This is a genomic window from Pseudomonas sp. FW507-12TSA (genome assembly GCF_058781435.1).
Map to the genome: position 1 here is coordinate 112,756 of NZ_JBYSWT010000017.1, position 45,300 is coordinate 158,055.

47 protein-coding genes (1 of these 47 only partly in view) are annotated in these 45,300 nt (G+C 64.9%); 28 read left to right on the plus strand and 19 right to left on the minus strand.

All coding sequences use genetic code 11. The features are described from left to right. A protein-coding gene (locus AC3WK8_RS17660; protein WP_103325361.1) for a type IV pilus twitching motility protein PilT crosses the window boundary here: on the minus strand, window positions 1-921 show its 5' portion. The gene continues 114 nt to the left of window position 1, outside the view; 921 of the gene's 1,035 nt are visible here — the first part of the coding sequence; its start codon is at window positions 919-921; its stop codon lies off the left edge, out of view. A 203-nt stretch (window positions 922-1,124) separates the two neighbouring features. On the opposite strand from AC3WK8_RS17660, the gene AC3WK8_RS17665 reads away from it, so the two are divergent. The 11 genes from AC3WK8_RS17665 (at window position 1,125) to AC3WK8_RS17715 (ending at window position 8,615) form a co-directional block, all read left to right on the plus strand. Continuing rightward, window positions 1,125-1,823 (plus strand): YggS family pyridoxal phosphate-dependent enzyme, encoded by a 699-nt coding sequence (locus tag AC3WK8_RS17665; RefSeq protein WP_103325360.1) that lies wholly within the window; start codon window positions 1,125-1,127, stop codon window positions 1,821-1,823. A gap of 32 nt (window positions 1,824-1,855) precedes the next feature. Beyond that, a complete protein-coding gene (proC, locus tag AC3WK8_RS17670) occupies window positions 1,856-2,674 on the plus strand; it encodes a pyrroline-5-carboxylate reductase (RefSeq protein ID WP_085594459.1) in 819 nt (272 codons plus the stop codon). A 23-nt stretch (window positions 2,675-2,697) separates the two neighbouring features. Further along, the gene (locus AC3WK8_RS17675; protein ID WP_022641623.1) at window positions 2,698-3,285 is read left to right on the plus strand and encodes a YggT family protein; all 588 of its coding nucleotides are present in this window, start codon (window positions 2,698-2,700) and stop codon (window positions 3,283-3,285) included. Further along, window positions 3,285-3,578, plus strand: coding sequence for a DUF167 domain-containing protein (locus AC3WK8_RS17680; RefSeq protein WP_022641624.1), 294 nt, complete (start codon window positions 3,285-3,287; stop codon window positions 3,576-3,578). Before AC3WK8_RS17675 ends, AC3WK8_RS17680 begins: the two co-directional genes overlap by 1 nt. Before the next feature lie 105 nt (window positions 3,579-3,683). Next, window positions 3,684-4,823, plus strand: a complete 1,140-nt coding sequence (gene metX / locus AC3WK8_RS17685; protein WP_085594456.1) for a homoserine O-succinyltransferase MetX — start codon at window positions 3,684-3,686, stop codon at window positions 4,821-4,823. A 7-nt stretch (window positions 4,824-4,830) separates the two neighbouring features. Continuing rightward, entirely contained in the window at window positions 4,831-5,451 is a 621-nt protein-coding gene (gene metW, locus AC3WK8_RS17690) for a methionine biosynthesis protein MetW (protein ID WP_022641625.1), read from the plus strand. A 26-nt stretch (window positions 5,452-5,477) separates the two neighbouring features. Next, window positions 5,478-5,912 carry a DUF4426 domain-containing protein gene (locus AC3WK8_RS17695; RefSeq protein ID WP_031320665.1) on the plus strand — a complete coding sequence of 145 codons (435 nt, stop codon included), beginning with the start codon at window positions 5,478-5,480 and terminating at the stop codon, window positions 5,910-5,912. Next, window positions 5,909-6,505 (plus strand): RdgB/HAM1 family non-canonical purine NTP pyrophosphatase, encoded by a 597-nt coding sequence (rdgB, locus tag AC3WK8_RS17700; RefSeq protein WP_085594454.1) that lies wholly within the window; start codon window positions 5,909-5,911, stop codon window positions 6,503-6,505. The genes AC3WK8_RS17695 and rdgB overlap by 4 nt, the downstream gene beginning before the upstream one ends. After that, window positions 6,502-7,704: a radical SAM family heme chaperone HemW gene (gene hemW / locus AC3WK8_RS17705; RefSeq protein ID WP_103325358.1), complete on the plus strand. Its 1,203-nt coding sequence runs from the start codon at window positions 6,502-6,504 to the stop codon at window positions 7,702-7,704. The genes rdgB and hemW overlap by 4 nt, the downstream gene beginning before the upstream one ends. A gap of 9 nt (window positions 7,705-7,713) precedes the next feature. Then, window positions 7,714-8,037, plus strand: a complete 324-nt coding sequence (locus AC3WK8_RS17710; protein ID WP_022641629.1) for a DUF3392 domain-containing protein — start codon at window positions 7,714-7,716, stop codon at window positions 8,035-8,037. Window positions 8,038-8,066: 29 nt separating this feature from the next. Then, window positions 8,067-8,615: an RNA 2'-phosphotransferase gene (locus tag AC3WK8_RS17715; protein ID WP_103325357.1), complete on the plus strand. Its 549-nt coding sequence runs from the start codon at window positions 8,067-8,069 to the stop codon at window positions 8,613-8,615. A 54-nt stretch (window positions 8,616-8,669) separates the two neighbouring features. Here the strand turns inward: AC3WK8_RS17715 and trmB are convergent, their stop codons facing one another. The 4 genes from trmB to AC3WK8_RS17735 form a co-directional block, all read right to left on the minus strand. Continuing rightward, on the minus strand, window positions 8,670-9,395 hold the full coding sequence (gene trmB / locus AC3WK8_RS17720) for a tRNA (guanosine(46)-N7)-methyltransferase TrmB (protein WP_022641631.1): 726 nt from the start codon (window positions 9,393-9,395) through the stop codon (window positions 8,670-8,672). 9 nt (window positions 9,396-9,404) lie between these two features. Further along, on the minus strand, window positions 9,405-10,199 hold the full coding sequence (locus tag AC3WK8_RS17725) for a thiazole synthase (RefSeq protein ID WP_022641632.1): 795 nt from the start codon (window positions 10,197-10,199) through the stop codon (window positions 9,405-9,407). 168 nt (window positions 10,200-10,367) lie between these two features. After that, window positions 10,368-10,568: a sulfur carrier protein ThiS gene (gene thiS / locus AC3WK8_RS17730; protein WP_083456935.1), complete on the minus strand. Its 201-nt coding sequence runs from the start codon at window positions 10,566-10,568 to the stop codon at window positions 10,368-10,370. A gap of 72 nt (window positions 10,569-10,640) precedes the next feature. After that, the gene (locus AC3WK8_RS17735; RefSeq protein ID WP_022641634.1) at window positions 10,641-11,021 is read right to left on the minus strand and encodes a DUF423 domain-containing protein; all 381 of its coding nucleotides are present in this window, start codon (window positions 11,019-11,021) and stop codon (window positions 10,641-10,643) included. A 74-nt stretch (window positions 11,022-11,095) separates the two neighbouring features. Here AC3WK8_RS17735 and mtgA point away from each other — a divergent pair, with 74 nt between their 5' ends. Next, window positions 11,096-11,818 (plus strand): monofunctional biosynthetic peptidoglycan transglycosylase, encoded by a 723-nt coding sequence (mtgA, locus tag AC3WK8_RS17740; RefSeq protein ID WP_085594448.1) that lies wholly within the window; start codon window positions 11,096-11,098, stop codon window positions 11,816-11,818. 67 nt (window positions 11,819-11,885) lie between these two features. Here the strand turns inward: mtgA and rpoH are convergent, their stop codons facing one another. The 4 genes from rpoH to ftsY all read right to left on the minus strand — a co-directional run bounded on the left by rpoH (window position 11,886) and on the right by ftsY (window position 16,088). Further along, on the minus strand, window positions 11,886-12,740 hold the full coding sequence (gene rpoH, locus AC3WK8_RS17745; RefSeq protein WP_031320666.1) for an RNA polymerase sigma factor RpoH: 855 nt from the start codon (window positions 12,738-12,740) through the stop codon (window positions 11,886-11,888). 113 nt (window positions 12,741-12,853) lie between these two features. Next, entirely contained in the window at window positions 12,854-13,876 is a 1,023-nt protein-coding gene (gene ftsX / locus AC3WK8_RS17750; protein ID WP_103325356.1) for a permease-like cell division protein FtsX, read from the minus strand. Beyond that, on the minus strand, window positions 13,873-14,544 hold the full coding sequence (ftsE, locus tag AC3WK8_RS17755; protein ID WP_022641638.1) for a cell division ATP-binding protein FtsE: 672 nt from the start codon (window positions 14,542-14,544) through the stop codon (window positions 13,873-13,875). The genes ftsX and ftsE overlap by 4 nt, the downstream gene beginning before the upstream one ends. After that, on the minus strand, window positions 14,541-16,088 hold the full coding sequence (ftsY, locus tag AC3WK8_RS17760) for a signal recognition particle-docking protein FtsY (RefSeq protein ID WP_103325355.1): 1,548 nt from the start codon (window positions 16,086-16,088) through the stop codon (window positions 14,541-14,543). Before ftsY ends, ftsE begins: the two co-directional genes overlap by 4 nt. A 427-nt stretch (window positions 16,089-16,515) precedes the next feature. On the opposite strand from ftsY, the gene AC3WK8_RS17765 reads away from it, so the two are divergent. The 5 genes from AC3WK8_RS17765 to AC3WK8_RS17785 all read left to right on the plus strand — a co-directional run bounded on the left by AC3WK8_RS17765 (window position 16,516) and on the right by AC3WK8_RS17785 (window position 21,879). After that, complete coding sequence (locus AC3WK8_RS17765; protein ID WP_085594441.1) at window positions 16,516-17,871, plus strand: M16 family metallopeptidase; 1,356 nt, start codon at window positions 16,516-16,518, stop codon at window positions 17,869-17,871. Continuing rightward, window positions 17,864-19,354 (plus strand): M16 family metallopeptidase, encoded by a 1,491-nt coding sequence (locus AC3WK8_RS17770; RefSeq protein WP_103325354.1) that lies wholly within the window; start codon window positions 17,864-17,866, stop codon window positions 19,352-19,354. Before AC3WK8_RS17765 ends, AC3WK8_RS17770 begins: the two co-directional genes overlap by 8 nt. After that, window positions 19,354-19,974 carry a 16S rRNA (guanine(966)-N(2))-methyltransferase RsmD gene (gene rsmD, locus AC3WK8_RS17775; protein WP_085594437.1) on the plus strand — a complete coding sequence of 207 codons (621 nt, stop codon included), beginning with the start codon at window positions 19,354-19,356 and terminating at the stop codon, window positions 19,972-19,974. The genes AC3WK8_RS17770 and rsmD overlap by 1 nt, the downstream gene beginning before the upstream one ends. 77 nt (window positions 19,975-20,051) lie before the next feature. Continuing rightward, window positions 20,052-21,053, plus strand: a complete 1,002-nt coding sequence (locus AC3WK8_RS17780; RefSeq protein WP_053133925.1) for a hydrolase — start codon at window positions 20,052-20,054, stop codon at window positions 21,051-21,053. Beyond that, complete coding sequence (locus AC3WK8_RS17785; RefSeq protein WP_103325353.1) at window positions 21,046-21,879, plus strand: AraC family transcriptional regulator; 834 nt, start codon at window positions 21,046-21,048, stop codon at window positions 21,877-21,879. Before AC3WK8_RS17780 ends, AC3WK8_RS17785 begins: the two co-directional genes overlap by 8 nt. Window positions 21,880-21,961: 82 nt before the next feature. On the opposite strand, the gene AC3WK8_RS17790 is transcribed toward AC3WK8_RS17785, so the two are convergent. Together AC3WK8_RS17790 and AC3WK8_RS17795 are read right to left on the minus strand one after the other, a co-directional pair. Then, entirely contained in the window at window positions 21,962-22,816 is an 855-nt protein-coding gene (locus AC3WK8_RS17790; protein WP_053133920.1) for a sulfurtransferase, read from the minus strand. A gap of 36 nt (window positions 22,817-22,852) precedes the next feature. Beyond that, entirely contained in the window at window positions 22,853-23,524 is a 672-nt protein-coding gene (locus AC3WK8_RS17795) for a TetR/AcrR family transcriptional regulator (protein WP_022641646.1), read from the minus strand. Between the two features lie 145 nt (window positions 23,525-23,669). On the opposite strand from AC3WK8_RS17795, the gene AC3WK8_RS17800 reads away from it, so the two are divergent. The 5 genes from AC3WK8_RS17800 (at window position 23,670) to AC3WK8_RS17820 (ending at window position 28,395) form a co-directional block, all read left to right on the plus strand. Continuing rightward, entirely contained in the window at window positions 23,670-25,100 is a 1,431-nt protein-coding gene (locus tag AC3WK8_RS17800; protein ID WP_103325352.1) for a coniferyl aldehyde dehydrogenase, read from the plus strand. A gap of 80 nt (window positions 25,101-25,180) precedes the next feature. Beyond that, window positions 25,181-25,726, plus strand: a complete 546-nt coding sequence (locus AC3WK8_RS17805; protein ID WP_053133918.1) for a hypothetical protein — start codon at window positions 25,181-25,183, stop codon at window positions 25,724-25,726. Between the two features lie 90 nt (window positions 25,727-25,816). Next, window positions 25,817-27,412, plus strand: a complete 1,596-nt coding sequence (locus tag AC3WK8_RS17810) for a GMC family oxidoreductase (RefSeq protein ID WP_103325351.1) — start codon at window positions 25,817-25,819, stop codon at window positions 27,410-27,412. Between the two features lie 115 nt (window positions 27,413-27,527). After that, window positions 27,528-28,007 (plus strand): pantetheine-phosphate adenylyltransferase, encoded by a 480-nt coding sequence (coaD, locus tag AC3WK8_RS17815; protein ID WP_022641651.1) that lies wholly within the window; start codon window positions 27,528-27,530, stop codon window positions 28,005-28,007. A 136-nt stretch (window positions 28,008-28,143) separates the two neighbouring features. Further along, window positions 28,144-28,395, plus strand: a complete 252-nt coding sequence (locus AC3WK8_RS17820) for a YfhL family 4Fe-4S dicluster ferredoxin (protein WP_016963552.1) — start codon at window positions 28,144-28,146, stop codon at window positions 28,393-28,395. Window positions 28,396-28,476: 81 nt separating this feature from the next. On the opposite strand, the gene mutM is transcribed toward AC3WK8_RS17820, so the two are convergent. Both mutM and AC3WK8_RS17830 read right to left on the minus strand, forming a co-directional pair. Next, window positions 28,477-29,289: a bifunctional DNA-formamidopyrimidine glycosylase/DNA-(apurinic or apyrimidinic site) lyase gene (mutM, locus tag AC3WK8_RS17825; protein ID WP_085594431.1), complete on the minus strand. Its 813-nt coding sequence runs from the start codon at window positions 29,287-29,289 to the stop codon at window positions 28,477-28,479. Next, window positions 29,289-30,101 carry an HDOD domain-containing protein gene (locus AC3WK8_RS17830; protein WP_177409180.1) on the minus strand — a complete coding sequence of 271 codons (813 nt, stop codon included), beginning with the start codon at window positions 30,099-30,101 and terminating at the stop codon, window positions 29,289-29,291. The genes mutM and AC3WK8_RS17830 overlap by 1 nt, the downstream gene beginning before the upstream one ends. 214 nt (window positions 30,102-30,315) lie before the next feature. On the opposite strand from AC3WK8_RS17830, the gene AC3WK8_RS17835 reads away from it, so the two are divergent. Further along, entirely contained in the window at window positions 30,316-31,512 is a 1,197-nt protein-coding gene (locus AC3WK8_RS17835) for a class I SAM-dependent rRNA methyltransferase (RefSeq protein WP_022641654.1), read from the plus strand. A gap of 114 nt (window positions 31,513-31,626) precedes the next feature. Continuing rightward, window positions 31,627-32,820 (plus strand): MFS transporter, encoded by a 1,194-nt coding sequence (locus tag AC3WK8_RS17840; RefSeq protein WP_103325350.1) that lies wholly within the window; start codon window positions 31,627-31,629, stop codon window positions 32,818-32,820. Here AC3WK8_RS17840 and AC3WK8_RS17845 read toward each other — a convergent pair. Then, window positions 32,789-33,367 (minus strand): hypothetical protein, encoded by a 579-nt coding sequence (locus AC3WK8_RS17845; RefSeq protein WP_085594427.1) that lies wholly within the window; start codon window positions 33,365-33,367, stop codon window positions 32,789-32,791. The two genes, AC3WK8_RS17840 and AC3WK8_RS17845, sit on opposite strands and share 32 nt — an antisense overlap. Window positions 33,368-33,667: 300 nt before the next feature. Here AC3WK8_RS17845 and ilvD point away from each other — a divergent pair, with 300 nt between their 5' ends. Then, window positions 33,668-35,509 (plus strand): dihydroxy-acid dehydratase, encoded by a 1,842-nt coding sequence (gene ilvD / locus AC3WK8_RS17850; protein WP_085594423.1) that lies wholly within the window; start codon window positions 33,668-33,670, stop codon window positions 35,507-35,509. 67 nt (window positions 35,510-35,576) lie between these two features. Here ilvD and AC3WK8_RS17855 read toward each other — a convergent pair whose 3' ends face one another. From AC3WK8_RS17855 to AC3WK8_RS17870, 4 genes are all read right to left on the minus strand, one after another. Further along, window positions 35,577-36,800 (minus strand): SGNH/GDSL hydrolase family protein, encoded by a 1,224-nt coding sequence (locus tag AC3WK8_RS17855; RefSeq protein WP_085594421.1) that lies wholly within the window; start codon window positions 36,798-36,800, stop codon window positions 35,577-35,579. A gap of 1 nt (window position 36,801) precedes the next feature. After that, on the minus strand, window positions 36,802-37,935 hold the full coding sequence (locus AC3WK8_RS17860; RefSeq protein WP_085594419.1) for an SGNH/GDSL hydrolase family protein: 1,134 nt from the start codon (window positions 37,933-37,935) through the stop codon (window positions 36,802-36,804). Next, the gene (locus AC3WK8_RS17865; RefSeq protein WP_256592291.1) at window positions 37,922-39,322 is read right to left on the minus strand and encodes an MBOAT family O-acyltransferase; all 1,401 of its coding nucleotides are present in this window, start codon (window positions 39,320-39,322) and stop codon (window positions 37,922-37,924) included. Before AC3WK8_RS17865 ends, AC3WK8_RS17860 begins: the two co-directional genes overlap by 14 nt. Window positions 39,323-39,532: 210 nt before the next feature. Further along, entirely contained in the window at window positions 39,533-40,588 is a 1,056-nt protein-coding gene (locus AC3WK8_RS17870) for an HAD family hydrolase (protein WP_103325348.1), read from the minus strand. Between the two features lie 240 nt (window positions 40,589-40,828). Between AC3WK8_RS17870 and AC3WK8_RS17875 the strand changes: the two genes are divergently transcribed. Beyond that, window positions 40,829-42,220, plus strand: coding sequence for an L-cystine transporter (locus AC3WK8_RS17875; protein ID WP_022641662.1), 1,392 nt, complete (start codon window positions 40,829-40,831; stop codon window positions 42,218-42,220). 122 nt (window positions 42,221-42,342) lie between these two features. On the opposite strand, the gene AC3WK8_RS17880 is transcribed toward AC3WK8_RS17875, so the two are convergent. After that, window positions 42,343-42,855, minus strand: a complete 513-nt coding sequence (locus AC3WK8_RS17880; RefSeq protein WP_103325404.1) for a dihydrofolate reductase — start codon at window positions 42,853-42,855, stop codon at window positions 42,343-42,345. 120 nt (window positions 42,856-42,975) lie between these two features. Between AC3WK8_RS17880 and AC3WK8_RS17885 the strand changes: the two genes are divergently transcribed. After that, the gene (locus AC3WK8_RS17885; protein WP_103325347.1) at window positions 42,976-44,355 is read left to right on the plus strand and encodes a DUF2868 domain-containing protein; all 1,380 of its coding nucleotides are present in this window, start codon (window positions 42,976-42,978) and stop codon (window positions 44,353-44,355) included. Continuing rightward, a partial coding sequence (locus AC3WK8_RS17890) for a GTPase/DUF3482 domain-containing protein (protein WP_103325346.1) occupies window positions 44,348-45,300 on the plus strand: 953 nt, incomplete at its 3' end. The genes AC3WK8_RS17885 and AC3WK8_RS17890, both read left to right, overlap by 8 nt.

Genomic DNA, 45,300 nt, shown 5'->3' on the forward strand with positions numbered 1-45,300 from the left:
AGTCTGGATCGCCGAATACATCTGCGCCACCTTGTCCTCGCGGATCAGGTTACGGATCGCCGCGGTGCCCAGCATGATCTCGTGGGCCGCCACCCTTCCACCCCCGATGCGCTTGAGCAGTACCTGGGCGATCACCGCCTGCAATGACTCGGCCAGCATCGAGCGCACCAGGGCCTTCTCCTCTCCCGGAAACACATCCACCAAGCGATCGATGGTCTTGGCCGCCGACGAGGTGTGCAGGGTGGCGAGCACCAGGTGCCCGGTTTCCGCAGCGGTGAGCGCCAGGCGGATGGTCTCCAGGTCCCGCAGCTCGCCCAGCAGGATCACATCCGGGTCCTCGCGCAGGGCCCCGCGCAAGGCCGTGGCGAAGCTCTGGGTGTCGCGTGCCACTTCACGCTGGTGCACCAGGCAGCCTTGCGGCGGGTGGATGAATTCGATGGGGTCCTCGATGGTCAGGATGTGCTGGTGGCGGGTCCGGTTCAGGTGGTCGACCATCGCCGCCAGGGTGGTGGACTTGCCGCTGCCGGTGGGACCGGTCACCAGCACCAGCCCCCGGGGCAACTCGCTGACCTGCCGGAATACCGGCCCCAGCCCGAGCTCTTCCAGGCTCTGCACCCGCGAAGGAATCAACCGCAGCACCGCTCCCGCACCACGGGCATGCTGGAACGCATTGACGCGAAACCTGGCCACCCCGGGCAGTTCATGGGCGAAATCCAGGTCCTGCTGGCTGGCGAAGGCCTTGCGCTGCGACTGGCTCATCAGCTCATGGATCAACGCCAGCACCTGGGACGCATCCAGTACCGGCCCATCCAGAGGGCAGATATCGCCATCGATGCGTAGCAACGGCGCCAGCCCAGCAGACAGATGCAGGTCGGAAGCCCCGCGCGAGACGCTCGACAGCAGCAATTCGGTGATGTCCATAGTGCCCCCCAATTCCAGTAGAATGCCGCGAGCTTCAGACCCGTGCGCAGCCAGCAGCCCGGCTGCCTGGTGCCGGACAATGCCCGGCACGGCCCAGGAGCGTGGCTCGGGCCGATCGGCAAGCAGGGACTGGTGGATTCACGCGGCAGGTGGCGGCCCGGTTCGCAGGCGCCCGGCCGCAGATACTTTTGAGACGGAATCGAATGTCCACGATAGCAGACAACATCGCCCAGGTAGCCGAGCGCATCCGCAGCGCCTGCCAGGCCGCACAGCGGGCCCCGGACAGCGTCCAGTTGCTGGCCGTGAGCAAGACCAAGCCCGCCGCCGCGTTGCGCGAGGCCCATGCCGCCGGCTTGCGCGATTTCGGCGAGAACTACCTGCAAGAAGCCCTGGGTAAGCAACAGGAACTGGCCGACCTGCCCTTGAGTTGGCACTTCATCGGCCCCATTCAGTCGAACAAGACTCGCGCCATCGCCGAACACTTTGACTGGGTGCATTCCGTGGACCGCCTGAAAATCGCTCAACGCCTCTCCGAGCAACGCCCGGCCGAACTGCCGCCACTGAACATCTGCCTCCAGGTCAATGTCAGTGGCGAAGCCAGCAAGTCCGGCTGCACGCCCGCCGAGTTGCCGGAGCTGGCCCGCGCCATCGCTGCCTTGCCACGCCTGCGCCTGCGCGGGCTGATGGCGATTCCCGAACCCACCGAGGATCCTGCGGCCCAACACGCTGCGTTTGCTGCGGTACAGAACCTGAACAAGCACCTGCGGGACAGTCTCGAACTGCCCGTGGACACTCTATCCATGGGCATGAGCCACGATCTCGAAGCGGCCATTGCCCAAGGCGCCACCTGGGTGCGGATCGGTACCGCGCTGTTTGGCGCCCGCGACTACAGCCAGTCCTGAGGGACTGGCCCTGACCCTGATAAGGACCTGTCATGAATACGACTCGTATCGCTTTTATCGGTGCCGGCAACATGGCGGCCAGTCTCATCGGCGGCCTGCGGGCCAAGGGCCTGGACGCCTCGCAGATCCGCGCCAGTGACCCTGGCGCCGAAACCCGGGCCAAGGTGGCCGCCGAACACGGCATCCAGGTTTTTGCCGACAACGCCGAAGCCATTGCCGGGGTCGATGTGATCGTCCTGGCGGTCAAGCCCCAGGCGATGAAGGCGGTGTGCGAGACCCTGCGTCCGAGCCTGCAACCCGGGCAACTGGTGGTCTCCATCGCCGCCGGCATCACCTGCTCGAGCATGGGCGCCTGGCTGGGCGAGCAGCCGATCGTGCGCTGCATGCCCAATACCCCGGCCCTGCTGCGCCAGGGCGTCAGCGGCCTGTATGCCACCGACCGGGTGAGCGCCGAGCAGCGCCGCCAGGCCGAAGAACTGCTGTCCGCCGTGGGTACCGCCCTGTGGCTGGAACAGGAGCAGCAACTGGATGCGGTAACCGCGGTCTCCGGTAGCGGCCCGGCGTACTTCTTCCTGCTGATCGAGGCCATGACCGCCGCCGGCGAGAAACTCGGCCTGCCACGGGAAACCGCCGCCCAACTGACCTTGCAGACCGCCCTGGGCGCTGCCCACATGGCGGTTTCCAGCGATGTCGACGCCGCCGAGCTGCGCCGTCGCGTGACCTCGCCGGCCGGTACCACGGAAGCGGCGATCCAGTCGTTCCAGGCCGACGGGTTCGAGGCCCTGGTGGAAAAAGCATTGGGTGCCGCCGCGCACCGTTCGGCGGAAATGGCCGAACAACTCGGCCGCTAATTCGCCCCTACAAAGGAATCGATATGTTCGGACTCAACGACGCTGCCATCCTGGTGATCCAGACCCTGGGCAGCCTGTACCTGCTGGTCGTCCTGCTGCGCTTCATGCTGCAAGCGGTGCGGGCCAACTTCTACAACCCCATCAGCCAGTTCATCGTGCGGGCCACCCAGCCGCTGCTCAAGCCGCTACGCCGGGTGATCCCCAGCATGTTCGGCCTGGACATGTCCTCGCTGGTGCTGGCCCTGGTGGTGCAGATGGTGCTGTTCGCCATCGTCCTGACCCTCTACGGCATCCCCTTCAACGTGCTGGGGCTGCTGATCTGGGCGCCGATCGGCATCTTCGCGCTGTTCCTCAAGATCTGGTTCTTCGCCATGATCATCAGCGTGATCCTGTCCTGGGTCGCGCCTGGCAGCCAGAGCCCCGGCGCCGAGCTGGCCTACCAATTGAGCGAGCCGCTGCTGGCGCCGTTCCGCCGCATCGTGCCGAACCTGGGTGGCCTGGACATCTCGCCGATCCTGGCGTTCCTGGTGATCCAGCTGCTGCAACAGGGGCTGATCCCGCGCCTGGCGTACTACGCCTTCATGCCCCGCGAGCTGTTCGGGCTGATCTGATGAGCTACTTCCGCTGGGACGGCGACGACCTGTTGCTCGATTGCCACCTGCAGCCCAAGGCCAGCAGCGATGAGTTCGCTGGCCTGCATGGCGATCGGCTGAAGATCCGCCTCACCGCCCCGCCCGTCGAAGGCAAGGCCAACGCGCACCTGATGGCGTTCCTGGCCAAGGCCTTCGGCATCCCCAAGAGCCATGTCAGCCTGGTCAGCGGTGAGTTGAACCGGCAGAAGCGGGTGCGCCTGCTAGCGCCGAAGAAACTCCCCGAGCTACCGGGCCTGGCACGTCCGGCCTGATTCGCAGGCCTTCCTTTCCAGCAGCCAAATCCAGGCCCGGGCTTTGCTTGCCGCTGGACACAGCGGTCTTTAGACTTACGCCTCATTTGAATGAGAGCAGGGTCGATGCCAACTGCCTTTCCCGCCGATTCCGTTGGTCTGGTCACACCTCAGGTTGCGCACTTCAACGAGCCCCTGGCCCTGGCCTGCGGCCGCTCGCTACCGGCCTACGACCTGATCTACGAAACCTACGGCCAGCTCAACGCCAGCGCCAGCAACGCGGTGCTGATCTGCCATGCCCTGTCGGGCCACCACCATGCGGCCGGCTACCACAGCCCAGAAGACCGCAAGCCCGGCTGGTGGGACAGCTGCATCGGCCCGGGCAAGCCGATCGACACCAACAAGTTCTTCGTGGTCAGCCTCAACAACCTCGGTGGTTGCAACGGCTCCACCGGCCCCAGCAGCCTCAACCCGGAGACCGGCCGACCGTTCGGCGCCGATTTCCCGGTACTGACCGTGGAAGACTGGGTGCACAGCCAGGCCCGCCTGGCCGACCGCCTGGGCATCGCCCAGTGGGCCGCGGTGATCGGCGGCAGCCTCGGGGGCATGCAGGCGCTGCAATGGACCATCACCTACCCGGACCGGGTCCGGCATTGCCTGGCCATCGCCTCGGCGCCCAAGCTGTCGGCGCAGAACATCGCCTTCAACGAAGTGGCGCGCCAGGCGATCCTCACCGATCCGGAGTTCCATGGCGGCTCCTTCCAGGAACACCAGGTGGTCCCCAAACGTGGGCTGATGCTGGCGCGGATGGTGGGGCACATCACCTACCTGTCCGACGACTCCATGGGCGAGAAATTCGGCCGCGGGCTCAAGAGCGAGAAGCTCAACTACGACTTCCACAGCGTGGAATTCCAGGTGGAAAGCTACCTGCGCTACCAGGGCGAGGAGTTTTCCGGGCGTTTCGACGCCAACACCTACCTGCTGATGACCAAGGCCCTGGACTACTTCGACCCGGCAGCCAACTGCGACGACGACCTGGCCAGGACCTTCGCCAACGCCACTGCCAAGTTCTGCGTGATGTCCTTCACCACCGACTGGCGCTTCTCCCCGGCCCGCTCGCGGGAACTGGTGGACGCGCTGATGGCCGCGCGCAAGGACGTCTGCTACCTGGAGATCGACGCACCCCAGGGCCACGACGCCTTCCTGATCCCGATCCCGCGCTACCTGCAGGCATTCGGTCACTACATGAACCGCATCACGCTGTGAGGACACGATGAGAGCCGATCTGGAAATCATCCAGGAATGGATCCCCGCCGGCAGCCGCGTCCTCGACCTGGGCTGTGGTAATGGCGAACTGCTGAGCTGGTTGCAGCAACACAAGCAAGTCACCGGCTACGGCCTGGAGAACGATGCCGACAACATCGCCCAGTGCGTGGCCAAGGGCATCAATGTCATCGAGCAGGACCTGGACAAGGGCCTGGGCAATTTCGCCAGCAACAGCTTCGACGTCGTGGTCATGACCCAGGCCCTGCAAGCCGTGCACTACCCCGACCAGTTGCTGGACGAGATGCTGCGGGTCGGCCGCCAGTGCATCATCACCTTCCCCAACTTCGGCCACTGGCGCTGCCGCTGGTACCTGGCCAGCAAGGGCCGGATGCCTGTGTCGGAATTCATGCCGTACACCTGGTACAACACGCCGAACATCCACTTCTGCACCTTCGAGGACTTCGAGGAACTGTGCCGCGAGCGCCAGGCCCGGGTGATCAATCGCCTTGCGGTCGATCAACAACACCGCCATGGGTGGGCCAGTAAGCTATGGCCTAATCTGTTGGGAGAGATCGGCATCTACCGCCTCAGCAGTCCCGGCCTGCAGGATCACAAGGTCGCGGTTTGACCCACATCGCATCGAGGAGAAAGATCATGGGACGTCTGGTCACTTTTCTATTGTCTGCCTGCCTGAGCCTCTCGGCCCTGGCTGCGGACCCGATCAAGGGCGAGCGCCAGGAAGTGTTCGGCGACATCACCGTGCACTACAACACCTTCAACTCCACCTACTTGCAACCTGACATCGCCAGGGCCGCAGAGCTGGTTCGCAGCAAGAACCAGGGGGTGATCAACGTTTCGCTGATCAAGGATGGCAAGCCATTGGTCGGCCAGGTCAGCGGCACGGTCAAGGACCTGACCAGCAAGAGCATTCCCCTGAAGTTCCGCCAGATCACCGAACAGGGCGCGATCTACTACATCGCCCAGTTCCCGGTGGAACAACAGGAAAACCGCACCTTCACCATCAGCGTGCAAGCTGGTGGCGATACCAACAGCTTCAGCTTCAACCAAGAGCTATTCCCGGGCGAATGATGAACCTCACGCAACTCGTACTGGCCAGCCACAACGCCGGCAAACTCAAAGAACTCCAGGCCATGCTCGGCGCCTCGGTGCAACTGCGCTCGATCGGCGAATTCAGCAGCATCGAGCCCGAGGAAACCGGACTCTCGTTCGTCGAGAACGCCATCCTCAAGGCCCGCAACGCCGCGCGCATCTCCGGTCTGCCGGCCCTGGCGGACGATTCCGGCCTGGCGGTGGACTTCCTCGGCGGTGCCCCGGGCATCTATTCGGCACGCTACGCCGATGGCCAGGGCGACGCGGCCAACAACGCCAAGCTGCTGGAGGCCCTCAAGGAGGTTCCCGAGCAACAGCGCGGGGCGCAGTTCGTCTGCGTCCTGGCCCTGGTACGCCACGCCGACGACCCGCTGCCGATCCTCTGCGAAGGCCTGTGGCACGGGCGCATCCTCACCGCCGCCAGCGGCGCACACGGTTTCGGCTACGACCCGCTGTTCTGGGTGCCGGAGCGCAATTGCTCCAGCGCCGAACTGGACCCGGTGGAAAAAAACCAGCTCAGCCACCGCGCCCGCGCCATGGCCATCCTGCGGCAACGCCTGGGCCTGCAATGAACCGTGATCCCGCCGCGTCGCCGCTGATCCTTGGCGGCGCGCAAGCGCCCCGGCCGGCCCTGCCCCAATTGCCGCCCCTGGCGCTGTACATCCACATCCCGTGGTGTGTACGTAAATGCCCCTATTGCGACTTCAACTCCCACGCCGCCAGCCCGACGCTGCCGGAAGAGGAGTACGTGGACGCCCTGCTGGCCGACCTCGACCAGGACCTGCCTGCCGCCCATGGCCGGGAACTGAGCTCGATCTTCTTCGGCGGCGGCACCCCGAGCCTGTTCAGCGCCCAGGCCCTGGGCCGACTGCTTGCCGGGGTACAGCAACGCATCCCGTTCGCCAGCGATATCGAGATCACCCTGGAAGCCAACCCCGGGACCTTCGAGCAGGAGAAGTTCACCGCCTACCGCGCCCTGGGGATCAACCGCCTGTCCATCGGCATCCAGAGCTTCCAGGAGCAGAAGCTCGAAGCCCTGGGTCGTATCCACAGCGGTGCCGAAGCCGTGCGTGCCGCCGACATGGCGCGCCAGGCCGGGTTCGACAACTTCAACCTGGACCTGATGCACGGCCTGCCGGACCAGTCCCTGGAAGATGCCTTGGGCGACCTGCGCCAAGCCATCGCCATGAAGCCGACCCACCTGTCCTGGTACCAGCTGACCCTGGAGCCCAACACGGTGTTCTGGAGCCAGCCGCCGACCCTGCCGGAAGACGACATCCTGTGGGACATCCAGGAAGCCGGCCAGGCACTGCTGGCCGAGCATGGCTACGCCCAGTACGAGGTCTCGGCCTATGCCCAGCCCGGCCGTGCGGCGCGACACAACCTGAACTACTGGAGCTTCGGCGACTTCATCGGCATCGGCGCCGGGGCCCACGGCAAGCTCAGTCACCCGGACGGGCGCATCCTGCGTACCTGGAAAACCCGCCTGCCCAAGGACTACCTGAACCCGGCCAAGCCGTTCAAGGCCGGCGAAAAGAGCCTGGACAACGATGAGCTGCCATTCGAGTTCCTGATGAACGCCCTGCGCCTCACCGATGGCGTGGATGCGGCGCTGTTCGCCCAGCGCACCGGCCTGGAGCTGGCCAGCCTCGCCGAAGGCCGGCGCCAGGCCGAACAAAGCGGCTTGTTGCAGGTCGAACCGTCACACCTGGCGGCCACGCCCCGTGGGCAACTGTTCCTCAACGACCTGCTGCAATACTTTCTGATCTAAGGAAATCACATGGATCTGGTACTCGACCTGCTTGCCACCGTGTCCCGCTGGAGCCGCAGCAACCTCTCGGAAATCTCCCTGGCGCTGGTGGGCTGCCTGCTGGTGCTGTTCGGCGCCGACATCAAGGGTTGGGTCGAGGCACGCCTGGGCGGCCTCGCCGGCGCCCTGCGGGTACCGTTGATGGCCCTGCTGTGCATGATCGGCAGCGGCCTGGCGCTGATCTATGCCACGCCGTGGATCGTCCGCGGCCTGAGCCAGTTCAACAACTACAGCCTGGCGCCCGTGCTGCTGGTGGTGCTGGTACTGATCGGCGTGGTCGCCGATCGCCGCTGATGCGGATCCCCGACTGAACAAGGATGCATATGAGCAAGGGCCTCATGGAGACCACCAGCAAGTTCCTCAGCTATGTGCTGCGCCATGAGCCCCAGGCCATTGGCCTGGAGCTGGACAGTGAAGGCTGGGGCGAGATCGACGCGCTGATCGCCGGCGCGGCCAGCGAGGGCCGGCCACTGACTCGGGAACTGATCGAGCAGGTAGTCCGCGACAACGACAAAAAACGCTTCACCCTGTCGGCCGACGGCCAGCGCATTCGCGCCGCCCAGGGCCACTCCAGCAAGGCGGTACAGCTGCAACTGCAAGAACGCCAGCCGCCCGCGGTGCTCTATCACGGCACTGCCACGCGCTTCATGGATTCAATCAACCGGAAGGGCCTGATTCCAGGCTCGCGCCATCACGTGCACCTGTCCCAGGACCCTGACACTGCCCGTTCGGTGGGCCAGCGCTACGGCCAGGTGGTGCTGCTGCAGATCGATACCCAGGCCATGCAGGCCCGGGGCTGCAAGTTCTACCAGGCGGAGAATGGCGTGTGGCTGACCGACCAGGTCCCGGCCAGCTGCATCACCGAGGTTTAGCGACCGGGCCATTGCAGGGCTCGGCAAGAGCCCCTCGGGAAGAGGGGCGGCAGGTCAGTCGAGCTTCTCGAACTTCAGGTCCCAGACGCCATGGCCCAGGCGTTCGCCGCGGCGCTCGAACTTGGTGATCGGACGCTCGGCCGGACGCGGCACGCACTTGCCGTCCTCGGCCAGGTTGCGGTAGCCCGGAGCGACGTTCATCACTTCCAGCATGTACTCGGCATAGGGCTCCCAGTCGGTGGCCATGTGCAGGATACCGCCGACCTTGAGCTTGCTGCGCACCAGCTCGGCGAAGGACGCCTGGACGATACGACGCTTGTGGTGCCGACTCTTGTGCCAGGGATCGGGGAAGAACAGCATCAGGCGATCGAGGCTGTTATCGGCCACACAGCGGTTGAGCACTTCGATGGCGTCGCAGTCGTAGACCCGCAGGTTGGTCAGGCCCTGGGTCAGCACGCCGTTGAGCAGCGCACCAACGCCCGGACGGTGGACCTCCACGCCGATGAAATCCTGCTCCGGGGCTGCCGCGGCCATCTCCAGCAGCGAGTGGCCCATGCCGAAGCCGATTTCCAGGGAGCGCGGCGCCGAACGGCCGAACACCTGGTCGTAATCCACCGGGGCATCGGCCAGGGGCAGCACATACAGCGGGGCGCCCTGATCCAGGCCGCGTTGCTGGCCTTCGGTCATGCGTCCGGCGCGCATCACGAAGCTCTTGATACGGCGGTGCTGGCGTTCGTCGCCAGCTTCCGGCTGGATTGGCGTGTCGTTTGATTCAGTCATCAATGGCTCTTACTTGATCAGACCATCCAGCGGCGAGGATGCGCTGGCATAGAGTTTCTTTGGCATGCGACCGGCGAGGTACGCCAGGCGGCCCGCGACAATCGCGTGTTTCATGGCTTCGGCCATCAGTACCGGCTGCTGTGCATGGGCGATGGCCGAGTTCATCAGCACCGCCTCGCAACCCAGCTCCATGGCGATGGTGGCATCGGAAGCGGTGCCGACACCGGCATCCACCAGTACCGGGACCTTGGCTTCTTCGAGGATGATCTGCAGGTTGTAGGGGTTGCAGATTCCCAGCCCGGTACCGATCAGGCCAGCCAGGGGCATGACCGCGATGCAGCCCATTTCCGCCAACTGGCGAGCGATGATCGGGTCGTCGCTGGTGTAGACCATCACGTCGAAACCTTCCTTGACCAGCACTTCGGCGGCCTTAAGGGTTTCCAGTACGTTGGGGAACAGGGTCTTCTGGTCGGCCAGGACTTCCAGCTTCACCAGGTTGTGGCCATCGAGCAGCTCGCGGGCCAGGCGGCAGGTACGCACGGCCTCCACCGCGTCATAGCAACCGGCGGTGTTGGGCAAGATGGTGTAGCGATCCGGCGGCAGGACATCCAGCAGGTTCGGTTCACCCGGATTCTGGCCGATGTTGGTCCGGCGCACGGCGACGGTCACGATCTCGGCTCCGGAGGCCTCGATGGCCAGGCGGGTTTCTTCCAGGTCGCGGTACTTGCCGGTACCTACCAGCAAACGCGACTGGTACGTCCGACCGGCCAGGACGAAAGGCTTGTCACTACGAACGTTGCTCATCGGAAATCCTCTGTTGGGGTGAGGTTCTTGCAGAATTCTTTGGTAGACCGAACGCCACGGGCAGGTAGCGTGCAGGAAGGGCAGAACAGGCGCCAATGCAAGGCCAGCCGACTGGCTGGGCATTGTGGGCGGCTTCAGCGCGGCGCCGCCGGGCGCGGCAGTTGCTGGCTAGCCGCCGCCGATGGCGTGGACCACTTCCACCTGGTCACCCTCGTTGAGGGACGTTTCAGCGTGCTGGCTGCGCGGAACGATATCCATGTTGAGCTCTACCGCGATCCGCCGCCCGGTCAGGTCCAGGCGCGTCAGCAGGGCCGCGACGGTCGAGCCATCGGGTAATTCAAAGGATTCACCGTTCAACTGAATGCGCATGCTCGAGGCCGCCATCACTTTTTAGGGGCCAGCATTCTAGCCCGATCATGACCTAAAGGTCAGCTACAAGCGTCAGGCCGCCGCCTGCAGGCGCCAGGCGGCAAGCCCCAGCAGCAACCAGCCGGCAAGGAAGGCTACGCCGCCAAGCGGAGTGATGATGCCCAGCTTGCCGATACCGGTCAGGGTCAGCAGGTACAGGCTGCCGGAAAACAACAGGATGCCAAGGGTGAAGGCCGCTCCCGCCCACGTCACCAGGCGCCCCGGCACCTGGGTGGCCAGCAGCGCCACACCGAACAAGGCCAGGCAGTGCACCAGCTGGTAAGTGACTCCCGTATGAAAGATGGCCAGGTACTCGGCGCTGAGGCGATTCTTCAGGCCGTGGGCGGCGAAAGCACCCAGGCCCACCCCGGTAAAACCGAAGAAAGCAGCCAGCATCAGGAAGCCACGCAACATGGGGAACTCCAGTCAGATTCCGCGCAAAGGGTCTGTATAATGGCGCGCTCAAACGGTTCGGCCAAGCCATCTCTATGCTGCGTTATCTGTTTCGTCGTCTGGTAAAAGCCTTGAAGTGGTTCGTCGTCGGCAGTATCGCGCTGGTGCTGCTATTGCGTTTCATACCGCCACCAGGCACGGCCTTGATGGTGGAGCGCAAGATCGAATCCTGGGTCGACGGCGACCCCATCGACCTGCAGCGCAGCTGGAAACCCTGGGACGAGATCTCCGATAACCTCAAGGTCGCGGTGATCGCCAGCGAAGACCAGAAATTCCCCGAGCACTGGGGTTTCGACTTCGATGCCATCCAGGCAGCCCTGGCCTACAACGAACGCGGCGGCAAGATCCGCGGCGCCAGCACCTTGAGCCAGCAAGTGTCGAAGAACCTGTTCCTGTGGTCCGGCCGCAGCTACTTGCGCAAGGGCCTGGAAGCCTGGTTCACCGCCCTGATCGAGGTGCTCTGGCCGAAGCAGCGGATTCTCGAGGTCTATCTCAACAGTGCAGAGTGGGATGAAGGCGTGTTCGGCGCCGAAGCCGCCGCACGCCATCACTTCGGCGTCAGCGCCGCCAATCTCAGTCGCCAGCAAGCCAGCCTGCTGGCGGCGGTCCTGCCCAACCCCCGGGTCTGGAGCGCAGCTCGTCCCAGTACCTACGTGCTCCAGCGTGCCGGTTGGATCCGGCGGCAGATGAGCCAACTGGGCGGGGCCGACTACCTCAATCGCCTGGACGAATCTCGCCGGGCGCCGTGGGCCGAGTAAAACATCAAGGCACAAACAAAAACGCCCCGATCATCTCGGGGCGTTTGGCTTGTGGCCTGGCGGGCGCTTAGGCGGCAATGGACAGCTTCAGCTTGTTCATTGCGCTCTTTTCCAGCTGGCGGATCCGCTCGGCGGAAACGTTGTACTTCTGCGCCAGGTCATGCAGCGTTGCCTTCTCTTCAGCCAGCCAGCGCTGATAGAGGATGTCGCGGCTACGCTCGTCCAGCACTTGCAACGCTTCATGCAGGTTGCTGGTGGAGTTGTCGCTCCAGTCAGCGTCTTCCAGCTGCAACGCCGGATCGTAGCGGTGATCTTCCAGATAGTTGGCCGGCGACTGGAAAGCGCTGTCGTCATCGGCTTCGGCAGCCGGGTCGAAGGCCATGTCCTGGCCGGTCAGGCGGCTTTCCATCTCCCGCACTTCACGCGGCTCCACGCCAAGGCTTTCCGCCACGCGATGGACTTCCTCGTTGTTCAGCCAGGCCAGGCGTTTCTTCTGGCTGCGCAGGTTGAAGAACAGCTTGCGCTGGGCCTTGGTGGTCGCGACCTTGACGATCCGCCAGTTGCGCAGGATGAACTCGTGGATTTCCGCCTTGATCCAGTGCACGGCAAAGGACACCAGGCGCACGCCCATCTCGGGATTGAAGCGCTTCACAGCTTTCATCAGGCCAACGTTGCCTTCCTGGATCAGGTCGGCCTGGGCCAGCCCGTAGCCGGAATAGCTGCGGGCGATATGTACGACAAAACGCAGGTGGGCAAGCACCATCTGCCGAGCTGCCTCAAGATCCTGCTCATAGTAGAGACTCTCGGCCAGTTCACGCTCCTGCTCCGGCGTCAGCAATGGAATGCTGTTCACCGTGTGCACATAGGCCTCCAGGTTTGCGCCTGGAACCAATGCGTAAGCAGGTTGCAAAGAAGTGGTCATACGAAAAAACCTCCGACTCACATAACTCGTGCAGTTCAGCACTGCGAAAATTGACCGGAAACCGTTAAACAAGTTCCCATGAACGCTGAAAGGTCAATACAAGCAAAAAGACACTACTTCGGTGCCAGCTCCCTCAGGTGGCGGGCCACCGCAATCCACGCACCGATATAACCCAACAGCACCGCCCCTAGCAAGAGCGACAGACCGTCGGCGACAGGTACCCCCGCCAGGGCGAAATCGCTGCCGTAGAGGCCTGCCAGGCGTACTACCGCATCGTTCAACCAGTCCAGGCCGAAGGCCAGGACACCCCAGGACAAGATCCCCGCACCGAAGCCATACAGCGCGCCCATGTATAGGAAAGGACGTCGCACATAGCTGTCTGTGCCGCCGACGAGTTTAATCACTTCGATCTCCGTGCGGCGGTTTTCAATATGAAGACGAATGGTATTGCCTATCACCAAAAGTAATGCGGAAACCAGCAGCACCGTCAGGCCGAAGACAAAACGATCGCCAAGCTTGAGGATCGCCGCCAATCGCTCGACCCAGACCAGGTCCAGCTGGGCCAATTGCACCTTGGGCATTTCCGCCAGGCGCTGGCGCAGGGCCTCCAGGGTGGCCTTGTCCACTTCCTGCGGCGTAACCAGGACCACGCCCGGCAGCGGATTATGCGGCAGCTCGCGCAAGGCTTCGCCCAGCCCGGACTGCTGCTGGAACTCTTCCAGGGCCTTTTCCTTGCTGATGAATTCGGCATCCGCCACGCCAGGCAGGCCCTTGATCTGCTCGCTGAGGCTCTCGCCCTCGCTGGCCGATGCCCCCAGATCCAGGTACAGCGAGATCTGCGCTGCCCGCTGCCAGGAGCCGCCCAGGCGCTCGATATTGTTGAGCAGCAGCGACAGCCCCATGGGCAGGCTCAAGGCCACGGCCATCACCAGACAGGTGAAGAAGCTGCCGATCGGCTGCTTGCCCAGGCGCCGCAGGCTGTCCAGCAGGCTGGCGCGATGGCTTTCGATCCAGGCGTGCAGCAAGGTACCGAAGTCGGGACCATCGTCTTCGTCACGTTTTTTCTTCGGCGGCGGTGCCTCGGAGGCCTTGGGCGCCACGCGCTCCGCCACTTTAGGGGTACGGGTGGCACTCATACGCCGGCCTCCCCATCGCCGATCAGGCGGCCACGTTGCAGGGTCAGCATGCGATGACGCATACGGGCAATCAGGGCCAGGTCGTGGCTGGCGATCAGCACGCTGGTGCCCAGACGGTTGATATCTTCGAATACGCCCATGATTTCCGCCGCAAGACGCGGGTCGAGGTTACCGGTGGGTTCATCCGCCAGCAGCAAGGCCGGACGGTGGACGATGGCGCGAGCGATGCCGACCCGCTGCTGCTGGCCGGTGGACAGGTCGCCCGGGTAGAGCTCGGCCTTGTCCGACAGGGCCACGCGCTCCAGGGCCGAGTCTACGCGCTTGGCGATCTCGGCCTTGGACAGGCCGAGGATCTGCAGCGGCAGGGCCACATTGTTGAAGACCGTACGATCGAACAGCAGCTGGTGGTTCTGGAACACCACGCCGATCTGCCGGCGCAGGAACGGGATCTGCGCATTGCTGATCTGTCCCAGGTCCTGGCCGGCCAGCAGCAGCTTGCCAGAGGTCGGGCGCTCCATGGCCAGCAACAGGCGCAGCAGGGTGCTTTTACCGGCGCCAGAATGGCCGGTGACGAACAGGAATTCGCCGCGCCGGACACGAAAGCTCAGCTCATGCAGGCCAACGTGACCATTGGGATAGCGCTTACCGACCTGTTCGAAACGAATCATGAACGCTCCCGCTCGGCAAACAGTGCCTGGACAAAGGGTTCTGCTTCAAAGGTGCGCAAGTCGTCGATGCCTTCGCCGACGCCGATGTAGCGGATCGGCAGGCCGAACTGCTTGGCCAAGGCGAAGATCACGCCGCCCTTGGCGGTGCCATCGAGCTTGGTCAGGGCCAGGCCGGTCAGCTCCACGGTCTGGTTGAACTGCTTGGCCTGGTTGATGGCGTTCTGGCCGGTACCGGCGTCCAGCACCAGCAGCACCTCATGGGGCGCGTCGGCATCCAGCTTGCCGATGACCCGACGAACCTTCTTCAGTTCTTCCATCAGGTTGTCCTTGGTGTGCAGGCGCCCCGCCGTATCGGCGATCAGCACGTCGATGCCGCGGGCCTTGGCGGCCTGCACGGCGTCGAAGATCACCGAGGCCGAGTCGGCCCCGGTGTGCTGGGCGATCACCGGGATCTTGTTGCGCTCGCCCCAGACCTGCAGTTGCTCCACCGCCGCGGCGCGGAAGGTGTCGCCAGCGGCCAGCATGACCTTCTTGCCTTCCAGTTGGAGTTTCTTGGCCAGCTTGCCGATGGTGGTGGTCTTGCCGGCACCGTTGACGCCGACCACCAGGATCACGAATGGCTTGTTCTGCGCCACGATTTTCAGCGGCTGCTCCACCGGCTTGAGCATGCCGGCCAGCTCGGCTTGCAGCGAGGCGTACAGCGCGTCGGAGTCGGTGAGCTGCTTGCGCGCCACCTTCTGGGTCAGGTTCTGGATGATCACCGAAGTGGCCTCGACCCCGACGTCGGCGGTCAGCAGGCGGGTCTCCAGGTCCTCGAGCAGTTCGTCGTCGATGGCTTTCTTGCCCAGGAACAGGCTGGCCATGCCCTCGCCGATGCTGGCGCTGGTCTTGGACAGGCCTTGCTTGAGGCGGGCGAAGAAACCGACCTTGCTCTCCTCGCCGGGACGAACCGGCTCGACCGCCGGCTCCGGTTCGACGGCCGCTACCGGCTCCGCGACAGGAGCAGGAGCAGGAGCAGGAGCAGGAGCAGGAGCAGGAGCAGGAGCAGGAGCAGGAGCAGGAGCAGGAGCAGGAGCAACAGGCTCGGGGGCGACGAACACCGGGGCAACAGGCGCCTCTTCAGCCACAGTAGCGACCACCGGGGCCTCGGCCACGATCTCAGGTGCCGGAGCCACGGCCGGAATCGCCGGCGTCACATGCTCGGCCTGGACGTCCTCCACCAGCGCCACGGGCTCCTCGGCCACCGGCAAGGTCAGCCAGGGTTTGTGCTCTGGGTTCGGCGTCAGGGGCAGGTCGGGGGCGACCGGCGCGGACGAATGGGGCTGGGCCTGGGGTTGCGCCAGCGGTTCGGCGAGCGACGCGGCCACCGATTCGACCGGGGCGACACTCGGCGCCGGCTCGATGACTGGAGCCGCTACCGGCTCGGCCGGCACTGGAGGCTGCTGGACGACGGGTTCCTGCGGCTTCTTGCGCAGCCACCCGAACAGGCCTTTCTTCTCGCCAGCCGCGGCTGGAGTCTTTTTGTCGTCGTTGGAACCAAACATGGAGACGGCTATCTCAAGGTAGCGATGCGCCAGCAGGCGCCTCGGTCAATAAATATTCGATGCAGAACAGACTATGTTTCATCCAGCTTGTTCACGCGCAACATGTTGTCGAAATGCCCGAAAGCATCTCAAGGATCGGTTTTACTAAAGGACTGGAGCGGCAAAATCGGCGAAAAGTCGAATTTTAGCTGATAAATCAAGGATTATTGCCGGTAACTCATACAACCCGATCAAGTTATTGCTGACGCGCGAGAACCTGATAGGCGTGGCCGCCAGTAAAACGGATCAGTATCCTAGGGCCTGTCACCCCTCATTACCAGTACCGCGTGGCCACCCGCAGGCCCGGCCTGGCAATGAATGGCGATACGCCCCAACCTCTCGCCCGCAGGCCCATACCCAGCGGGCAGCCCAACAGGTTTAAAAACGAATGAATGCTCTAGCCCGCCGCGCCGCAGGCCTGCTGCTCAGCACAGTTTGTCTGCCTCTTGCAGCCCTGGCTGCCGATCCGCAACCCACCCACGAATTCACCCTCGACAACGGCCTGAAGGTCGTGGTCCGCGAAGACCATCGCGCCCCGGTGGTGGTCTCCCAGGTCTGGTACAAGGTCGGCTCCAGCTACGAAACCCCGGGCCAGACCGGCCTGTCCCACGCCCTGGAACACATGATGTTCAAGGGCAGCGAGAAGGTCGGCCCCGGCGAAGCCTCGTTGATCCTGCGGGACCTGGGCGCCGAGGAGAACGCCTTCACCAGCGACGACTTCACCGCCTACTACCAGGTTCTGGCCCGTGACCGCCTGGGCGTGGCCCTGGAGCTGGAGGCCGATCGCATGGCCAGCCTGCGCCTGCCGGCCGACGAGTTCAGCCGCGAGATCGAGGTGATCAAGGAAGAGCGCCGCCTGCGCACCGACGACAAGCCCCTGTCCAAGGCCTACGAGCGCTTCAAGGCCATGGCCTATCCCGCCAGCGGCTACCACACGCCGACCATTGGCTGGATGGCCGACCTGAACCGGATGAAGGTCGAGGAACTGCGTCATTGGTACCAGTCCTGGTATGTGCCCAACAACGCCACCCTGGTAGTGGTCGGCGACGTCACCCCGGACGAGGTCAAGGCCCTGGCCCAGCGCTACTTCGGCGCGATTCCCAAGCGTGACGTACCGCCAGCGAAGATCCCCATGGAACTGGCCGAGCCCGGCGAGCGCCTGATCACCCTGCACGTGAAGACCCAGCTGCCAAGCCTGATGCTGGCCTTCAACGTGCCAAGCATCGCCACTGCCGAAGACAAGCGCGCGGTCAACGCCCTGCGCCTGGCCTCGGCCTTGCTGGATGGCGGCTACAGCGCGCGCATCCCGACCCAGCTGGAGCGTGGCGAAGAGCTGCTGTCCAACGGCTCGACCAGCTACGACGCCTACACCCGGGGCGACAGCCTGTTCATGCTCTCGGCCACCCCCAACAGCCAGAAGAAGAAAACCATCGCCCAGGCCGAAGCCGGTCTGTGGCGCATGCTGGACCAGTTGAAGACCACCCCGCCGTCCGCAGAAGAGCTGGAACGCGTGCGGGCCCAGGTGATCGCCGGTCTGGTCTATGAACGCGACTCCATCACCAGCCAGGCCACCGCCATCGGCCAGCTGGAAACCGTCGGCCTCTCGTGGAAGCTGATGGACACCGAGCTTGCCGAACTGCAAAGCGTGACCCCGGAAGATATCCAGAAGGCTGCACGCACCTATTTCACCCGGCAACGTATGAGCGTGGCCCACGTACTGCCTGAGGAATCCGCTCATGACTAAGCGCAAGAATGCTTCGCCGATCCTCCTGGGCGCCGCGCTTGTGGCGCTGATCACCGCTGGTGGCCTGTACCTGTCGCGCTCCGGCGAAAGCAACGCCAGCCAGGCCCTGGACAACGCCAAGAGCAGCCAGAAGCTGCAGTCCCTGGCCGAACTGGACGGCAAGGCTCCCAGCCATCGCAATCTCAATGTGCAGACCTGGAACACCGCCGAAGGCGCCAAGGTATTGTTCGTCGAGGCCCGCGAGCTGCCGATGTTCGACATGCGCCTGATCTTCGCCGCCGGCAGCAGCCAGGATGGCAATACCTCCGGCCTGGCCCTGCTGACCAACGCCATGCTCAACGAGGGTGTGCCCGGCAAGGACGTTGGCGCCATCGCCCGGGGCTTTGAAAGCCTGGGAGCAGATATCGGCAACGGCGCCTACAAGGACATGGCCGTGGTCTCGCTGCGCAGCCTCAGCGCGGTGGATAAACGCCAGCCGGCGCTGAATCTGTTTGCCGAAGTGGTGGGCAAGCCGACCTTCCCTGCCGACTCCCTGGCACGGATCAAGAACCAGTTGCTCGCCGGCTTCGAGTACCAGAAGCAAAACCCCGGCAAGCTGGCCAGCCTGGAGCTGATGCAGCGCCTGTACGGCAACCATCCCTATGCCCATGCCAGCGAAGGCAACGCCAAGAGCGTTCCGGACATTAGCCTGGCGCAACTGCAAGCGTTCCACGCCAAGGCCTATACCGCTGGCAATGGGGTGATCGCGCTGGTCGGCGACCTCTCGCGCAGCGATGCCGAGGCGATTGCCGCCCAGGTCTCCGCCGCCCTGCCCAAGGGCCCGGCCCTGGCCAAGATCGCCCAACCCAGCGAACCCAAGGCCAGCATCGGCCATATCGAGTTCCCTTCGACCCAGACCAACCTGCTGCTGGCGCAACTGGGGATCGACCGTGACGACCCGGACTACGCTGCGGTCTCCCTGAGCAACCAGATCCTTGGCGGCGGTGGTTTCGGTACCCGGCTGATGAGCGAAGTCCGCGAGAAGCGCGGCCTGACCTACGGCGTCTACTCCGGCTTCACCCCGATGCAGGTTCGTGGCCCGTTCATGATCAACCTGCAGACCCGCGCCGAGATGAGCGAAGGCACCCTCAAGCTGGTGCAAGACGTATTCGCCGACTACCTGAAGAACGGCCCGACCCAGAAGGAACTGGACGACGCCAAGCGTGAACTGGCCGGCAGCTTCCCGCTATCCACCGCCAGCAACGCCGATATCGTCGGCCAGCTGGGCGCCATGGGCTTCTACAATCTGCCGTTGAGCTACCTGGAAGATTTCATGCGCCAATCCCAGGCGCTGACCGTGGAGCAGGTCAAGGCCGCCATGAACAAACACTTGAGCGTCGACAAGATGGTGATCGTCAGCGCCGGCCCGACCGTCGCCCAGAAGCCGTTGCCGCCCCCTACTGACAAACCCGCCGAGCAGCCGCTCGGGGTTCCGGAGCACTGATGGCCCGTCCAGCCCGTCCCACCAAGAAACCCGCCCACAACCCACACAACGGCGTGGGCCAGCTGCGCATCATTGGCGGCGAGTGGCGCAGCCGCAAGCTGAGCTTCCCCGACCTGCCGGGATTGCGCCCGACCCCGGACCGGGTGCGCGAGACCCTGTTCAACTGGCTCGCGCCCTACGTGCCCGGAGCCAAGGTAATCGACCTGTTCGCCGGCAGCGGCGCGGTATTCCTCGAGGCCCTGTCCCGTGGCGCCGCCAGTGGCCTGGCCCTGGACAACAGCAGCGTCGCGGTATCCAGCCTGCGCGAGCACCTGGGCACCCTGCGCTGCACCGTCGCTCAAGTGCAGACCGCCGACGCCCTGCGCTACCTGGAGACCCAGCCGGCGAGCGCCTTCGACCTGGCGTTCCTCGACCCGCCCTTCCACCAGGACCTGCTGCCCGCCGCCTGCGCCCTGCTGGAAGAGCGCGGCTGGCTGGCGGACGACGCCTGGATCTACACCGAAAGCGAGGCCGCCCCTTCCTCCCTGGGCCTGCCGATGCGCTGGCGCCTGCACCGTGAACAAAAATCCGGGCAGGTGTATTACTCCTTGTGGCAACGTATGGCAGACAACGCCGGCTAACGCCGGCCGGAACAAGGTGCGCGGCCCGGCCGGGCCCCCCCCCCCCCCCCCCCCACCGCTGCATCGAGATACTCCCCGTGCCCGACTCGCCAGATCGCTTCATCCCTGCCTTCGGCCTAGGCAATCCGCACCTGCAGACCCTGTGGGGCCCGCTGTGGCGTCCGGCCACCGCGCTACAGCACCAGCGCGAACGCCTGTGGCTGGACGATGGCGACTTCCTCGACCTGGACTGGCACGGCCCCCATAGCGCCGAGGCACCGCTGGTGCTGGTGTTGCATGGCCTGACCGGCTCCTCCAGCTCGCACTATGTGGCCGGCCTGCAGCAAGCTCTGGCGGCCCAGGGCTGGGCCAGTGCGGCGCTGAACTGGCGTGGCTGCTCCGGCGAGCCCAACCTGCTGCCACGCAGCTATCACTCCGGCGCCAGCGAAGACCTGGCCGCAGCCATCGCCCACCTGCGGGCCAAGCGCCCCCAGGCGCCGCTGTATGCGGTGGGTTACTCCCTGGGTGGCAACGTGCTGCTCAAGTACCTGGGGGAAACCGGTAGCGCCAGTTTCCTGCAAGGCGCCACCGCGGTGTCGGTGCCATTTCGCCTGGACCAGTGTGCCGATCGCATCGGCCAGGGGTTTTCGCGGATCTACCAGGCGCACTTCATGCGCGAGATGCTGGCCTACATCAAGGACAAGCAGCGCCAGTTCCAGCACGACGGCCGCCATGAAGGCCTGGCGACCCTGGCGCAGTTGGGCCCGCTGACGCGGATGCGCACCTTCTGGGACTTCGATGGCCGGGTCACCGCGCCGCTGCATGGCTTTGCCGATGCCCAGGACTATTACCGGCGCGCCTCCAGCCGCTATTTCCTTGGGGAAATCCGCACGCCGACCCTGATCATCCAGGCCGCCGACGACCCATTCGTGTTCCCCCACAGCCTGCCCGAAGCCAGCGAACTGTCGGCCAGCACCCGCTTCGAGCTGCAGGCCAAGGGCGGCCACGTGGGTTTCGTCGACGGTACCCTCAAGCAGCCCGGCTACTATCTGGAGCGCCGGATTCCCCAATGGCTGGCAGGCCTGGGTCGCCATGGATAAGTCGTCCCGGGAATCGATCCGCTTCTGGCAGACCGCGCCCCTGACCGGGGTCGAGTTGCTGTCCGCGCGCTACATCGAGCACCGTTTCGTACCCCATGTGCATGACGGCTTCGTGATCGGCATGATCATGGCCGGCGCCCAGCGCTACCGCTATCGGGGCGCCGAACACCTGGCAGGCAGCGGCACCCTGGTGCTGATCAACCCCGATGAACTGCACACCGGTGCCAAGGGCACCGAGGACGGCTGGTTGTACCGGGCCTTCTACCCGGACAACCGGCAGGTGCTGGGGCTGCTGGATGAACTGGAGCTACCCAGTGGCACCTTGCCGGCCTTCGGCGCGACGCTGTACCGCGACCCGGACCTGGTCAAGGGCTTCGTGCACCTGCATCACTTGCTGGAAAGCCCGGCCACCGCCCTGCAGCAACAGACCCTGTGGCGGGAAATGCTGCTCCGGCTGCTGCAACGCCATGCCAGGGTCAAGGCGCCCCGCGAACCGGGGCAGGAACATCGGGCCATAGTGCAAGCCAAGGAACTGCTGCGCACCCAGCTGGCTGAACCGCCATCGTTGGAGGAACTGGCGGCGGCGGTGAACCTGTCGCCATTTCACTTTGCCCGGGTATTCCGCCGCGCTACCGGGATTCCGCCCCACACCTGGCTGATGCAGCAGCGCATCGCCAAGGCCCGGGCCCTCTTGCGCGACGGCTGCCTGCCGCTGGAGGTGGCGACCCAACTGGGGTTTGCCGACCAGAGCCATCTGAATCGGCAGTTCAAGCAGGTCTATGGAGTCGCCCCGGCGGCCTACCGCAGCGCCTTGCAGGCATCCTGAACCCGGCATGGCCGCCCAGGCTGGGCTTGGGCCCGGGTGAAGTGACGCGCGGCCCGGGGCTGCCAGGCCCGCAACGACGGGCTCAGTCGCCCTTGGCCACAGGCCGCCGGGAGTCGGTGATCCACTCGCTCCAGGAGCCGGCATACAAGCGGGCCAGCGGGTACCCGGCCAGGCACAGGGCGAAGAGGTTGTGGCAGGCCGTCACCCCCGAACCGCAATAGGCCACCAGTTGCTCCGGCGAACGCCCGGCGAGTTTTTCGGCAAAGCGCTGCTTGAGCTGCTCCACCGGCAGGAAACGCCCATCACTGCCCAGGTTGTCGGTGAACGCCGCGCACTGCGCGCCGGGAATGTGCCCGGCCACCGGATCGATAGGCTCCACGTCGCCACGAAAACGCGGCAGGGCCCGGGCGTCCAGCAGGGTCAGGTCCGATTGGCCCAGGCGCTGTTGCAAGTGCGCCGCGTCCAGCAGCAGGTGCGAGTCCGGCTGGCCGCTGAAGTGACCTTGGACGGCAGGCGGCGGATCCAGGCTCAGGGGCAGGCCCGCGGCGTGCCAGGCCTTGAGGCCACCATCGAGGATGAACACCCCATCACGCTTGCCCAGCCAGGCCAGCAGCCACCAGGCGCGGGCGGCATAAGCGCCGGGTCCATCGTCATACAGCACGATCTCGCTGTCGTTATCGATCCCCCAGGCTTGCAGGCGCTCCACCAGGCGGGCCGGGTCCGGCAGCGGGTGCCGGCCGGTCGCGCCCTTGACCACAGGTCCGCTCAGGTCCCGGTTCAAGTCGGCGAAATGCGCCCCGGCCAGGTGCCCCTCGGCATAGCTGCGTTGCCCGTAGTCCGGGTCTTCCAGGGCAAAGCGACAATCCAGGATCACCAGGCCGGGCTGCTGTCTCTTCTGGTCCAGGGCTAGCGGGCTGATCAATTGCGCGAGGGGCATAGCGGGCTCCTGTGAATAAGTGTCGAAGGCTTGATCCTACTGCACTTCTTCCAAGGCTTGGGCCAGGGGCACATAAAACTCTTCGAACAGTTTGTTGACCTCGCCCCGCGCCTGCTCGGTGACGAAACCAGCCTCCAGGACCAGCACCTGGTAGACACCACGCTTGATCGCTTCCTCACTCAGGTGGGTGGAGTTCTCGCGGGTGGTGCAAAGGAACCGCACCCAGGAGGTGAGGATGATCCAGGCATTGAGGGTCAGGGATTCGATCTGCACCCTGTCCATGGCGATGATCCCGGCGTCGACGAAACGCCCGTAGATGGCCATGCCCTGGATCAGGCAGCGCTGTGAGAAGCGCCGGTAACGCGCCGCCAGGTCGGGATCGCTGTCCAGCAGGTGCTCCAGGTCGCGGTGCAGGAAGCGGTAGCGCCACATGGCCGCCAGCAGGGCCTGCAGGTAGTAGCGCTTGTCCTCCACGGTGGCGGCACGCCCGGGCGGCGGACGCAGGAAGCTGTCCACCAGGCTCTCGTACTCGGCGAAGAGCACGGCGATTATCGCCTGCTTGTTGGGGAAGTGGTAGTACAGGTTGCCCGGGGATATCTCCATATGCGCCGCAATATGGTTGGTGCTGACGTTGCGTTCGCCCTGCTGGTTGAAGAGCTCGAGGCTGAACTGGACGATGCGCTCGCGGGTTTTTATACGTGGGGCCATGGATACGGGCTTTATTCGGAAGACTGGGGACATTTTACGACCTATCCCCCTGGGGATAAATCGACACCGGCACGGGAGGAGCAATTGACAATCTAGAGTATAAGCTCTAAAAAACTAGCCACCTCACAAAATTCGGAGCCCGATCATGTCTGCCGAGATCGCCTATCTTCAGGATTCCCTCCAGCAACAGGACGGGCTGCTCGAGCTGTTCGAAGCTCAGCGCCGGGCCTATGCCGCCCATCCGATGCCGCCAGCCGCCCAGCGCGACCAATGGCTCAAGGCCCTGCAGGACTTGCTCAATACCGAACGCCAGGCGCTGATCGACGCCATCAGCCAGGACTTCAGCAACCGCAGCGCCGATGAAACCCTGCTGGCGGAAATCATGCCCAGCCTGCATGGCATCCACTATGCCCGCAAGCACCTCAAGCGCTGGATGAAACCCTCTCGCCGCGCTGTCGGCATGGCCTTCCAGCCAGCCTCGGCCAAGGTGATCTACCAGCCCCTGGGCGTTGTGGGCATCATCGTGCCCTGGAACTACCCGTTGTTCCTGTGCATGGGACCGCTCACCGGCGCCCTGGCCGCCGGCAACCGGGTCATGCTCAAGCTCAGCGAGTCGACCCCCGCCACCGGCCTGCTGCTCAAGCAACTGCTGGCGCGGATCTTCCCCGAAGACCTGGTCTGCGTGGTCCTGGGCGAGGCGGAAGTGGGCATGGCCTTCTCCAAGCTGCGCTTCGATCACCTGCTGTTCACCGGCGCCACCAGCATCGGCAAGCATGTGATGCGCGCCGCGGCGGAGAACCTGACCCCGGTGACCCTGGAGCTGGGCGGCAAATCCCCGGCCATCGTCTCCCATACCGTGCCACTCAAGGACGCCGCCGAGCGCATCGCCTTCGGCAAGACCATGAACGCCGGCCAGACCTGCGTCGCCCCGGACTACGTGCTGGTACCGGAGGACCGTGTGGAGGCCTTCGTCGACACTTATCGCCAGGTGGTGCGTGGGTTCTTCCCGACCCTGGTGGACAATCCCGACTACACCGCGATCATCAACCAGCGCCAGCTCTCGCGGCTCAACGGCTACCTGAGCGACGCCACCAGCAAAGGCGCGCAGTTGGTGCCGCTGTTCGACCAGGGGCAGGAACGCCGCCTGCCCCACAGCCTGCTGCTCAATGTCAGCGACGACATGACGGTGATGCAGGACGAGATCTTCGGCCCGATCCTGCCCATCGTGCCCTACAAGACCCTGGACCAGGCCCTGGCCTATGTCACCGAGCGGCCACGGCCCCTGGCGCTGTACTACTTCGGCTACGACAAGGCCGAGCAGCAGCGGGTCCTCAACGAGACCCACTCCGGCGGCGCCTGCATGAACGACACGTTGCTGCACGTGACCCAGGATGACCTGCCTTTCGGTGGCATCGGCCCTTCCGGCATGGGTCACTATCACGGCCACGAGGGCTTCCTGACCTTCAGCAAGGCCAAGGGGGTGTTCATCAAGCAGCGCTTCAACGCCGCCCGCCTGATCTACCCACCCTACGGCAAGTCGATCCAGAAACTGATCCAGAAGCTGTTCATCCGCTAGGAGCCTTGAAACCGCAGCGATTGCCAGCGCAGTCGCTGCTCGAGATTTTTCAACCAGTCGATTGCAGGGTAATAACAACAATGACCCCTAGCCTGTCTGAAACACCCGCGCTGTCGCGGCGCGGCCTGCTGAAAATCGGCCTCTGCGCCAGTGCCTTCCTGGCCACCGCCGGCCTTGGCGCCAGCCTCAGCGGTTGCTCCGCCAGCACACCAGCCAACGGCTATGCCATCTTGCGCAGCAATGAATTGCCGTTTCTGCGAGCGTTGATCCCAGTGATGCTCGAAGGTGCCGTGGCAGTGGACAGGATGTCCGCTGCCGTCGACGGCGCCCTGGTAAACCTGGACAACGCCCTCAACCATTTATCTCCGGAGATGCTCAAGCTGACCCAGCAACTGTTCGACGTGCTGGGCATGGCCGTGACCCGTGGGCCACTGACGGGAATCTGGGGCAGTTGGGAGAACGCCAGCGCCGAGGACATCCGCAACTTCCTCAGTCGCTGGGAAAACAGCTACCTGTCGCTGCTGCGCATGGGCCACGCCTCGCTGCTGCAACTGGTGATGATGGCCTGGTATACCCGCCCCGAGTCCTGGGCTCACTGCGGCTACCCCGGGCCACCCAAGGTCTGACCCAGCCAGCCGTTGGCACTGGCCGCGCCCGGGAGAGACGCGGCTACCGTGCCGTTGCGCCACGACATCGATAATAAGAGAGCACCCGATATGCCTGTACCTGATCTGTTTCGCGAAGGCCTGACTCGTGGCTGGAAAACCTACAACGGCTCGCAACTGGAGCAAGACCTGACCCTGGAGGCCGATGTCGCCATCGTCGGCAGTGGTGCCGGGGGCGGTACCACGGCCGAGATCCTCAGCGCCGCCGGCTACAAGGTGCTGCTGATCGAGGAAGGCCCGCTCAAGACCAGCGACGACTTCAAGATGCTCGAGGACCAGGCCTACACCAGCCTGTACCAGGAAGGTATCGGGCGCATGAGCAAGGACGGCGCCATCACCATCCTCCAGGGGCGCGCCGTGGGCGGCACCACCCTGATCAACTGGACCTCGAGCTTCCGCACCCCCGACCCGACCCTCGAGCACTGGGCCCGGGAGCATGGCGTGGTGGGCCACAGCTCGGCCGAAATGGCCCCCTGGTTCGAGAAGATGGAGCAGCGCCTGGGAGTCGCGCCCTGGGTCATGCCGCCCAACGCCAACAACGACGTGATCCGCAAGGGCTGCGAAGCCCTGGGCTACAGCTGGCACGTGATCCCGCGCAACGTGCGCGGCTGCTGGAACCTGGGCTACTGCGGCCTGGGCTGCCCGACCAACGCCAAGCAGTCGATGCTGGTGACCACTATCCCGGCGGCCCTGGAGAAAGGCGGCGAACTGCTGTACCTGGCCCGGGCCGACCGCCTGCAACTCGATGGCGACCGGGTCACCGGCCTGCAATGCCTGGCCATGGACGCTCGCTGCGTGGCACCCACCGGCCGCAAGATCATGGTCAAGGCCAAGCACTACGTACTGTCCGGCGGCGGCATCAACAGCCCGGCCCTGCTGCTGCGCTCCGATGCCCCGGACCCGCATTCGCGCCTGGGCAAGCGTACGTTCCTGCACCTGGTGAACTTCTCCGCCGGACAGTTCGACGAGGTGATCAACCCTTTCTACGGCGCGCCGCAGTCGATCTATTCCGACCATTTCCAATGGCAGGACGGCACCACCGGCAAGATGGCCTACAAACTCGAGGTACCGCCGCTGCAACCCGCCCTGGCCAGCACCCTGCTGGGCGGTTTCGGCCCCCAGAGCGGCCTGACCATGGAGCAACTGCCCCATACCCACGCCATGCTGGCCCTGCTGCGGGACGGCTTTCATCCCGATAGCACCGGCGGCAACGTCGAACTGCGCGGCGACGGCAGCCCGGTGCTCGACTACCAGGTCTCGCCCTATGCCTGGGACGGCCTGCGCCGGGCCTTCCACAGCATGGCCGAGATCCAGTTCGCCGGCGGCGCCAAGGCGGTCAAGCCGCTGCACAGCGATGCACGGTTCGCCAAGACCCTGGCCGAGGTCCGCAGCCAGATCGACGGCCTGGAGCTGGCCCTGTACCGCACCCGCCTGGGCAGCGCCCACGTGATGGGCGGCTGCGCCATGGGCCAGGATCCGAAGGTCGCCGTAGCCGACAGCCTTGGCCGCCACCACCAGTTGCGTAACCTGTCGATCCATGACGGCTCGCTGTTCCCCACCAGCATCGGCGCCAACCCGCAGCTGTCGGTGTACGGCTTGACCGCACAGCTGGCCACGGCCCTGGCCGAGCGCTTGAAAACCGCGTGATGAGGCTCGGTATCGATGATGTCCGCGGGCACTTGTACTCCAAAAGGCGACTTGGCCGACCGGAAAGGCTGCGATACCATCCGATTCCCCAACGGATTCCCGCCAGGACGACGCGATGAACCGAGTGCTGTACCCAGGAACCTTCGACCCTATTACCAAGGGCCACGGCGATCTGGTCGAACGCGCCTCGCGGCTGTTCGACCACGTGATCATCGCCGTCGCCGCCAGCCCCAAGAAAAACCCGCTCTTCCCCCTGGAACAGCGCGTGGAGCTGGCGCGAGAGGTGACCAAGCACCTGCCCAACGTTGAAGTCGTGGGCTTTTCGACGCTATTGGCGCATTTCGCCAAGGAGCAGAACGCCAATGTCTTCCTGCGCGGCCTGCGGGCCGTTTCGGATTTCGAATACGAATTCCAACTGGCCAACATGAACCGCCAACTGGCTCCGGACGTGGAAAGCCTGTTCCTCACCCCGTCCGAGCGCTATTCGTTCATTTCCTCGACGCTGGTCCGGGAAATCGCGGCCCTGGGGGGCGATATCACCAAGTTCGTCCATCCGGCGGTCGCCGAAGCCTTGACCCTGCGCTTCAAGAAATAAGCCATCTGGCCCCCGCCAAGGGGGCCTGCGCCCGGTGTCAGCCATCGCGCCCGCGTGCACTGCGGGCGTCAATACGGCACAATTGCGCGCATTCGTTTCTATATGCCCGGGCCCGCCGCCCAGGCCGGAGTACCCCATGTCCCTGATCATCACCGACGATTGCATCAACTGCGACGTCTGCGAACCCGAGTGCCCCAACGCGGCCATTTCCCAAGGCGAAGAGATCTACGTCATCGACCCGAACCTGTGCACCCAGTGCGTCGGCCACTACGACGAGCCGCAGTGCCAGCAGGTATGCCCGGTGGATTGCATTCCCCTGGACGAGAACCGTCCGGAAACCGAAGAAGAGCTGATGGCCAAGTATCGCAAGATCACCGGCAAGGCCTGATCCGCCAGAAGCCCTGGCGGCCCCGGCGCTTGCCAGGGCGCGACAGGGTGGATGCTGGCCGCGCCGCCAGTAACGCCGGGGTCAGCTCTGGCAGCGTGGGCAGTAGACGCTGGCACGCTGGCCCAGCTTGATTTCGCGCAATCCCGTGCCGCAGACCTTGCAGTGCTCCCCGCCTCGCCCGTAGACGAACAGTTCCTGCTGGAAGTAGCCGGGCTGGCCATCGCCGCCGATGAAGTCGCGCAAGGTGGTGCCACCCTGCAAGATGGCCGCCGCCAGGATCCGCTTGATCTCGATCGCCAGCTTCAAATAGCGCGCCCGGGAAATGCCCTTGGCCTCGCGACGTGGGTCGATGCCCGCGGCGAACAAGGCTTCTGTGGCGTAGATGTTGCCCACCCCCACCACCACCGCGTTGTCCATGATGAACGGCTTGACCGCCATGGAACGCCCGCGGGACATCTGGAACAGGCGCTCGCCGTCGAACAGGTCGGTCAGTGGCTCCGGACCCAGCCGCGAAAGCAACTCGTGGTTCAACGGGTCAAGGCTCCAGAGCATGGCGCCAAAGCGCCGTGGATCGGTGTAGCGCAGGGCCAGCCCCGACTCCAGTTCGATATCCACATGCTCATGCTTGGCCGCCGGCAGGCCGACTTCCACCAACCGCAGGTTGCCCGACATGCCCAAGTGGCTGATCAGGGTGCCGACTTCGGCATTGATCAGCAGGTACTTGGCCCGGCGGTCGACCTGGACGATCCGCTGCCCGGACAGGCGTATGTCCAGGTCCTCGGGGATCGGCCAGCGCAGGCGCCGGTCACGGACGATCACCCGGCTGACCTTCTGGCCTTCCAGGTGCGGCGCTATCCCGCGCCGGGTGGTTTCGACCTCGGGGAGTTCAGGCATCAGTGGGCGCCCAGTTCGCGCACGGTTTCCTTGAGGTTCTCGAAGTCGTAGTCCGACAGGCCGACATAATCGAGGACCAGGTGGCCGATGCTGTTCCATTCATGGTCTACGACCTGGTTGCCCAGTACCCGGTACGAGGAGCAGATGTGCTCGGCCATCTTCAGGATCGCCAGCAGGTTCTTCAGCTGGCTGTTGCGCGAGGACTCGTCGCTGAAGATCGCCAGGGCGTTGTGATGGTTGGCGATGGCGATGGTCACGTGCTCCGGCAGGCGCCAGGACTTGGCCGTGTAGTAGCCGACCACCGCATGGTTGGTGTTGAAGACCCGGTTCTCGGTATCCACTACCCGCTGTTCGGGCCCGGCACTGCCATAGGCTTCTTCCAGCACGGTCATGTAGTCAGGGAAGCGCTTGAGCATCAGCGGCACGCCGCAGTCATGGAACAGGCCCAGCGCATAGGCCTCATCTACGGCCTGGGCGCCGGTGCGCTTGGCCAGGGTCAGGCAGGTCATGGCCACGTCCTGGGCGGTGTCCCAGAAGCGGTTGAGAGTGACGATGGTCTCGTCGCTCATCTCGCCCTTGATCGACTGTGCGTTGATCAGGTTGATGATCGAGCGGCTGCCCAGGAGGTTCACCGCACGCTGGATCGAAGCGATCTTGTTGCTCAGCCCGTAATAGGGCGAGTTGACGATCTTCAGCAGCGCGCCAGACAGGCCAGGGTCCTGGGAGATCAGCTTGGCGATCACCTCGAGGTCGGGATCGGGCATGTACTGCTCCATCTGCAGATCCACCATGATCTGCGGCTGGGGCGGCACACTGATGCCTTGCAGGGCCTGTTGAATCTGTTCGGCGGATAGCTCTTGGGACATAAGTACACACTCTGGGTCAGGCGGCGATTCTACCCCCTATCTCGGCAATGTTGGGCAAACCGACAGGAACTTTACCTTGCGCATTTAGCCGCAGGTCCAATGGCCATCACCGAATGCCTATGAAGGGGTATAATCGCGCCCTTTTTTCCGGAGCGACGTCATGTCCCTGCCAAGCCTGCGCCTCAAAGCCAACGCCGACCGCCGCCTGCGCGCCGGCCACCTGTGGGTCTACAGCAACGAGATCGATGTAGCCGCCACTCCCCTGCACGGCTTCAAGGCAGGCGACCAGGCGCTGCTGGAAGCTGCCGGCGGCAAGCCCCTGGGCATCGTCGCCATGAGCCCCAACAACCTGATCTGCGCTCGCCTGTTGTCGCGCGATGCCAAGCTGGCCCTGGACAAGTCGCTGCTGGTGCACCGCCTGAACGTGGCCCTGTCCCTGCGCGAGCGGCTGTTCGACAAGCCCTTCTACCGCCTGGTGTACGGCGACTCCGACCTGCTGCCAGGCCTGGTGGTGGATCGTTTCGGCGACATCCTGGTGGTGCAGCTGGCCTCGGCCACCATGGAACGCCACAAGGACGACGTGATCGCCGCCCTGGTCCAGGTGCTCAAGCCCAGCGGCATCCTGTTCAAGAACGACTCCGCCGCCCGTGACGCCGAAGGCCTGGAGCGCTACGTCGACACGGTGTTCGGCGTGGTGCCGGAGTGGGTCGCCCTGGAAGAGAACGGCGTGAAGTTCGAAGCCCCGGTGATGGAAGGCCAGAAGACCGGCTGGTTCTACGACCACCGCATGAACCGCGCGCGCCTGGCGCCCTACGTCAAGGGCAAGCGCGTGCTGGACCTGTTCAGCTATATCGGTGGTTGGGGCGTGCAGGCCGGTGCGTTCGGCGCCAGCGAAGTCTTCTGCGTCGACGCTTCGGGCTTCGCCCTCGATGGCGTGGAGCGCAACGCCGCGCTGAACGGCATCGCCGACAAGCTCACCTGCATCGAAGGCGATGTATTCGAGGCCCTCAAGGAACTCAAGGCCGCCGAAGAGCGCTTCGACGTGATCGTTGCCGACCCGCCCGCCTTCATCAAGCGCAAGAAGGACCTGAAGAACGGCGAAGGCGCCTACCGCCGCCTCAACGAGCAGGCCATGCGCCTGCTGACCAAGGACGGCATCCTGGTCAGCGCCTCGTGCTCGATGCACCTGCCCGAGGACGACCTGCAGAACATCCTGCTGACCAGCGCCCGCCACCTGGATCGCAACATCCAACTGCTCGAGCGCGGCGGCCAGGGCCCGGATCACCCGGTGCACCCGGCCATCCCGGAAACCCGCTACATCAAGAGCATCACCTGCCGCCTGCTGCCCAACAGCTGAGGCCGGCCGGCTGGCCATTGCCGTCGACGACGGGAGTGGCCAGCGCCATCCATTGACTTTGCCGGGCCACGACTCGATCCTCGGGACCACCTCAAGGACCGAGCACCCCGCATCATGGACCACGCATCCAACGCCACGCAGAAGACCTCGGCCATCATCCTGTTGATGACCATGACCCTGCTGGGAGTCTTTCCGCTGGATGTCATCCTGCCTTCCTTCCCTGCCCTGGCCGAACGCTTCCAGACCTCGAGCGCCGACATCGCGCTGTCCGTCAGCCTGTTCGCCATCGGCCTGTCCTTTTCCCTGATGCTGGTTGGCCCGCTATCGGACTCCCTGGGCCGCAAGAAGCTGTTGCTGGGGGGCATGAGCGTGGCCCTGGTCGGCGCGGCCGGCTGCGTCGTCGCCAGCCAATACTCGTGGTTCCTGTTCTTCCGCGTGGTCCAGGCCATGGGTTGCGGTTGCTTCGTTCTATCCCAGGCCCTGGTCCAGGACCTGTTCGAAGGCAAGGAACAGGAACGCCTGCGCATCGCCATGGTCACCGCCAGCGGGATCTTCATTTCCCTGTCCCCGCTGTTCGGCACCTGGCTGCAGGAACGACTCGGCTGGCAAGGCAGCTTCGAGGTGTTCGCGGCCATCGGCCTGCTGGTGATCCTCATGGCCTGGCTGCTGCTGGAAAACACCCCGGGCACGGCCAAGGGCCGCCAGCGCAATATCTTCGCCGCGTACCGGCTGGTCTGCGCGGAGCCGCGCTTCGTGGGCTACTGGCTGATCTCGGCGCTGGCCTTTGCCTGCCATTTCTCGTTCATCGTCACCTCGCCGATCATCTTCATGGAGCAGTTGCAGCTCTCGCCCTACCAGTATTCCCTGGTGCTCCTGCTATACGGCGCGGCCTATATCCTGGGCGGGTTCGCCGCCGGAGCGATGAACCGGCACCTGCGGGCCAGCACCCAGATCATCGCCGGCTTGTTGCTGATCGCCCTGTCCGGGCTGCTGATGCTGTTTCTCCAGCGCTTCGAACCGAGCGCCAGCAGCGTACTGCTACCGATGATCGTCTGCACCGCAGGCACGACTATCACCCGGCCGGTCGCCACGTCCCGGGCCATGGGCCTGTTTACGCAGAACGCAGGGACCTCGGCCTCGGCCGGCAACATGATCATCTTCACCTGTGGCGGCCTGATAAGCGGCTTCATCAACCTGGCCAGCGATAACCTGGCCATGGCCCTGGGCCTGTGCTTCCTGGTGCTCAGCACCAGCGCCCTGGGCCTGAACAGCCTGGTCAACCGGCACAATCAACGGGCTTGCGCCTGAGCCCCCTGGCGCGCCATGACTGGCCGAGAAACAGTGCAACCGAGAACGCCAGGGGCGGGCCGGCAAAGAAGGCCAGCGCCAGCACCTCGCTCTTGAAGGGGTCCAGGTGCCGATAGGCAAGCCAGAGCTTGAACAGCTTCTGCGCCAGCCAGGGCCACGGCAACGCCAGCAGCAGCCACAGGCCGTTTTCCAGCAGGCGTCGCCCCAACCGGGGGCCATCCTGGGCCAAGGTGGCGCCCACTAACGCGATCACCAACAGCGCAGCAGCGATGCCACACACCACCAGCAGGGTCCCGGGCAGCACCTGGCATGCCAGCGCCAGCGCTGCCGAGAACAGCCCAACCAGCAGCACGGCGACCCAACTGCGCAACCGCCGCCACTGCTCGCCCTGCAATTGCAAGGTGGTGCCGCCCGCCAGCACGGCAGCAGCCAGCACTGCCATGGCGCTGGAGTCCCAGCCGCTATGGAGCAGCAACCACATCAGCACGATGCCCTGCACCGCGCCAACCACCAGGTACAACCTCAAGGAGCGAAAAGAAGCGAGCATTCCAGTTCCGTTGGCATGTGATCCAAAGGCCGCGAGTCTAAAGCAAGGACCGGGCTGCGGTCGCGTGCAGGACGATCGAAACCGCAGAGCGGCCACGGCATTCCTTCCTGACGCCAGCGGTGTAGAATCGGGCGTATTCATCGCCAGTCATCCCCGGCGGGTTTATGAGCTCAGGCTGAGTCTCGCGGCGATCCCGCGAGGTCATCGGCAGCTTCGGACACACGGCCATTTCTGAGTGTTCCCGAGGTCAGTAGAAGCTCACTCCCCATTTGTCACCTGATTAGCCGCCTGGAGTGCTTCATGCCTGATTACCGTTCGAAAACGTCCACCCACGGTCGCAACATGGCCGGTGCCCGCGCCCTGTGGCGCGCCACGGGGATGAAAGATGCCGACTTCAAGAAGCCGATCATCGCCGTTGCCAACTCCTTCACCCAGTTCGTCCCGGGCCATGTGCACCTGAAGGACCTGGGCCAGCTGGTCGCCCGCGAAATCGAACGCGCCGGTGGCGTGGCCAAGGAATTCAACACCATCGCCGTGGACGACGGCATCGCCATGGGCCATGACGGCATGCTGTATTCGCTGCCCAGCCGCGAGATCATCGCCGACTCCGTGGAATACATGGTCAACGCCCACTGCGCCGACGCCATCGTCTGCATCTCCAACTGCGACAAGATCACCCCCGGCATGCTGATGGCCGCCCTGCGCCTGAACATCCCGGTGATCTTCGTCTCCGGCGGGCCGATGGAAGCCGGCAAGACCAAGCTCGCCTCCCACGGCCTGGACCTGGTGGACGCCATGGTCATCGCCGCCGACTCCAGCGCTTCTGACGAGAAGGTCGCGGAGTACGAGCGCAGCGCCTGCCCGACCTGCGGTTCGTGCTCCGGCATGTTCACCGCCAACTCCATGAACTGCCTGACCGAAGCCCTGGGCCTCGCCCTGCCGGGCAACGGTTCGACCCTGGCCACCCACGCCGACCGCGAACAGCTGTTCCTGCAGGCCGGCCGCACCATCGTCGAACTGTGCCAGCGCTACTACGGCGAGAACGACGAGTCCGTGCTGCCGCGCAGCATCGCCAACTTCAAGGCGTTCGAGAACGCGATGATGCTGGACATCGCCATGGGCGGCTCGACCAACACCATCCTGCACCTGCTGGCCGCCGCCCAGGAGGGCGAAGTCGAGTTCGACCTGCGCGACATCGATCGCCTGTCGCGCAAGGTGCCGCAGCTGTGCAAGGTGGCGCCGAACATCCAGAAGTACCACATGGAAGACGTGCACCGCGCCGGCGGCATCTTCAGCATCCTCGGTTCGCTGGCCCGTGGCGGCCTGCTGCACACCGACCTGCCGACCGTGCACAGCGCCAGCATGGAGCAAGCCATCGCCAAGTGGGACATCACCCAGACCGATGACGAGGCCGTGCACACCTTCTTCAAGGCTGGCCCGGCCGGGATCCCGACCCAGACCGCCTTCAGCCAGTCGACCCGCTGGGAAACCCTGGACGACGACCGCGAGAACGGCTGCATCCGCAGCGTCGAGCACGCCTACTCCCAAGAAGGCGGCCTGGCCGTGCTGTACGGCAACATCGCCCTGGACGGCTGCGTGGTGAAGACCGCCGGCGTGGATGAGTCGATCCATGTGTTCGAAGGCAACGCCAAGATCTTCGAAAGCCAGGACAGCGCGGTACGCGGCATCCTCGCCGACGAGGTGAAGGAAGGCGACATCGTGATCATCCGCTATGAAGGCCCCAAGGGCGGCCCGGGCATGCAGGAAATGCTGTACCCGACCTCGTACCTGAAGTCCAAGGGCCTGGGCAAGGCCTGCGCCCTGCTCACCGACGGTCGCTTCTCCGGCGGCACCTCGGGCCTGTCCATCGGTCATGCTTCGCCGGAAGCCGCCGCCGGCGGTGCCATCGGCCTGGTCAAGGACGGCGACAAGGTGCTGATCGACATCCCCAACCGCTCGATCAACCTGCTGGTCAGCGACGAGGAACTGGCGGCCCGCCGAATCGAGCAGGACAAGAAGGGCTGGAAGCCGGCGGAGGTGCGTCCACGCAAGGTGACCACCGCCCTGAAGGCCTATGCCCTGCTAGCCACCAGCGCCGACAAGGGCGCGGTCCGCAACAAGGCCCTGCTCGACAGCCTGTGATCGCCACCGGCAAATGAAAATGCCCCGCCATGTGCGGGGCATTTTTTTGCCTTGCGCCAGTGCAGGCTCAGGGCATGCGTTCGCCCAACTGCCCACGCAGGAAGCGGTACAAGCCGTCGGCACTCTTGCGATAGCCATCGGCGGTCAGGTGGATCAGGTCGTTGCGCGCCAGGTCGCTGGCCTGCCACTGGCTGATGGAGCAATCGCCGCCCATGAACGCCTGCCAGTCCCAGAACAGCGTGCGGCTGGTCTTGGCCACGTCCTTCTGGATCTGGATGATCTGGCGCAGCGGCTGCGGCTGCGAGGCAGCGCAACTGCCGGCATTGCGCCGCTTGATCGAATCCGGCGGGCCCACCAGCAGGATCACCGTCTTGGGCAGGTTCTTGCGCAGCAGCGCGACCTTCTCCTGCAACTGGCTGCGATACAACTGCAGATCGATATCGTCGTCGAAAGCCTCGTTGGTGCCGTAGGCCAGCACCACCATGTCCGGACGCAAGGCCTTGAGGGCCTCCAGCCAGCCGGGCTGCCACTTGTCCAGCACATCCAGGCGCGCACCGTTGATACCCAGGGCGGAATAGATCACCCCGGCGCTCTTCTGCCCGAGGATGTTCCAACCGCCCAGGGCCAGGCCCTGGCTGTTGGCCACGCTCAGGTCCAAAGGCAGGGTCAGGTTGTTGAACGGCGGGCTCAGGCGCCATTGCCCGCCAGTGGCGGCCAACATGCGGCTGCCCTTGTTGAGGTTGTCCCGCGCGGTCAGGGTGCTGTTGCTGGACGCCTGGTACAAGGCCGAGATGCGGTATTGCTGGTTGCTCGGCTGGCGCTCGGCGATGTGCACCCGGGCTCCCGGGGTCTGCGGCAGCGACAGGTAGCCACCCAGGGGAAACTGCGTGCTCTGCTGGTTGCGCGCCGACACCAGCGACCACTGGCGCTTGGCGGCGCTGAGGATCACTCGCTCGTAGCGCGTGCCGGGCACCGGGGTCGCCGCCACGAAGCCGATGCCGCCATCACCGTACTGCGCCTGCAGCAGGCGGCGCAGTTCGCCGCTGAACAGGTCGGCAGCGGTATGCGAGTCGCCCAGTTGCACGATGTTGATCGGCGTACGGTTGGAAGTACTGAACTTGCGTGCCAGCAGCGCCAGGTTCGGATCGCTGCCGGGGGTGACCAACTTCTTCTGGCCCGCACCAGGCCTGGCCAGTGCCGAGGCAGGAGTGGCCTGGACCTCGGTGGTCGGGCTGCAACTGCTCAGCAAGGTGATGCCCAGCAACAGCGCAATACCTTGCAAACGCCCCATCTCAATGCTCCGTCAATTGTTGGCTGGGGAAGTTGATCATCGAGATCACGCGCTCGGCGATGAGCTTCTGCCCAGTAGTGGTGAAGTGGATACCATCATCGACCCGGGTCTTGATCTTCTGCCCGTCGCCATTGATGCGGTAGTAGGAAAACTCGTCGTGGCGGTAGCCGAGAATCTCGTTGGCCGACACGAAGTGCTGGTGATACTGCTCGATCTGGCCCTTGTACAGCTCACTCAGGTAGGCCATGGCCGTAGACAGCTTGGCCTTCTCCATGTTCGGCGGCCCGACCCAGATCACTTGCACATTGTGCGCCTGGGCGGTGTCGAGGATCGAATCGATACGCCGGCGATAGGCCTCCTCCCAGTCCGGGGTCTTGAAGCGCAGGAACGGCTTGCCCTTGACCTCGGGCATGTCCCAAGGGTCGTTGGGGCCGAGGAAGATCACCATCAGGCGGATGTTGGGGTTGCTGGCCAGGGTGCTTTCGACGGTCTTGGGCCAGTTGAAGAAGCTCGGGTAGGCAAGACCGGTACTCTGCTTGCTCAGGTTCAGGCTCTTGACGTTGTAGCGCTTGCGCAAGGTGTTGGCCATGTGTGGCGCCACGCCCTGCATCAACGAGTCACCGACGAAGAACACCTCGTCGCCAGTGCCCAGGCTGACCATCAGCGGCGCGATGCTTGCCTGCGCGACCTTGGGCGGCTGGCTGGCCACAGGCGCCACGGCCACCGCTGGCGGCGCAGCGACCGGCGCCTGATGCGCGACCGGATGGGCGTTGGCTGCCGGAGCCTGGTGCGCCGCTGCCGGCTGCTTGGCCTGCGGCGCTGGTGCGGCAGGTTCCGGCTCGGGCGCCGCCTGGACCTCGGCCACCAGGTTCAGCTCGGCCTGGCCGACGAAGCTGTCGACGAAGGCCACCCGGGCGTTTTCCAAGGCCTGATTGAGCTGTGCGCCGAAACGCCACTGCGGGTTCTGCGCCAGGCCGGGGATCTCGCAGCTCTCGTGGTACTTCTGCTGGCAATACAGGCGGATCGACTGCTGGTTGAACCACACCAGCAACAGGCTGGTCACCAGCAACGCATAGAACACCTTGGCCGCGCTGCCCAGGCTGATCGACAAGGGTGAAGGCTTAGAAACTGGCATAGATGAACCCCGGCACGCCCGATGGAGAGGCAAAGATGACCACGCAGATGAACAGGCCCAGCGGCACTGGATACAGCAGCCACGGCAAGCCGGTGGCAGCCTCGAACAAGCGGCGCAGCAACGCCACGATCCGTGGGTAGAACGCCACGAACAACAGGCAGCCCAGCAGCGACAGGGCACTGCCGGCCAACCCGGCCAGGGACAGCCCGCCCAGGCCGCCGAGCATGTCCAGGGCATCGGACAGGGTCGCGCAGCGGAAGAAGATCCAGGCCAGCGCCACGTAGTGGAAGGTCAGCAAGCGCGCCGCCAGGTCGGAGCCGATCCAGCGCGGTCCGCGGGCCAGCAGCGGGCTGCACAGCTTGTACAGCGCCAGGCCGACGCCGTGCAGCGCGCCCCAGATGATGAAGTTGGCACTGGCGCCATGCCACAGGCCGGAGATCAGCATCGCCAGCAGCATGTTCAGGTTGCCGCGCCAGACCGGCCCCCGGTTGCCTCCCAGGGGGATGTACACGTAGTCGCGGATGAAGGTCGACAGGCTGATGTGCCAGCGGCCCCAGAACTCCTTGAGGTTGCGCGCCGCATAGGGGTAGTTGAAGTTCTCCGGCAGGCGGAAACCCAGCAGCAGGGCGATGCCGGTCACCAGGTCGGTGTAGCCGCTGAAGTTGAAATAGATCAGGAACGAATAACCGTAGACCGCCCGCAAGATCTGCTCGGCGGAGTAGGCCACCGGGCTGTCGAAGACCGGGTCGACCCACTCGTTGGCCAGCCACGAGCTGAGGAAGAACAGCTTGACCACCGCCACCGCGATCAGCCCCAGCGCCCGTTGCGGCTCCAGCACCTGGCGCAGTTGCGGCGGGTTGATCTGCCCGAGCATCGGCACCGCCCGGTTCACCGGTCCGGCGATCAGGCTGGGGAAGAACGCCAGGTACAGCGCCAGGTCGAACGGCGAGCCGGCCTTCAGCTCGCGCCGGTGGATCGACACCAGGTAGCTGACCGAATGGAACGCATAGAACGACAGCCCCACCGGCAGCAGCACTTCCAGCAGCGGCAGCGACACTTCCACGCCGAACTGGGCAAAGGCGTTCTGTACGCTGCTGGTGAAGAAGTCCTGGTACTTGAACAGGTAGAACGCCCCCAGCACCAGCAACAGCATCAGCCCGTTGACCCACCCACGTCCGGGATACCGCTGGCTGAGCAGGCCCAGCAAGTACACCAGGGTGGTATAGCCCAGCAGGATATAGAGGAAGTTCAGGCTGAAGCTGGCCAGGATGGCGTAGCTGGCGGCCAGCAGCAGGACGTTCTGCAAGCGCTGGCTGAAGCCCAGACCCCAATACAGGACGAAGAACAGGATGAAGCAGAAGCCGAATTCGATCGAGAGATAGCTCACAACGTAGTCCATTACGTGCAGACGGGGCATGGCCCGGCACAGGGAGAGCAGGCGGGAGGAGTGGAAACGGGCGCGATTATGGCAGAGGGGCTTTGACTGTCACAAGTTGAAACATTCCCCCGGCCAAGGCCCGCGGGGCCCTGGCAGGCGTCCTTGCCCCCAGTGACACAAACACCCCGGGCGGGGCCGTGCCACTGGGCGCAGGCTGGCTTACTGGATGTCTTCGGGCTTGACGATCACCCAGTTCTTGTCGGCGGTCACCGCCAGCCCTTCCTTGGCCTGGGCCGCGGCGTGCTTGGCGATCATGCCGTTGAGCTGGTTCATGTACTTGTCCTTGCGGTTGATCCACAGGTGGATGCCGCCCTTGGCCACGTCCACATCGTGGAACAGCATGTAGCCATCGCTGGTGGGAGTGTCGCCACCCACTAGCACCGGCTTCTTCCACTCATCGATATAGGTCAGGATCGCCGCGTGCTTGCCAGCCATCCAGGTGGCCGGAGTCCACAGGTAGGGCGTCAGCTCCAGGCCGAGGTTGGCCTGCTGGTCATACTTGCCTTCGGCGATCTGCTTGCGGGCGGTGGTCAGGGCCCCGGTCTTGCGGTCCTTGAGCAGGGTGGTGACGCCAATGACGTTCTGCGGTTTGACGTTGTAGCCGTACTTGGGGTCCGCGGCGACCATGCGCACCAGCTCCTCGGAGGCGGCGGTCATCACGTAGACCTCGATGCCGTTCTCCATCAGCTTGTTGTACAGCTCGGCCTGGCCAGTGAAGACCTTGGGCGGGTTGACCTCGATGGTCTTCACCGCATCGCCGTCGTAGTAGGTGCTCGATACCGGCTTGCCGGAAGCCATCAGCTCGTCCACATGGCCCTTGAGTTCCTTGAGGGTGAAGCCTGCGAACACCTGGGCGACCCAGGGGTAGCAGACCATGTCGTCGATCTCGCAGAGCCGGTAGTAGTAGCTGAACAGGCTCTCCTTGTGCTCGGCGGTGTCCTTGAACGGGATCAGCTTCAACGATGGGTCGAGCTTGTCGCGGGTAATCAGGCCCTTGTTCTCCAGGTAGGGCAGCAAGGACTCTTCCAGATCGTAGCGGTAGCTGGTGTTGTCCATGTCGAACACCGCGTAGTTACCCTTGTTGGCGTTGGCCGCGATCATCGCCTCCAGCTGCTTGGCCTGTTCTTGCGGCCAGTGCTTCAACTCGGTGGCGAACACCTGGCCGGCGAGGCCCAGGCAAAGGGCGGCGGCGAGCAGTTTGGGTGCGAATTTCATCGGCGATTTCTCCCTGGGTGAAAGTCATCGACGCTAACAAATCCTTGTGACAGTTCTCGTCTGTACACGACTTTTCGCGTCCCATGAGCGCCAACCCCATGTGCTATAGCGCCACCGGCTTATTCCAAAAACGACGGTTGCCATGCGATATCGTTATTAATTCAATAGATTTCAAGCTGTTAGGCTTGCCGGTTCGCAATCGCCCCGAGCCGCGATTGGCACACGTTTACCGGAGCCCCAATGAATCTGCCGCTGATCCTCAACCTGCTGGTGTTCCTGGCCCTGCTGCTGGGCCTGGCACAAACCCGCCACACCACCTGGAGCCTGGCCAAGAAGGTCCTGCTGGCTCTGGTGCTGGGCGTGGTGTTCGGTATCGCCCTGCACAGCATCTACGGTGCCGGCAACCCGGTCCTCAAGGCCTCCATCGGCTGGTTCGACCTGGTGGGCAATGGTTATGTGCAGTTGCTGCAAATGATCGTGATCCCGCTGGTGTTCGCCTCGATCCTCAGCGCCGTGGCCCGCCTGCACAACGCCTCGTCCCTGGGCAAGATCAGCTTCCTGACCATCGGCACCTTGCTGTTCACCACGGCCATCGCGGCCCTGATCGGCATCGGCCTGACCAACCTGTTCGGCCTGAGTGCCGAAGGGCTGGTGGCCGGTACCCAGGAACTGGCTCGCCTGCAAGTGATCCAGAGCGACTACGCCGGCAAGGTCGCCGACCTCAACGTGCCGCAGTTGCTGCTGTCGTTCATCCCGCAGAACCCCTTCGCCGACCTGGCCCGGGCCAAGCCGACCTCGATCATCAGCGTGGTGATCTTCGCCGCATTCCTGGGCGTTGCAGCATTGCAACTGTTCAAGGACGACGCCGATAAAGGCCAGAAGGTGCTCAATGCCATCGACACCCTGCAAGCCTGGGTGATGCGTCTGGTGCGCCTGGTGATGAAGCTCACGCCCTACGGCGTGCTGGCCTTGATGACCAAGGTAGTGGCGGGCTCCAACCTGCAGGACATCATCAAGCTGGGCAGCTTCGTGGTGGTGTCCTATATCGGCCTGGGCCTGATGTTCGTGGTCCACGGCCTGCTGGTCGCCCTGGCCGGGATCAACCCGCTGCGCTTCTTCCGCAAGGTCTGGCCAGTGCTGACCTTCGCCTTCACCAGCCGCTCCAGCGCCGCGAGCATTCCCCTGAGCATCGAGGCGCAGACCCGGCGCCTGGGCATCCCGCAGTCCATCGCCAGCTTCGCCGCCTCGTTCGGCGCCACCATCGGCCAGAACGGCTGCGCCGGCCTGTACCCGGCCATGCTGGCGGTGATGGTCGCCCCGACCGTAGGCATCAACCCGCTGGACCCGCTGTGGATCGCCACCCTGGTGGCCATCGTGACCTTGAGTTCGGCCGGTGTGGCCGGAGTCGGCGGCGGCGCTACCTTCGCCGCGCTGATCGTGCTGCCGGCCATGGGCCTGCCGGTGTCCCTGGTGGCCCTGCTGATCTCGGTGGAGCCACTGATCGACATGGGACGCACCGCGCTGAACGTCAGCGGTTCGATGACCGCCGGCGCCATCACCAGCCAGGCGATGGGACAGACCGACAAGGCCCTGCTGGACGCCGACGAGCACGAAGACCTGGCCCACGCCTGAGCCGGGGTTCAGGGTAGCCGCTGCCGCAGGCTGCGCATGGCCCGCAGAGCCACGGGGCATCGGAATCGCCGAAGGTCCTGCGGACCTTTACGCAGCCTCGCAGGCTCGGCAGCGGCTACAACTCAGGCTCTTTCCCAGACTTCGAAGCTGTAGGCCGGCTTGTCGCCTTGCGCCGGGTTGGGCTGGTCGGACACCAGCTTCCAGCGCTGTTCATCGAACTCTGGGAACCACGCATCCCCTTCCGGGCTCAAGGCCACCCGCGTCAGGTACAGGCGATCCGCCTGTTCCAGGCCCTGGGTGTAGAGCTGCGCGCCACCGATCAGCATCAGCTCGCTCGCACCCTGCTCCAGGGCCCATTGCTCGGCGCGCACCATCGCGGCTTCCAGCGACGGGTACACCTCGGCACCTTCGAGCGCCAGATCGGTCTGACGACTGACCACGATATTCAACCGCCCGGGCAACGGCCGGCCAAGGGAGTCCCAGGTCTTGCGCCCCATGATGATCGGCTTGCCCAGGGTCGTGGCCTTGAAGTACTTGAAATCCCCCGGCAGGTGCCAGGGCATGCTGTTGTCGATGCCGATCACGCGGTTTTCAGCGAGTGCCGCGATCAGGCTCAGAGGGAGTGATTTTTTCATGCCGGCGAGCATACCAGAGGGCCGGGGATCTGTTGCCGCCCCACGGCGAATCCCCGCTATCTAACCCGACCAACGCTGCAGCAGTTATGCTCAGCGCACTCTTGAGCGATGGAATGACGCGTGACTGCAATGACTCCCCTGCAACGACTGTGGCTGACCGAAACCGTGCGCCTGCGCGAGGAACACGCCGGCCCCCTGGATGACCAGGAAGCCAACCGCGTGGCCCGGCAACAGGGTGGCGACCTGGCCAGCCGGATCCAGGCCCGGGCCCTGTGGCTGGCCCGGCGCGACGGCTTGGACAGCGCGCTGCTGCACTGGTGGCAAGGGGCACGCCTGGCCTTCCTGGTCCTGGCGGTGCTGGCGGTCCTCAGCGGGGCCGGCCTGGCTTTCAGCGCCCTGGGCGACACCCGCGAGCCGGTGAATGTGTTCTGGGCCCTGGGCAGCCTGCTGGGGATCAACCTGCTCCTGCTGCTGGGCTGGCTGGCCGGGTTGCTGCTGTTCGGCGGCCATGACTCCGGGCTGGGCCGCCTGTGGCTGTGGCTCAGTGAAAAGTGCTCGCGCGATGCCAAGGCCGCCCAGTTGCCGCCGGCGCTGCTGCTCCTGCTGCAACGCCGCAAGCTCAACCGCTGGGCCCTGGGCACCCTGGTCCACGGCCTGTGGCTGCTGGCCCTGCTCAGCGCCATGAGCATGCTGCTGGCGCAACTGATCACCCATCGCTACGACTTCGTCTGGGAGAGCACCCTGCTGGGGTCCGACGCCTTCGTCTCGATCACCAACTTCCTGAGTGCCGGCCCGCGGGCCCTGGGCTTCGGCGTACCGACCGTGGAAATGATCCAGGCCAGTACCCGGGACGTCTACAACACCGAGCTGGTGCGCCAATCCTGGGCGGTGTGGCTGGTGGCGTCGCTGGTGATCTACGGCGTGCTGCCGCGCCTGGTGCTGATGCTGCTGTGCCGCTGGCGCTGGGTCCACGGCCGGGCCCGCCTGCAACTGGACCTCAAGCTGCCCGGCTACGCCCAGCTGCGCGAGCGCCTGATGCCCAGCAGCGAACGCCTGGGGGTCAACGACCTGGCGCCAGAACACCTGCATCGGATCGCAGGCGGCAGCAGCAGCCTGGACAGCAGCGGCGCCTTGCTGGTGGCCATCGAATTGGACGACCAACGCACCTGGCCGCCGCAGTTGCCCGAATCGATCAAGGACGCCGGGATCCTCGACAACCGCGAATCGCGCCACCGCCTGCTGGAGCAGATGAGCCGCTTCCCCCCGGCCCGCCTGCTGATCGCCTGCGACCCTCGGCGCTCGCCCGACCGCGGTAGCCTGGGGTTGATCGCCGAACTGGCCCGCAATGCCGGCGCCACCCGCATCTGGTTGCTGCAGGCCCCCGCCGGCCAGGCCCTGGACGCCGAGCGCCTGGGCGACTGGCATGCTGCCCTGGAGCGACTGCAACTGCCGTTCGCCGACTGCGCGCCCTTCAACTGGCTGGAGACCGGCCATGACTGATACCCGCACCCGGCCGCTGACGCTGGCGGTGGTCGGCCACACCAACGTCGGCAAGACCTCGCTGCTGCGCACCCTGACCCGGGATGTGGAGTTTGGCGAGGTATCCCATCGCCCCAGCACCACCCGCCACGTGGAAGGCGCGCGGCTGTCGGTGGATGGCCAGCCGCTGCTGGAACTCTATGACACCCCGGGCCTGGAAGACGCCATCGCCCTGCTGGACTACCTGGAACGCCTGGAGCGTCCCGGCGAGCGCCTGGATGGCCCGGCGCGCCTGGCCCGCTTTCTCGATGGCAGCGAGGCGCGCCAGCGCTTCGAGCAGGAAGCCAAGGTCCTGCGCCAGCTGCTGGCCTCGGATGCCGGGCTGTACGTGATCGATGCCCGGGAACCGGTCCTGGCCAAGTACCGCGACGAACTGGAAGTGCTGGCCGGCTGCGGCAAACCGCTGTTGCCGGTGCTGAACTTCGTCAGCAGCGCCACCCAGCGCGAGGGCGACTGGCGCGAAGCCCTGGCCCGCCTGGGGCTGCACGCCCTGGTGCGGTTCGACAGCGTGGCCCCGCCGGAAGACGGCGAACGGCGCCTGTACGAAAGCCTCGGGCTGTTGCTCGAACAGGCCCGCCCGGCGCTGCAGCGCTTGATCGACGACCAGCAGGCCCAGCGCCTGGCACGCCGCCACAGCGCGGCCCGGCTGATCGCCGAGTTGCTGGTGGATTGCGCGGCTTGCCGGCGCGGCGTGGCCAGCGACGCCGAGCAGGAGCGCCAGGCCATCGCCAGCCTGCGCCAGGACGTACGCCAGCGCGAGCAACGCTGCGTCGAGGCCTTGCTCAAGCTGTACGCCTTCCGGCCCCAGGATGCCTGCGCCAGCGACCTGCCATTGCTGGACGGGCGCTGGGGCGATGACTTGTTCAACCCTGAAACCCTCAAGCAGCTGGGTGTCCGGGTCGGGGG

Bases quoted from the DNA above. Each gene is read 5' to 3' on its own strand.
- AC3WK8_RS17665 (WP_103325360.1), top strand. From the start codon at position 1,125: ATGTCCACGATAGCAGACAACATCGCCCAGGTAGCCGAGCGCATCCGC.
- proC (WP_085594459.1), top strand. From the start codon at position 1,856: ATGAATACGACTCGTATCGCTTTTATCGGTGCCGGCAACATGGCGGCC.
- AC3WK8_RS17675 (WP_022641623.1), top strand. From the start codon at position 2,698: ATGTTCGGACTCAACGACGCTGCCATCCTGGTGATCCAGACCCTGGGC.
- AC3WK8_RS17680 (WP_022641624.1), top strand. From the start codon at position 3,285: ATGAGCTACTTCCGCTGGGACGGCGACGACCTGTTGCTCGATTGCCAC.
- metX (WP_085594456.1), top strand. From the start codon at position 3,684: ATGCCAACTGCCTTTCCCGCCGATTCCGTTGGTCTGGTCACACCTCAG.
- metW (WP_022641625.1), top strand. From the start codon at position 4,831: ATGAGAGCCGATCTGGAAATCATCCAGGAATGGATCCCCGCCGGCAGC.
- AC3WK8_RS17695 (WP_031320665.1), top strand. From the start codon at position 5,478: ATGGGACGTCTGGTCACTTTTCTATTGTCTGCCTGCCTGAGCCTCTCG.
- rdgB (WP_085594454.1), top strand. From the start codon at position 5,909: ATGATGAACCTCACGCAACTCGTACTGGCCAGCCACAACGCCGGCAAA.
- hemW (WP_103325358.1), top strand. From the start codon at position 6,502: ATGAACCGTGATCCCGCCGCGTCGCCGCTGATCCTTGGCGGCGCGCAA.
- AC3WK8_RS17710 (WP_022641629.1), top strand. From the start codon at position 7,714: ATGGATCTGGTACTCGACCTGCTTGCCACCGTGTCCCGCTGGAGCCGC.
- AC3WK8_RS17715 (WP_103325357.1), top strand. From the start codon at position 8,067: ATGAGCAAGGGCCTCATGGAGACCACCAGCAAGTTCCTCAGCTATGTG.
- trmB (WP_022641631.1), bottom strand. From the start codon at position 9,395: ATGACTGAATCAAACGACACGCCAATCCAGCCGGAAGCTGGCGACGAA.
- AC3WK8_RS17725 (WP_022641632.1), bottom strand. From the start codon at position 10,199: ATGAGCAACGTTCGTAGTGACAAGCCTTTCGTCCTGGCCGGTCGGACG.
- thiS (WP_083456935.1), bottom strand. From the start codon at position 10,568: ATGCGCATTCAGTTGAACGGTGAATCCTTTGAATTACCCGATGGCTCG.
- AC3WK8_RS17735 (WP_022641634.1), bottom strand. From the start codon at position 11,021: ATGTTGCGTGGCTTCCTGATGCTGGCTGCTTTCTTCGGTTTTACCGGG.
- mtgA (WP_085594448.1), top strand. From the start codon at position 11,096: ATGCTGCGTTATCTGTTTCGTCGTCTGGTAAAAGCCTTGAAGTGGTTC.
- rpoH (WP_031320666.1), bottom strand. From the start codon at position 12,740: ATGACCACTTCTTTGCAACCTGCTTACGCATTGGTTCCAGGCGCAAAC.
- ftsX (WP_103325356.1), bottom strand. From the start codon at position 13,876: ATGAGTGCCACCCGTACCCCTAAAGTGGCGGAGCGCGTGGCGCCCAAG.
- ftsE (WP_022641638.1), bottom strand. From the start codon at position 14,544: ATGATTCGTTTCGAACAGGTCGGTAAGCGCTATCCCAATGGTCACGTT.
- ftsY (WP_103325355.1), bottom strand. From the start codon at position 16,088: ATGTTTGGTTCCAACGACGACAAAAAGACTCCAGCCGCGGCTGGCGAG.
- AC3WK8_RS17765 (WP_085594441.1), top strand. From the start codon at position 16,516: ATGAATGCTCTAGCCCGCCGCGCCGCAGGCCTGCTGCTCAGCACAGTT.
- AC3WK8_RS17770 (WP_103325354.1), top strand. From the start codon at position 17,864: ATGACTAAGCGCAAGAATGCTTCGCCGATCCTCCTGGGCGCCGCGCTT.
- rsmD (WP_085594437.1), top strand. From the start codon at position 19,354: ATGGCCCGTCCAGCCCGTCCCACCAAGAAACCCGCCCACAACCCACAC.
- AC3WK8_RS17785 (WP_103325353.1), top strand. From the start codon at position 21,046: ATGGATAAGTCGTCCCGGGAATCGATCCGCTTCTGGCAGACCGCGCCC.
- AC3WK8_RS17790 (WP_053133920.1), bottom strand. From the start codon at position 22,816: ATGCCCCTCGCGCAATTGATCAGCCCGCTAGCCCTGGACCAGAAGAGA.
- AC3WK8_RS17795 (WP_022641646.1), bottom strand. From the start codon at position 23,524: ATGGCCCCACGTATAAAAACCCGCGAGCGCATCGTCCAGTTCAGCCTC.
- AC3WK8_RS17800 (WP_103325352.1), top strand. From the start codon at position 23,670: ATGTCTGCCGAGATCGCCTATCTTCAGGATTCCCTCCAGCAACAGGAC.
- AC3WK8_RS17805 (WP_053133918.1), top strand. From the start codon at position 25,181: ATGACCCCTAGCCTGTCTGAAACACCCGCGCTGTCGCGGCGCGGCCTG.
- AC3WK8_RS17810 (WP_103325351.1), top strand. From the start codon at position 25,817: ATGCCTGTACCTGATCTGTTTCGCGAAGGCCTGACTCGTGGCTGGAAA.
- coaD (WP_022641651.1), top strand. From the start codon at position 27,528: ATGAACCGAGTGCTGTACCCAGGAACCTTCGACCCTATTACCAAGGGC.
- AC3WK8_RS17820 (WP_016963552.1), top strand. From the start codon at position 28,144: ATGTCCCTGATCATCACCGACGATTGCATCAACTGCGACGTCTGCGAA.
- mutM (WP_085594431.1), bottom strand. From the start codon at position 29,289: ATGCCTGAACTCCCCGAGGTCGAAACCACCCGGCGCGGGATAGCGCCG.
- AC3WK8_RS17835 (WP_022641654.1), top strand. From the start codon at position 30,316: ATGTCCCTGCCAAGCCTGCGCCTCAAAGCCAACGCCGACCGCCGCCTG.
- AC3WK8_RS17840 (WP_103325350.1), top strand. From the start codon at position 31,627: ATGGACCACGCATCCAACGCCACGCAGAAGACCTCGGCCATCATCCTG.
- AC3WK8_RS17845 (WP_085594427.1), bottom strand. From the start codon at position 33,367: ATGCTCGCTTCTTTTCGCTCCTTGAGGTTGTACCTGGTGGTTGGCGCG.
- ilvD (WP_085594423.1), top strand. From the start codon at position 33,668: ATGCCTGATTACCGTTCGAAAACGTCCACCCACGGTCGCAACATGGCC.
- AC3WK8_RS17855 (WP_085594421.1), bottom strand. From the start codon at position 36,800: ATGGGGCGTTTGCAAGGTATTGCGCTGTTGCTGGGCATCACCTTGCTG.
- AC3WK8_RS17860 (WP_085594419.1), bottom strand. From the start codon at position 37,935: ATGCCAGTTTCTAAGCCTTCACCCTTGTCGATCAGCCTGGGCAGCGCG.
- AC3WK8_RS17870 (WP_103325348.1), bottom strand. From the start codon at position 40,588: ATGAAATTCGCACCCAAACTGCTCGCCGCCGCCCTTTGCCTGGGCCTC.
- AC3WK8_RS17875 (WP_022641662.1), top strand. From the start codon at position 40,829: ATGAATCTGCCGCTGATCCTCAACCTGCTGGTGTTCCTGGCCCTGCTG.
- AC3WK8_RS17880 (WP_103325404.1), bottom strand. From the start codon at position 42,855: ATGAAAAAATCACTCCCTCTGAGCCTGATCGCGGCACTCGCTGAAAAC.